Source organism: Streptomyces ureilyticus (genome assembly GCF_011045025.1).
Taxonomy (GTDB): Bacteria; Actinomycetota; Actinomycetes; order Streptomycetales; family Streptomycetaceae; genus Streptomyces; species Streptomyces ureilyticus.
The window spans coordinates 1-57671 of the sequence record NZ_JAAKZX010000007.1 but is presented as its reverse complement, the minus strand read 5'-3'; the positions used below and the strand labels follow the sequence as shown (position 1 = coordinate 57671).

The following is a 57671-nucleotide window of genomic DNA, read 5'->3' as shown; positions in this document are numbered from 1 at the left end:
GGAGTACGAGAAGCTCGTCGGCGAGAAGCTGGGCTGGCCGCGGGTGCCCGCGGGGAAGCGGGCCAGCACCTACGAGATTCCCGAGTACAAGAAGGCCTCCGCCTCCTTCGGTGACATCACCCTGAAGTCCATCCAGCAGGCCGACCCTGCCAACCCGGGCACCCAGCCGCGGCCCACCGTGGGCATCCAGTTCGTCGCCATCCCCGAGTTCCAGGACCTCGGCACCAAGGTGACGCAGGAGATCTCCGCCGCCATCGCCGGCAAGACCAGCGTGGACAAGGCGCTCAACGACGGCCAGAAGCTCGCCGAGGACGTCGCCAAGAACTACAAGTGAGCCGCCCATCCCCGGCCGGCCACCCGGTCGGCCGGGGCGCCGTCCCCCGCACGCCCCCCATCCGCCGACCGCGGAGAAAAGCCACGCCCTTGACCTCCTCCCCTTCATGAACGAAGGGGATTCCTTCCCTCGCGGGTTGGGCTTTCTGCTTCACAGCCCGCAGCCACCTGGGGTTACCAGCAAGGGACGGTGTACCGCCCATGGTCTTACGCAAGCTCCACAGACCTGACTTCCCGCCAGCCCGGCGGTAGACCCGGACGGCTTGGTTATCGCCGACCAGGCACTGCCGACCCTATCACCCGATCAGCACTACTCCTGACGCACGGTGACGAACGATCTTTCGCCCTGAGGGCGAAACCCCGCTCCCTGCCCTGCTCCGCAGGAGTCCGTTTCCTCCCCCGCCTGAACGCGGGGGTATCCACGGAGGGATCCCGATGACCACGCTCACCCATCCCCCCAAACCGACCACACGGCCGCCCGTCCGCCGGACGAAGCCCACGGCCCTCAGTAAATGGCGGCGTCGCTTCCCGCTGCTGCCCGCGCTGATCTTCACGATCGTCGTCACGCAGCTGCCGTTCGTGGCCACACTCGTGATCTCCACCTTCCAGTGGAACATCCTGCGACCTGACGAACGCCGCTTCACCGGCCTGTCCAACTACACGCTCGTCTTCACCGACGAGCGGCTGCGGCACGCGGTCCTCAACACAGTCGTCCTCACCGCGTCCGTCGTCGTTCTCAGCGTGCTGCTCGGCCTCGGTCTGGCCCTGCTGCTGGACCGTCGCTTCCGCGGCCGGGGCCTGGCGCGCACCCTGCTCATCGCCCCGTTCCTGGTGATGCCGGTCGCCGCCGCGCTGCTGTGGAAGCACGCGATCTACAACCCCGACTACGGGCTCCTCAACGGCACCCTCAACGCCGTATACCGGCTCTTCGGCGCCGAGAACGGCCCCACCGTCGACTGGATCTCCACCTTCCCCATGCCGGCCCTGGTGATCGCGCTGGTGTGGCAGTGGACGCCGTTCATGATGCTCATCCTGCTCGCCGGTCTGCAGGCCCAGCCCGGTGACGTCCTGGAGGCCGCCCGGGTCGACGGGGCCTCCGCGCTGCAGACCTTCCGGCACATCACGCTGCCGCACCTGCGGCAGTACATCGAGCTCGGGATCGTGCTCGGCTCCATCTTCGTCGTGCAGACCTTCGACGCCGTCTTCACCATCACCCAGGGCGGGCCCGGCTCCCAGACCACCAACCTTCCCTACGAGATCTACCTGACCATGTTCCGCAAGTTCGAGTACGGCCAGGCCGCGGCCGCCGGCGTCATCGTGGTGATCGGCTCGATCGTCATCGCCACCTTCGCCCTGCGGGTCGTCGCCTCCCTGTTCCGTGAGGAGGCGTCCCGATGAGCGCCCAGGCAACCGCGACCGTCGTACGACGTCCCCGCCGTCGGAAGCGGAACGACGACCCCGGACAGGCCCCGCGTCTGTCGCCCCTGTGGACCTTCGTCGCCTGGCTGGCCACCCTGGCCTTCTTCGCCCCGGTGGCCTGGATGGTGCTCACCGCCTTCCACCAGGAGGCCGACGCGGCGACCAACCCGCCCAGCCTCCTCGCGCCGCTCACGCTGGACCAGTTCTCGCTCCTGCTGGAGCGGGACATCACCCCGTACCTGCTCAACTCGGCCATGGCGAGCGTCTTTTCCACCCTGCTGGTCCTCGCCCTGGCGGTACCGGCGGCGTACGCGCTGTCCATCAAGCCGGTCGAGAAGTGGACCGACGTGATGTTCTTCTTCCTGTCCACGAAGTTCCTGCCGCTCATCGCCGCGCTGCTGCCGATCTACATGATCGTCAAGGACATCGGCATGCTGGACAACATCTGGACGCTCGTCCTGCTCTACACCGCGATGAACCTGCCGATCGCGGTGTGGATGATGCGGTCGTTCCTCGCCGAGGTGCCCAAGGAGATCCTGGAGGCCGCCGAGGTCGACGGCGCCGGACTGCCCACCGTGCTGCTGCGGGTCGTCGCGCCGGTCGCCATGCCGGGTCTGGCCGCCACCTCGCTGATCTGCTTCATCTTCAGCTGGAACGAGTTCATGTTCGCCGTCAACCTCACCGCGACCCAGGCGTCCCCCGCGCCGGTGTTCCTCGTCGGGTTCATCACCAACGAGGGCCTGTTCCTGGCCCGGCTGTGCGCGGCGGCCACGCTGGTCTCCCTGCCGGTCCTCATCGCCGGTTTCGCCGCCCAGGACAAGTTGGTGCGCGGGCTGTCCCTCGGAGCGGTCAAGTGAGGGCCGCCGCCGCGGACTTCATCGCCACCGCCATCCAGGACGCCCTCGGCGCCGCGGACCTCTTCGCCGCCGCCTGAACACCCCGACCGAACGGAACCCTCCCCCATGACCGAGCAGATCCGCCGCGTCCTCGTCCGCTCCCTCGACGACATCACCATCGAGCACGTGCCCGCCCCCGTACCCGGCGACGACGAACTCCTGGTGCGTACCACGGTCGTCGGTGTGTGCGGCTCAGACACCCATGCCGCGGCCGGCCACCACCCCTTCATCGACCTGCCCTACCGCCCCGGCCACGAGGCGGTGGGCGTCGTCGCCGCGGCGGGGAAGGGGGCCGAGGACTTCGCCCCCGGCGACCGGGTGATCATCGAACCGAACCTGTACTGCGGCCGGTGCGCCCAGTGCCGCTCCGGCCGCTACAACATCTGCCAGGAACTGAAGGTCTTCGGCTGCCAGACACCCGGCGCCATGGGCGACCTGTTCACCATCCCGGCCGACCGCGTCCACCGCGTCCCCGACGGCATGACCGCCCTCCAGGCCGCCCTCGTCGAGCCGCTGGCCACCCCCGTACATGCCGTGGCCAAGGCCGGTGACCTCACGGGCCGTACCGTCGTCGTCCTCGGCGCCGGCCCCATCGGACTGCTCACGCTCATCGCCGCCCGGCACGCGGGCGCCGCCCGGATCGTCGTCACCGACCTGCTGGAGGGCAAGCGGGCCAGGGCCCTGCGCCTCGGCGCCGACGCGGCCCTGCCCGCCGACGCCCCCGACCTGATCGACCAGGCCCACGCGGCGCTCGACGGCCCGGCCGACGTCATCTTCGACTGCGTGGCCCGCGAGCAGTCCATGGCCCAGGCCATCGGCCTGGTGACCAAGGGAGGCCACATCGTCGTGGTCGGCGTGGGCGCCGCCGGCACCACCGCGGTTCGCCTGGACCTGATCCAGGACCGGGAGATCCGCATCGAGGGCACGCTGATGTACACCAGCGAGGACTACCTCGCCGCCATGTCGCTCATCGAGTCGGACGCCGTCGACATCGCCGAGATCGTCACCGCCACCTACCCGCTCGAGGAAGCCGCCAAGGCGTTCGCCGCCTCCGTCGACCCGGAGCAGGTCAAGGTACTGGTCACCGTGGACGGCCCGTAGGTGTGCCCGCCCTGCGTACGACGTCGTCGGCGCCCCGGGCAGCCCTGGCAGCCGAGGACCGGACGGCCCCCGGCTGCCGGCGGCCCGTGTGCGAAACTGCGAGACCGGAGCCACCCGGAAGGAGGGGCGCAGTGACCGCCCGTACGCGACCGTCGCAGGCCGCCGTCGAGGAGCGCCGGCAGGCCGTCCTGCGTTACGTCGCCGAGCACGGCGAGACCCGCATCGACGATCTCGCCCGGCACTTCGACGTCAGCCTGATGACGATGCACCGGGATCTGGACGACCTCGCCGGGCGCCACCTGCTGCGCAAGGAGCGCGGACGCGCCGTCCCCTTCCCCGCCCTCACCATGGAGACCGCCACCCGCTTCCGGGAACACAGCGCCCTCGACGCCAAGCACGCGCTGTGCGCGGCCGTGGCCGACCGGATCAGGCCCGGCAGCACCCTGCTCATGGACGACTCGACCACGCTGTTCCCTCTGGTCCCGGCGCTGGCCCGGCTGGACCAGCTGCACGTCGTCACCAACTCCGTCGGCCTGGCACAGCGCCTCGGCTCCGCACCCGGCGTGAGCATCACCCTGCTCGGCGGCCGCTACCACGGCGACTTCAACTCCTGCACCGGTCCCGCCGTCACCCGCGCCCTGTCCCAACTCCGCGCCGACCTGGCCCTGATGTCCGCCACCGCCGTCCTGGAAGGCCGCCTCTTCCACCCCCTGAACGACTACGTCGAGGTCAAGCTGGCCATGCTCGCCTCCGCCGAACAGGCCCTGCTGCTGGTGGACCACTCCAAATTCGGCAAGACCGCCACGTACGCCTATGGCACCGCGGCCGACTACCACACCGTCATCACCGACACCGGCACCCCCGAACCAGAGCTCGCGGCCCTCCGAGACCTCGGAGTCGCCGCCGAGACCGTCACCCCCGAAGAGCAGCCCCTCCCGTGATACAGACCCTGTTCGAAACGCCCAGCGCCTACCGCCCCACCGACGCCGAGATGGCCGCCCCCGTGCCGCCGGTCGAAGCCGTGCTGTTCGACTTCAGCAACACCATCTTCCAGATGATCGACCTGGAGACCTGGCTGCGGCGCGTCGGCGCCGCCTCCGGCCGCCTCGCCCGACTGGACAGACCCGGCGCGCTGGCCGAGATCTCCCAACAGCTGCGCACCGCTTTCCAGTTGCCCTCCGTCGTCGCCCTCCAGCAGGGCCGGGACCTCTCCTCCGAACAGCACCGCCGCGCGATGCAGGGCTGGTGGGAGCAGGTGGACTTCCTGCGCGGCGTGGAGGAGGCGGCCTACCGGGAACTGACCGCGCCGGATGCGTGGATTCCGTACCCCGACACCGAAGCGGTGCTGCGCGCCCTGCGTGACCGCGGACTGCGCATCGGCATCGTCAGCGACTTCGCCTGGGACCTGCGCACGCACCTCGCCCACCACGGCCTGGAGTCCCTGTTCGACACCTGCGTCATCTCCTACGAGCAGGGCCGCGAGAAGCCCGACCCGCAGCTGTTCCTGAAGGCGTGCGCCGACCTCGGCACCGACCCCCGCGCCACACTGATGGTCGGCGACAATCCCGTACGTGACGGCGGCGCGACCGCCTGCGGCCTGCGGACGTACATTCTGCCCGCCGAACACCGCACCGGAGACCGCGGCTTGGCGGACACTCTCCGGCTGGTGGCCTCCCGCTGACCGCAAGCGCTTCTTCGCTACGTGCAACAACGATCAGCGAGGGGCAGAAGAGGCCGCCATGTTCTGGTCGGCGGCCCAGGAGGCGAGGATGCGCAGCCGCTCGTGGGTGGGAGAGTCGGGGGCGGCAGTCCAGACGGTGAGGTGCTGGTCGGGGTCGGTGTTGGCGGTGAGGGTGTCCCAGTCCAGGACGAGTTCTCCGACGACCGGATGGTTGAGGGTCTTCGTGCCCACGGTGCGGGCCGCCACCTTGTGATCGCCCCACCACTGGGCGAACTGCTGGTCCCGCGTGGACAGTTCACCGACCAGCTCGATCAGACGCGGTTCCTGGGGATACTTCGCCGCCTCCATCCGCAGCTGTGCCACGGCGATCTGCGCCGATGCCTTCCAGTCCGCGTACAGGCTGCGCATCGCCGGATCGGTGAAGATGAGCCGCGGGTAGTTGCGGTGCTTCTCCGGGATACGGGAGAAGTCGGTGACCAGCGCGGCCGCCAGCGCGTTCCACGCCAGGATGTCCCCGCGCCGCCCCTGCACGATGGCCGGGGTGGCGGTGAGATCGTCCAGCACGCGTTGCAGCTGTGGCTGAACCTTCTGCCTGCCATGGCGCCGGGTGCGGGTGGTGGTCTTGCCCGCGAGCTGGAAGAGGTAGCCGCGCTCGTCGTCGTCCAGGTGGAGGACGCGGGCGAGGGTGTCCAGCACGGGAGCGGACGCCTGCATACGGCCCTGCTCGAGCCGGGTGTAGTAGTCCGTGCTGATCGAGGCGAGCTGGGCGACCTCCTCGCGGCGCAGCCCGGCCACCCGGCGGGGCCCGCCCGTCTCCGGCAGCCCGACCGTACGCGGGCTCAGCTCCGAACGGCGCTTCTTGAGGAACTCTCCCAGCTCATTGAGGGGGACGTTGCTGGTCATGCTTCCCAGCATTTCATCGATCGCACCCGGGGAAGAGGGGAGAGTTTCCTCCCAGGATGTATCTCTCCCGGGACAGATCCCTCCGCTTTTCGCGCCTGCGCTCGCGGGGGAGGCTCGATTTCCAGCAGCCGTCCATTCCCCCGTTCCATTCCCCCGTTCCCTGCCCTGCTCCGTAGGAGCTCGATTCGTCCCCTGCTTGAAGGCGGGGGCATCCTGGAAGGAGACCAGGTGACCACTTTCGCGTTGGTCGGCGCCGGTGCCGGCCTCGGACTCGCCACCGCCCGCCGCTTCGGAAGCGCCGGCCACACCGTCGCCCTCATCTCCCGCAACAACCAGCACCTGGACGACCTCACGGCCGAGCTGACCCGCGACGGCATCCAGGCCCGCGGGTTCACCGCCGACGTGCTCGACATCGAGTCCCTGGATGCCGCCCTGTACGCGGCCGGAACCTCACTGGGGACCATCGAGATCCTCCAGTACAGCCCCGTGCCCCGAGGCGACTTCATGAAGCCGGTCCTCGACACCAGCGCCGACGACCTCGACGCCCCGCTCGGCTTCTCCGTCAAGGGTCCCGTCACCTGCGTGAACGCCGTCCTGCCCGGCATGCGGGAACTCGGCCGCGGCACCCTGCTGTTCGTCAACGGCTCCAGTGCCGTACGCCCCAACCCGAACGTCGCCGGCACCTCGGTCGCCTTCGCCGCCGAGAGCGCGTACGCCCGCATGCTCCACGACACCCTCGCCCCGGAGAACATCCACGCCGCGCAACTGATCATCCCCGGAGCCATCCGCCCCGACGCCGAGCACAGCAACCCCGAGGCCCTGGCCCAGCGCCTGTACGACATGCACGACAAGCGCGACGGCTTCCGGCACTACTCCGAGCCCCTCCCCGACTGAACCCCCTGACAGGTCCACCGCCATGAACATTCGCATCACCATCGACGGCACTCCGGTCGACGCGACACTCAACGACAGCCCGGCCGCCCGCGATTTCGCCGCCCAGCTCCCCCTCAACCTGAACCTGACCGACTTCCACGGGAACGAGAAGATCGCCGACCTGCCCCGCGGGCTGTCCACCTCCGGCGCCCCGAGCGGAGTCCATCCCCGTACTGGCGACCTCGCCTACTACGCCCCCTGGGGCAACCTCGCCCTCTTCTACCGCGACGGCTCGCCCAGCGCGGGCAAGGACCTCATCATCCTGGGCCACATGCCTGAAGGTGCCACCAAGCAGCTCGCCGACAACGCCGAGGTCGACGTCACCATCGAAGACGCCTCCTGACCCTGCCGCTCAAGCGGAGAGCGCGCGCATGCCTTACGCCTCCGGGCGCACCCCCCGGCATGCGGGCAGGCGCAACAACGAGACCCCGACCACAGAACAGTCCGCGGTGCAACCCGCGATGGGAGAGCACGACATGAACCCCACCTACGACTTCACCGGCCAGGTCGCCCTCGTCACCGGAGCCGGCTCCGGCATGGGCCTGGCCACCGCCCGCGCCTTCGCCGAGTCCGGAGCCGCCGTCGCCCTCACCGACATCGACGAAGCCGCCCTGAACGCAGCCGCGAAGGAGCTCACGGAGGCGGGCCACCGAGTCCTCGCCCTCACCTGCGACGTCAGCGACGAGGAGCAGGTCGCCGCCGCGGTCGACCGCACGGTCGAGACCTTCGGCCGACTCGACATGGCCTACAACAACGCCGGTATCCAGATCCCGGCGAGCGACGCCGCCGAGGAGCCCGCCGAGAGGTTCGACCGCGTCAACGCCATCAACCTCCGCGGTGTGTGGGCGTGCATGAAGCACGAGCTGCGGCACATGCGCACCCAGGGCGGCGGTGCCATCGTCAACTGCTCCTCCCTGGGCGGCCTCGTCGGCCTGCCCGGCCGCGCCTCCTACCACGCCTCCAAGCACGGAGTGATCGGCCTGACCACCAGCACGGCCCTCGAGTACGCCCCGCGCGGCATCCGTGTCAACGCCGTCTGCCCCGGCACCATCAACACGCCCATGGTCAGCGACATGATCGCCAAGGGCGAGCTCGACCTCGCCGAGGCCGAGGCCAACCAGCCCATCAACCGGCTCGGGACGGCCGAGGAGATCGCCCAGGCCGTCTTGTGGCTGTGCAGCCCCGGAGCCAGCTTCGTGGTCGGCGTCGCCCTCCCCGTCGACGGCGGCTACGTCGCCCGATAAGGCGACCCGTCATCGATGAGCCCGTATCGATGAGCATGAGCAGCACAACGGCCGTCGCAGGGCGCCCAACCCACCGGCGGCGGAGTCCCCTTCCCACGCTTGGAGGCTGCGCCCCGCTCTCCGAGGCACAGCCCCTACGGTGTTACGGCTCGGCCCGCTCGGCGGTCCCAGTTCCCGCACCTGCGTGTCCCGCGATGCGGCGCTGCTGCCACGCGTCACGCAGTGCGGGGACGATGCCGCGCGGCAGGAACAGCACGACGAGGATGAGAAGGGCCGCGTACACGGCGTAGTTGAGGATGCTGGGGGCGCTGGCGGGCATGCCCGGCCTGGAGCCCAGGTCGTTGAGGAACTGCACGATCAGGGTGATCGCGGTGGCGCCTAGGAGCGCGCCCCAGATGGTGCCGAGCCCGCCGACGACGGCCATCACCAGGAACTGGATGGACAGCAGGACCGGGAAGGACCCCGGGTTGATGTAGCCGATGAAGAAGGCGTAGATCCCTCCGGCGAGTCCGGCGAACGCGGCGGCCAGGGTGAACACGGCGAGTTTGTAGCGGGCCACCGGCACTCCGCTGGCGCTCGCCGCCGTCTCGCTGGTGGCCAGCGCACGCAGCCCGCGGCCGGCCCGTGAGGTGACGACGTTGCGGGCGACCAGGACGGTGACGGCCACGGCAGCCCAGGCCAGGTAGGCGTAGTGGATGTCCTCGCCGAGTTCCGTACCTCCGGCGGAGAGTCGTGGGATGCCCTGCAGACCGACCGAGCCACCGGCCCAGTCCGCCTCGCCGAGCAAGGAGATGAGGATGAGCTGCAGGGCGATGGTGGCGAAGGCCAGGTGGTGCCCTCGCAGCCGCAGCAGCGGTCCGCCGATGGCGGCGGCGAACAGGGCGGCGATCAGTGGCGCCGCGGCCAGCGCCAGCAGCGGCGGCGTGCCGTGGACGCTCAGCAGGCCGGCCGCGTAGGCGCCGATGGCGTAGAACGACGCCTGGCCGATGGAGACCTGGCCCGCGTAGCCCATGAGCAGGCTCAGCCCGACGGTGACCATGGCGGACAGGGCGAGCAGGATGTACACCGAGAGCTGGCTGGCGGTCAGCATCGGAGGCAGGGCGAGGGTCACGGCCACCGCCGCGCCGGCCGCGACGAGGCCGGCCCGCCTTCCCCGGCCGGCGAAACGGGCGCCGAGGGGCCCTCGGGCGTCCGACGGCTCGTTGTCCCCCGTGCCGCCCGCGCCGCCGGGGGGCTGGGAGGCGGCCCGTTCACGGCCGGAGGTGACGGCGCTCATATCGTGCTGCCTTTCTGGTGCGGCTCTGGTGCGGCGGATACGGATCGAGCACGGACGGGGTGGCCCATGCGTGCATACGCCCGGTGTACGCGGAGGGCAGCGGGCGTCCCACAGAGGACTGATGAGGCGTCATCCGGCCTCCGCCACGACGCTGTGGGTGCGGGCCGCCTGCCCGATCATCAGCGCCAGGACCAGCCCCAGCGCCACCACGGTCTGGTACGTGGCGCTTCCATAGCCCGCGACCATCGCCTCGGCCACACCGAGGAACAGCGCACCGGCCAGAGTGCGGCCGATGTGATGCATGGACCCGACGACCGCCGCCGCGAAACCGTTGATGATCAGCGCCACGTCGGAGTCGAAGGCCATCGAGTTCATGGGCGCCAGCAGAACGCCGGCCAGACCGCCGAGAGCGCCGCCGATGGCGAAGGCGATCAGCCCCATGCGGGTGACGGAGATCCCGACGACGCGGGCCGCGTACGGGTTGGAGGAGCACGCGGAGAGGGCCTTGCCGGCGTCGGTACGTCCGAACAGCCCGGCCAGCGCGGCGAATACGGCCGCGGTGACGCCGATGATGAGCAGGTAGTGGGTCTGGATACGGGCGCCGAACACGGTCACAGCGCCGGAGAGCCCCTCGGAGGACCGGCCCTGGTCCCCCCAGAGCATGACCTCCACGGCGTACGCCAGAATGCCAAGGCCCAGGGTGACCATCAGCGCGGCCTGCGGCGAGGTGCCCCGTCGGCCGATGGCGATCACGCCGACGAGTAGTCCCACGACGGCGGCGACGGCGACCCCGAGCACTTCGGAGAGCCCGTGCGGGAGGCCGGTGTCGAGGAGCGAGATGGCGGTCAGCGCCCCGACGACGGCGAAGGTGCCCTGGGCGAAGTTGACCACGCGCGTCACCCGGTGGATGAGCACCAGCCCGCTGCCGATCAGCGCGATGCCGCAGCCGGTGCCCAGTCCGGTGATGAGGTAGACGAGGAAGTCGCTCATTTCGCCTCCCGTGTCGCGGCCCGCGCGGCCTGGACGGCGGTGTCCTGGTTGCCCCGGGCGGTCCCGGCAGTGCCGGGCGTGGGTGCGGGGTCGGCCATGGCCCGATCGCGCGGACCCGGGTCGTGCGGACCCGGGTCGTCCTGAGCGTCCGGAGGGGCCGGGAGTGCCTGGGCCTCGCCGAGGTAGGCCCGGGCGATGTCGGGGCTGGCGGCCAGGTCGGCGCTGTCGCCCTCGGCGGCGATCCGTCCCGCTTCCAGGACGTAGGCGCGGCTGCACAGGTCCAGGGCGAGCCGCGCGTTCTGCTCGATGAGCACAACGGCCGTGCCCTGCTCCCGGTTGAGCTCGGTCAGGTGCTCGGCGAGGTCGGCGACGATGAGAGGCGCGAGGCCGAGCGACAGCTCGTCGATCACGAGGACCTCCGGCCGGCTCATCAGGGCGCGTCCGACGGCGACCATCTGCTGCTGGCCTCCCGACATCCCGCCCGCCTTCCGGTCGCGTACCCGCACCAGGTCGGGAAGGAGCTCGTAGACCCATGAGGTGTCGCGCTGCTTGCGGCGGCTCTCGCCGCGTCCGCGCAGCTGCCAGGCGCCCAGGCGCAGATTGTCGTCGACGGTGAGGTCGCCGAACATCTGCCGCCCCTCGGGTACCTGGGCGATCCTGGCCCGTACCTCCACGCTGCCGGAGGCCGGTGTCAGGATTCCGGTCAGGGTGTTGACCAGGGTGGACTTGCCGGCTCCGTTGGGCCCGACGAGGGCGACCATCTCACCGGGCGCGACACGCAGCGAGACGTTGTCGAGGGCGGTCGCCGCGCCGTAGCGGACCACCAGGTCGCGTACCTCGACGACATCGACGACATCGCTCCGGGGCGGTTGCGAGGCGTTCACGCGGCCGCCTCCGTGCCCAGATACGCGGTGACGACCCGCGGGTCGGTACGTATCTCGTCCGGTGTGCCCTCGGCGATGACCCTGCCCAGGTCCAGGACGGTGACGCGGTCGGCGAGGCGGCCGACGAGGGCGACATCGTGTTCGACGAGCATGATGGTGAGTCCGTCCGCACGCAGTTGCTCGATGAGGTCGGCGAGCCGGTCCCGCTCCGCGGCCCGCAGGCCGGAGGCGGGTTCGTCGAGGAGCAGCAGGGTGGGTTCCCCGCACAGGGCGCGGGCGACCTGGAGCGCGCGCTGCTGCCCGAGCGGCAGCAGCTCTGCGGGGCGGTCCGCCCAGGCCTCGAGCCCGACCCGCCGTACCGCCTCGCGTGCCCGCTCGGCGATCAGTCGTTCCTCCCGGCGGTGGCGCGGCAGCCTGAGTGCGGCTGCCGCGAACCCTGCGCCGGTGGTGGCGTGGGCGCCCACCATCGCGTTCTCCAGCACGCTCATCCCGTGGAAGGTGCGGGCGCCCTGGAAGACGATGGCGATCCCCAGGCGGGCTCTGTGGTGGGGCGACAGCCGGTCGATGCGTCGTCCGTCGAGCCGGATCTCACCCCGCTCGGCGGGCAGTTGACCGCTGACCAGGTTGAACAGGGTCGACTTGCCCGCCCCGTTGGGGCCGATGATCCCGAGGGCGCTCCCCCGTTCTACCGTCAGGTCGACGCCGTCCACGGCGTACACCCCGCCGAACGACCGTGACAGGCCGCTCACTTGGAGCAGGGGCTCGGTCACTTGGCCACCTTCTCCAACTCGCTCTTCGACCAGACGGTCGGCACGAACCTCCCGTCGGTGACGGCGTTGACCGAGATGTAGTCGGGGGACAGGCCCGAGTGGTCCTTCTCGCTGTAGCGGTAGGTGCCGTTCGGGGTGGCGAGCGTCAGCCCCTCCATCGCCTGCCGGATCTTCTCGTGGTCGGTGCTCTTCGCCTTCTCGATGGCGGCGGCCAGCAGCTGAACCCCGGTGTATCCGTCCTGCGCGAACTGCGGCGGCGGGTAGTTGTACTTCTGCGTAAACGGCTTGTTGACGGCCTCGATGGCCTTCTTCTGGGCTCCGTCCGGGAGCATGTCGCCGACCAGGCCGATGGAACTGGCGACGATGGCACCCTCGGCGGCCTTGCCGGCCGGGTCGAGCCACAGCTTGCTGGCCTGGGAGCCGGTGAAGGAGATCGGGATGTCCAGTCCCGAGGCGGCGTACTGCTTGGTGAGGACGACGGAGGCGGGGCCGGTCACCCACACCGCGAGCGCCTGGGCGTCGGTGCCCTTGACGTGCGTGAAGACGGCGCTGAAGTCGGACGCGGTGCTCTGGATCTCCTCGGTGGCGACGACCTTGATGCCGTACTCACCGGCCTTCGCCTTCATCGCCTTGTAGCCGGCGGTCGGATACGCGGTCTTGGTGTCGTAGGCCACGGCCAGCTTGCTGACGCCCTCCGACTTGTAGTACTGCAACAGCCGCTCGGCGTAGTCGGAGGCCAGGGCCGGTACGACGAAGACGTAGGGGTGGACGGGCGCCACCTGCTCGTCGGCCGGACTCAGGGAGATGTACGGGATCTCCGCCCGGTCCACCGCGGGCAGCGTGGCCAGCGCCGACCCTGCGGACGGTGAGCCGAGCACCGCGGTCACGCCCTGGTCCTTGAACGCGTTGAAGGCCAGTACGGACTGGTCGGGCAGGCTCTTGTCGTCCTTGACCGTCAGCTCCAGCTTCCGTCCGAGGACCCCGCCGTCCTTGTTGATCTGCTTGACCGCCAGTTCGGCGGCCTTGCGGCCCTCGGTTCCGAGGGTCTGGAGCTGACCGGTGAGCGAGGTGATCATGCCGATGTCGATCGGGCCGTCATCGGCGGAGGAGGACGCGGACGAACCACCTCCGCACGCTGTGACGGTGAGCGCCAGACCGATGGTGAGAGCGGCAAGGGGCGTACGAGGGCGCACGGGAACCTCCCGGATACGGAGCGGGAACGGCATGGGGAAAGGACACACGCACCCGGAGGACACCCGGCGTGCACGAAAACGATGCGCGAAGAGTCGTTCTGCGGGCCTTTGCGGCTTGCGGCCCGTTCGACGGGTTGAACTTAAGCCGCGCCCACATGACCGTCAACACATCAAGCAAATATTCTTGGACTCAAGTCCAAATGTACTCTCGAGTCCGCCGACAACCAGGACGAGACCGAGGCGCCGCAGGGCCGGCCACGAACCGGGTGGGGCCGCCGCCCGTCATCGACGGGACACCGACGAACGCACCGCCTGCGGGAGCTGCGGCCATGACGCCCCTGCGGCGCTCCCCCGCCTCTCCGCGCCGGTCACGGATGCGCGAGGATGCCCAGCAGGATGATGTCGAGCGCCCCATCGAGGCGGCCGGGCAGGTCGAACGGCGCCGGCTCCTCGCGGATCCAGCGCAGGACCGAGGAGAAGTAGCAGGACGCGAGCAAAGCACCGGCCTGCTCAGGGTCGACCCGCGACCGGATCTCTCCGCGCTGCCGCCCCTCCTCGACGATCTTCGCGAGTTCGGTTTCCAGGGAGGGGTCCTGAAGCAGGCGGCCGAAGCGTGCGGAGGCGTCCATCAGGACCGTGGTCTCCGCACGGGAGGCGACGTTGAGGTCGGCCATCTCCCCCAGGTAGCGGCGCAGCCGGTCGCCGACCGGCAGGTCCTCGGCGTGCTCCTGGCCGAGGATGACCGCGACCCGGGCCCGGCGGCGGACGCCCCACTCCTCCAGGAAGCCGACCTTCTGTGAGAAGTGGTTGAAGACGGTGGCTCGGGCGACGTCGGCGGACTCGGCGATCTGCTCCATGGTCGTCGCCTCGTAGCCCTGGGCGACGAACAGCCCCACTGCGGCGCTGTAGAGCTGGTCGCGCACCTGCTGTCGCTTCCGCTCGCGGCGCCCGAGGGGCGGGGCGTCCTGTGCGGGTGCGCCTCCCGCCTCAGAGATCGTCATGGGCCCAGTACAGCACAGGCGTACACAGGTATTGACCCTCCGCGAGCCACGTCTTTAGATTACGCCCCATGAATGGACTCAAGTCCATCGATGGATCTCAGTCTCGAATTTGCTGCTTCGGGACGTGGAGGAGGCAGCGTGGCTTCCGTACTTTCCCCAGTCGGCCGGATCGACCTCGGCCATGGCTGTCATGCGTGGGTACCGGGTGCGGCCGGATGGGGGATGAGCAACGCCGGGCTGGTCACCGGCCGGGGCGAGTCCCTGCTCGTCGACACCCTCTACGACCTGCGCCTCACCCGGGCCATGCTCGAGGGGCTGGCGCCGGTGACCGACGCCGCGCCCGTCTCGACCGTGGTCAACACCCATGGCAATGGCGACCACTGGTTCGGCAACCAGCTCGTGGCCCACGCCGAGATCATCGCGGCCCGCGGCTCGCTGACCGACATGCGGCAGGTGGGCCCGGCCGAGATGCGGGCACTGACCGGCGCGGACACTGCCGCGGGCCGGTTCGCCCGCCGGATCTTCGGCCGCTTCGACTACTCCGGCGTCCGGCCAGTGCTTCCGCACCGGGTCTTCGACGGCGAGACGGTCCTGGACATCGGCGGGACGGAGGTCCGTCTGATCGACGTGGGCCCCGCACACAGCGCCGGGGACACGATCGTCCATGTCCCGCGTGCGCGGACCGTCTACACCGGAGACATCGTGTTCGCCGGCTCCACACCCGTCATATGGCACGGCCCGTTCACCAACTGGCTCACCGCCTGCGACCTGCTCCTCGGCCTCGACGTGGACATCGTCGTGCCCGGCCACGGCCCGGTCACCACGAAGGAGGCGGTCCGCACCGTCCGCGACTATCTGTCGTACGTCCACGAAGAGGCCAGCGCCCGCTTCGGCGCGGGAATGCCCGCCGAGGCGGCCGGACGCGACATCAGTCTCGGACGCTTCGCCGACCTCGACGAGAGCGAACGCCTCGCCGTCAACGTGCACACCGTCTACCGCGAGCTCGACCCCTCGCTGCCCCCGCTCGACGGCCCCCAGCTCTTCGGCCGCATGGCCGACCTCGCCTGCCCCTGCCCCGGCCTCTGAGCCGCGTCAGCCCCGGGGTCCACTGCCTGGCCGTATCGCCTCGCTCTGCCCCCGGACCCGCCAAGGAGAAGACATGGTCACCAGCACCGTCCACGGCACACCCGCCGTACCTTCCGGCGGCCCGCCCGCCCGGCACACCGGCACCGTCAGCGCTCGATGCCCGGCGATCCGCCCCGCCTGGACCGGCCCCGCCCCGACCGAGGCGGAGGGGAGCGCGGCGTGAAGTTCGCGACCTTCGTGCACGACGGGAAGCGGCAGGCGGGAGTAGTCGCCAACGAACAGGTCCACCCCTTCGAGCACCCCGCCGAGCTGCTGGACCTGATCGTCGAGGGCGAGAAGTGCCTTCGCAGGGCGGGAGAACGCGCCCTGACCGGCTCACTGTCGGTACCCGTGGCCGACGTCCGGCTGCTGCCGCCGCTCCAGCCGCCCACCGTCCGCGACTACATGACCTTCGAGAGCCATGTCGCGGGTGTCGCCCGGGGATACGGTGACACCGTCCCCGAGGAGTGGTACGCGGCACCCGCGTTCTACTTCACCAACCCGTACGCGACGATCGGCGCCCATGACGACGTACCGGTGCCACCCGGCTGCCTCCGCTTCGACTTCGAACTGGAAGTGGCCGCCGTCATCGGCAAGGCCGGCCGGGACCTGACCCCCGAGCAGGCTCGGGAGCACATCATCGGCTACACGATCCTCAACGACTGGTCCGCCCGCGACCTCCAGGGCCGCGAGATGAAGGTCAAACTCGGTCCGGCCAAGGGCAAGGACACCGCCACCACGCTCGGCCCCTGGCTGGTCACCACCGACGAACTCGAACCCCACCGCAACGCGGAGGGCTTCCTCGACCTGGCCCTCACCGTCCAGGTCAACGGCGAGACGATCGGGCGGGACAGGCTGGCCAACATGGCCTGGACGTTCGAGGAGATGGCGGCGTACGCCTCCCGCGGCACATGGATCCGCCCCGGCGACGTCCTCGGCTCCGGTACCTGCGGCAACGGCGGCTGCCTGGCCGAACTCTGGGGCCGCGACGGAGAGTTCGAACCCCCGCCCCTCGCCCCCGGCGACACCGTCACCATGACCGTGGAGAGCATCGGCACCGTCAGCAACACCGTCATCGAGGGCGCCCACCCTGTCCCCCTACGTTCGGCTCGCCGACGGCTGCCATGACGTGGACGCCCCCATGGAGCGGGCGCCGGCTCCACCGGGGGTGGACACCGAGGCGTATCCGTCCAACCCCTGACCAGCCCTTTCACGGAAGTCCTTCCGCCTGGCAGAAGCCGCCTTGCGCACCCACCGCGGCCATCACGACTCTGAGTCCAATCACGGCACGCGGGGCGACGGCGCCCCGCCGACAGGGACGGGACCGCCCATGCCTCATATGACCGCTTTCGCCAGGAACCAGTGGTACGTCGCCGCCTACTCCCACGAGGTCAGCCGCGAGTTGCTCGGCCGTACGATCCTGGGGGAACCGCTCGTCTTCTACCGGACCGAGGAGGACGGGACGCCCGTCGTGCTGCACGACCGGTGTGTGCACCGCCGCTACCCGTTGTCCGAGGCCCCGACCCGGCTCGACGGCGACAAGATCGTGTGCGGCTACCACGGTTTCACGTACGACACCACCGGCACCTGTGTGTACGTGCCCGGGCAGAAGCGGGTGCCGCGGACCGCGCGCGTCGCCTCGTACCCCGTCGTCGAGCAGGACTCCCTGATCTGGGTGTGGATCGGCGACGCGGCCCTCGCCGACCCGCAGACCATCCCGCGGGCGAAGCACCTCGACTCCCCCGGCTGGACCACCGTCCGCGGCATGGAGCCGATCGACGCCGACTACGGGCTCCTCGTCGACAACCTCCTCGACCTCTCCCACGAGACGTACCTCCACGGCGGATACATCGGCACGCCTGAGGTCGCCGAGACGCCGATCACCACCGAGGTCGACGAGGGCGCGGGCATCGTGCGGGTGAGCCGGCACATGGACGACGCCGAATGCCCCCCGTTCTATGCCAAGTCGACCGGCATCACCGGCCGGATCAACCGCTGGCAGGACATCGAGTACCACGCGCCCTGCCTGTACCTGCTGCACAGCCGCGTCGCTCCGGTCGGTGTGCTGCCCGAGGCGGACGGCAGCGACCCGGGCGGCTTCCACACCGAAGTCACGTACTGCATCACGCCGTCCGGCGACGGCAAGGTGTACGACTTCTGGGCGGTCTCGCGCGACTGGGCGACGGAAGACGACGAGGTCACGGAGTTCCTGGCGGGCAACAACCGCACGGTCGTCATGCAGGACGTCACCGCCCTCAACCTGCTGCAGAAGACCCTCGGTACCGAGCGCCACGGCTACCAGGAGCTGAGCATCAACATCGACACCGGCGGCCTGGCCGCCCGCCGTATCCTCGCCCGGCTGGTCGAGGAGGGCGACAAGCCCATGGAGAAGGTTCATTGAATCCTCCCCCAGCCGAAGCAGGGGGATTCCTGGCTCACGCCGCCCGCGAGTCAGCGACCCGACAGGTCTTCCACGATCAACACCAGCTGGGTTGAAACCAGCCCGGGTTCGTACCGCAAAGCTTGGAGGTGCATGTGCTGTCTTGGCTCTCGATCAGCACGGCGTGCGCGCTTGGTTCTCGCAACGCACGGCAGTCAGCTTACCCGACCGTGTGGGCGGTCCGAGGCACCCTCGGAGGAACCAGGTGAGCAATCCCACCGGCGAGATCTACCGCATCGACTGGCTCCCGGGCACCGACGTCCTGCACGGCACCTGCCACTGCGGCGCCGAGCAGACCGCCCAGGACCCGATCGCGATGTGGGAGTGGATGCTCGGCCACCCCGAAGGCCACGCCCCTCAGGGCAAGGTCTCCCCAGGTAACGTCTCGCAAGGAAACGGCTCATGACCCCGTACGAAGCCGAACTCGTCGTCGACCGCCGGGACGTGGCGGCCGACGGCGTGCTCGCCCTCAGCCTCCGCCATCCGCTGGGCGAGGAACTCCCCGCCTGGGAGCCGGGCGCGCACATCGACGTGCTGCTCGCCCCTGACCTGGAGCGGCAGTACTCGCTGTGCGGCGACCCGGCCGACCGGCACACGTGGCGGATCGCGGTCCTCCGGGAGCCCGACGGGCGCGGCGGATCCGCCCATGTGCACGAGCAGTTGACGGCGGACGACAAGGTCCGCGTACGCGGCCCGCGCAACCACTTCGCCCTGGCGACCGCCCCCCGCTACCGCTTCATCGCCGGCGGCATCGGCATCACCCCGATCCTGCCGATGCTGGCCGCGGCCGAGGCGACGGGCGCCGAGTGGACGCTGCTGTACGGCGGGCGCACCCGCGACTCCATGGCGTTCACCGAGGAGTTGGCGCGGTACGGCGACAAGGTACGGATCGCTCCGCAGGACGAGACGGGACTGCTGGACCTGGACACGGCTCTCGCCGACCCGGCCTCGGACACGCTCATCTATTGCTGTGGCCCCGGCCCGCTCCTGGACGCGGTCGAGGCGCGGTGCGGGGTGTGGCCGAAGGGGGCGCTGCATGTCGAGCGCTTCGAGCCGAAGGCCCAAGAGCCGGGCGAGAACACCGAGTTCGAGGTCGTGCTCGAGCGGTCGGGCCACACACTGACCGTCCCCGCAGACGTCTCCGTGCTCGACACCGTACGAGCCGCCGGCGTCGAAGTGCTCTACTCCTGCACCGAGGGCACCTGCGGCACGTGCGAGACCGACGTCATCGAGGGCACCCCCGACCACCGTGACTCCGTCCTCACCGACGAGGAGCGGGAGGCCGGGGAGACCATGCTCATCTGTGTGTCCCGGTGTGCCGGGAAGCGTCTCGTGCTGGACCTGTGAGACCGGTGACCCGCAGGTCGGCCTCGATCCGGGCGACCGTGGCCAGCAGCGGGGGCAGCAGGTCACGGCGTACGGACTCGACCGAGTTGCGGGCGGCGTGCACGGGAACGTTGACCGCCGCCACGACCTCGCCGTCCCGGTCACGCACCGGGACGGCGACGGAACGCAGCCCCTCCTCCAGTTCCTGGTCGACGATCGCGTACCCCTGACGGCGTACCCGGCGCAGTTCGGCGCGCAGTGCTCCGGCCGAGGCGAGTGTGCGGGAGGTCAGCGGGCGCAGATCGGCGCGGGACAGCCGGGCGTCGATCTCCTCGTCCGGCAGATGCGCCAGGATCACGCGGCCGACCGACGTCACATGCGCCGGGAAGCGGGTGCCGACGGTGATCGTCGCGGTCATGATGCGCCGCGTGGGTACGCGCGCCACGTAGACGATGTCGTCGCCGTCGAGGACGCACAGGGACGACGACTCCCGTATCTGCGCGACGAGTTGATCCAGATGGGGCTCGGCGATCTCCGGCAGGGTGAAACTGGACAGGTACGAGTAGCCGAGTTCCAGGACGCGCGGGGTGAGCCGGAACATCCGCCCGTCCGTGTGGACGTATCCCAGGTCGACGAGCGTGAGCAGGAAGCGGCGGGCGGCGGCGCGGGTCAGTTCGCAGGAGCGTGCCACGTCGCTCAGGGTCAGTTCCGGATGTTCGGCGTCGAAGGCGCGGATGACCGCGAGGCCGCGCTCGAAGGACTGCACGAAGTGCGGGGCGCGGGCTTCAGCGGGCATGTTCGCCTCCACGAGGACGCACGGGCGTGCGTTCTGTACGCACGAGGGTGCGCTGTGCGCACGCTAGGAGCACGCTTCGGCAACTGTCAACGACTCGCACGTCTCAAGCATTGACCATCTTGATGCAGGCGTTCTACGTTCGCGGCTGAGCACTACTGTGCGGTGTGCGCACAGCCCGCCCTCCCGGCACTGTCCCATTAGGGGGAGTCATGCGTCGTCTGCTCATCGGCCTGACGGTCTCAGCGGTGTTCGTCACCGCGTCGGCCTGTGGCTCGTCCAATTCCAGCGATTCGGCCGGGGACACCGCGGCCGACGGCACCACCACCGTCAAGGTCGGGATCATTCCCATCCTGGACGTCGCCCCCGTCTATCTGGGCCAGAAGAAGGGCTTCTACAAGAAGCGCGGCCTCAAGCTGGAGCTGACGCCAGCCCAGGGCGGGGCCGCGATCGTGCCCGGTGTCCTCAACAACGAGTTCCAGTTCGGCTTCAGCAACACGACGTCCCTGCTGGTCGCCCAGTCCAAGAAGGTGCCCGTCAAGGTCGTGGCGAACGGTGTCGCCTCCACCGCCGAGGAAGGTGCCGACTTCATGGGCACCACGGTGAAGAAGGGCAGCCCGATCAAGTCCCCCAAGCAGCTGGAGGGCAAGAAGGTCGCGGTCAACTCGCTGAACAACATCTGCGACACCTCGATCAAGGAGTCGGTCCGCAAGGACGGCGGCGACGCCTCCAAGCTCAAGTTCGTCGAGATGCCCTTCGACCAGATGCCCGCCGCACTCGAGAACGACGATGTCGACGCCGCCTGCACGCCGGAGCCCGCACTCTCCACCGTCAAGGAAGCGGGCGGCACAGCCATCGCGGCGAGCTTCTACGACGTGGACCCGAACCTCACCGTGGCCATGTACTTCACCTCCCAGCAGTACGCGAAGCAGAACCCGGAGCTGGTGAAGAAGTTCCAGGAGGCCACCGCCGAGTCCCTCGAGTACGCCGACAGCCACCCGGACGAGGTCCGCGAGATCGTCGCCACGTACACGAAGATCCCGCCGACCCTGCTGGAGAAGCTGACCCTCCCCCACTGGCCGGCCGAGCCGAACCGCGCCTCCATCGAGCGGCTGGCCGAACTGGCAAAGCAGGACGGCCAGTTGAAGGAAGACCCCGACCTGGACGCGCTACTGCCGTGAAAGCCGAAACCGCCCTGCTGGGCACGGCCGGATTCGCGGGCTTCCTCGTCCTGTGCGAGGCGGTCCCGCGAACCGGCATCCTCTCCGAGGACTACTTCCCCCCGGTCACCCGCATCGCCGACGCGCTGGTCACCGAGCTCGGCGACCAGGCGTTCTGGACCGCGCTCGGGGACACGCTCACCGGCTGGGCACTGGGCCTCGCGATCGCGGTGACCGCCGGAATCCTCGCGGGCGTGCTGATCGCGGTCACGCCGTACCTGCGCGAGGCGACCGCCTCCACGATCGAGTTCCTGCGCCCGATCCCGTCGGTCGCACTGATCCCGCTCGCGGTGCTGCTCTACGGCACGGAGCTGCAGTCGGTGCTCCTGTTGGTGGTGTACGCCTCGTTCTGGCAGGTGCTGATCCAGACGCTGTACGGCGTCCAGGACGTCGACCCGGTCGCCGACGAGACGGCCCGCTCGTACGGCCTGGGCACCTGGGCCCGGGTCCGCCACGTCCTGTGGCCCACGGCCCTGCCGTACATCATGACGGGTGTGCGGCTGGCCGCCGCGGTCGCCCTCATCCTGGCGGTGACCGCCGAACTGGTCATCGGCGCCCCGGGCTTGGGCCGACGTATCGCCGTCGCCCAGAGCTCACAGGCGGTGCCGGACATGTACGCGCTGGTGGTCGTCACCGGCGTACTCGGCCTGCTGATCAACGTGGGCGCACGCACGGTGGAACGCCGCGCGCTGGCCTGGCACCAGTCGGTACGCGGGGAGGTGGCGGTGTGAAAAACCTGGCTCTCCGCCTCTTCTTCGTCCTGGCGCTGCCCCTGATCCTGGTGATCGCCTGGTGGTTCGCCTCCGACAGCAGCACGGACGTGTACTGGCCGCCGCTGCACACGATCCTCACCACGTTCCCGGACGTGTGGACGGGTGAGCGGCTGAGCGACGACGTCCTGCCCAGTCTGCTGCGCCTGCTGGCCGGTTACACGGCGGCGGCCGTCGTGGGCGTCGCGCTGGGCACGGTCATCGGCTCGTACCGCCGAGTCCGGGCCGTGTGCGAACCGGTCCTGGAGTTCCTGCGGGCGGTGCCGCCGCCCGTGCTCGTCCCGGTCATCATGCTGTTCGCGGGCATCGGCGACACGATGAAGATCGCCGTGATCGCGAGCGGCTGTGTGTGGCCGATCCTGCTGAACACGGTCGAGGGCGTACGGGCGGTGGACTCGGTGATGTCCGAGACGGCCCGCTCGTACGGCATCACGGGCTCCGCCCGCCTGCGTCACGTGGTCCTGCGGTCGGCGAGCCCGCAGATCTTCGCGGGGCTGCGGCAGGCGCTGTCCATCGGCATCATCCTGATGGTCATCAGCGAGATGTTCGCCGCCAGCAACGGGCTCGGCTTCACCATCGTCCAGTTCCAGCGCAACTTCGCCATCCCCGACATGTGGACCGGCATCCTGCTGCTCGGCCTCCTGGGCTTCGTTCTCTCCGTCCTCTTCCGACTGGTCGAGCGACAGGTGCTCGGCTGGTACCACGGTCTGCGCGACACCTCCCGGCGGTCGTCGTGACGCTTGCGAAAGGGCAGTCCATGCTGGACGTACGAGGCCTGAAGAAGGTCTACGAGGGTTCCGGTCGCCGCGTGGAAGCGGTGCGCGACCTCACGTTCACCGTCGACGCGGGCGAACTCGTCTGCCTGGTCGGGCCGTCGGGCTGCGGCAAGACGACGCTGCTGAAGTGCATGGGCGGACTGCTGACGCCCACCTCGGGCGAAGTCCTGCTGGGCGGTCGCCCAGTGAGCGGCCCGCCGCCCGGGATGGCGTTCGTCTTCCAGGAGTACGGGCGCAGCCTCTTCCCCTGGATGCGGGTGCGGGACAACGTCGAACTCCCCCTGAAACAGAAGAAGTTGAGCCCGTCGCGGCGGCGCGAGCTGGTCGCCGACGCCCTGGAGTCGGTCGGTCTCACCGACGCCGCGGGCGCCTACCCGTGGCAGCTGTCGGGCGGTATGCAGCAACGGGTGGCGATCGCCCGCGCGCTGGCATACGAGCCGGATGTCCTGCTCATGGACGAGCCGTTCGCGGCGGTCGACGCCCAGACGCGCGCCGACCTGGAGGACCTGGTGCGGGGCCTGTGGCAACAGCGGGGCATCACGATCCTCTTCGTGACCCACGACATCGACGAGGCGGTGTACCTCGGCGAGCGGGTCCTGATCCTCTCCACCTCCCCGACCGTCGTCCAGGAGCAGCTGAAGGTCGATCTGCCCGCCGAGCGCGACCAGTTGCACACCCGGGTGGCCCCACGCTTCGCCGAGCTGCGAACGCACGTGTACGAGCAGATCCAGGCGGCGAAGCGCGGCAAGGCGGCGGACCTGGAGGACGTGAAGGACATGAAGGCGGACGCGCCTCCAACTCACTGAAACCTGAACGCGCCCCGTGAGGGGCACGAAGCTGTGACATGCCCTGTCGGTCACCTGGCCCAGGGCGGTAGCGGTCCGTCACCCTGCTGGGATTCCGCCCCCATGTGGGGATTGAGCACGTCATCACGGTTGGCGGCCTGGAGCTGGTACATCTGCGCGTATCTGCCGCCCAGCCGCATCAGGTGCTCGTGCGTGCCGGCCTCGACGACCTGTCCGGAGTCCAGCACGTAGATGCGGTCGGCCGAGCGCACCGACAGCAGGCGGTGAGTGATCAGCAGGACCGTCCGGCCGACGAAGAGTTCCCGCATGCCCTCGTACAGCTCGTGTTCGGCGCGGGCATCGAGGGATGCGGTCGGCTCGTCGAGTACGACCAGGGGTGCGGCGCGGAAGAAGGCGCGGGCCAGCGCGATGCGTTGCCACTGCCCGCCGGAGATGTCGGTGCTGCCGGAGAAGATGGTCCCGAGGACGGTGTCGTACCCCTGAGGCAGATCGGCGATGAACTGGTCGGCGCGGGCCTGCGCGGCGGCCATCATGATCGCTTCGCGGTCGTCGATCTGGTTCACCCGGCCCACGCCGATGTTGTCGGCGACGGAGAACAGGTAACGGCCGAAGTCCTGCATCAGGACCGCGATGGATTCGCGTATCTCCTCGGGATCCACCGTGGCCAGATCGCAGTAGTCCCACCAGACGCACCCCTGCTGGGGTGAGTAGAGATTGCACACGAGTTTGGCCAGCGTGGTCTTGCCCGATCCGTTCTCACCCACCAGTGCGACGATTTCGCCGCGGTTCAGCCTCATCGACACCTCGCTGATCGCCGGCCGGTCCGCTGCGGGGTAGGTGAAGGTCACGTTGTCCACGTAGATGGTGGTGAAGTCGCGCGGCGCCGGACGGAGGGCGGACCGGCGACGCTCCAGGCCGGGCAGGAGTGCCCGGAAGGCCCGGTAGTCCTCCAGGAACACGGCACTGTCATAGAGCTGACTGACCGTCAGCCCCATGCCGCCCAGTGCGCCTCCCAACTGCATGACGACGAAGACGGCGGAGCCGGCGGCAGCCGGCGAGATGCTGCCGCGCAGGGCCAGCGCCGCGACGGTACCGATCCCGGCCGTCAGCACGGCCCCGGCCGCCAGGGCGCCGAACAGCTGGCCCGGCAGTGCCCGGACCGCGAGGTGCTTCAGTGCCGTGTATCGCTGCACGAACAGCCGCTGGCTGAGTTCCCGCAGGTATCCGGCCAGTCCGTAGGCCTGCACCTCGACGGCCGAGCGGCGGCTCATCAGCAGACCGCGCAGATAGACGCGCCGATGCTCGTGCTCGCTGAGCGTCACGGTCAGCTGGTACGCCCGGCGGGACGACGCGGCGTTGGCCCACAACAGCGGGATGACAGCGAGGAACAGCAGGGGAACCAGGGGCGGAAACACCGCGAGCAACACCGCGGAGAGACTCACCACGGAGCTGACCGAGCCGATCAGCGCGAGCAGGCTGTTGGATATCTGCGTCGGCCGGGTACTGGCACCCTTCGCACGCTCCATTCGATTGTGGAACTCGGGCCGGTCGAACTCCGCCGGGTCGGCCTCGACCGCCACGTCCAGCAGCCGTTCGAAGGTGTACCAGGTCACCCGCTGTGTCAGCAGCAACCGCAGGTTCGCCTGGAGCAGTTGAGTGGCCTGGGTGAGCACCAGCACGCCGGCCAGTACACCGAGTTCGGTCGAGAGCCGGGAGACCAGGCCGGGCAGCGACAGGGAGGCCGCGCTCGCGTCGGGCACCACGAGACGGCCGACGATCCGGCCCAGCAGCGTGAGAAGCGCCGCCTGCCCGACCGCGTTGAGGATCTGCAGTAGCACGAGGACGGCGGTCAGTGCCGGAGCGGCCCGCATGAGCAGCCCCAGGGAACTGGCCATGACAGCCGGCAGTCGGCCGATCCGCACGCGCGTCCCGGAGTCTCCGGCAGCCGAGCCCGGGGAGGGTGCGCCCTTGGCCGTCCGCGCCCTCCCCGCCCTGCCGTCGTCGTACGCCTGCCGGCGGCGGCGCCCGGATCGATGCCGTCCGGGACTCACCGGGACCACTCCCCGCCAGTGCGGTGCTCCCCGTGCTCAGGGACGGCAACCCGCGGCCCAGGGGCGGAAGTCCACGCCGCTGTCAGTCCGGCCATACCGCCTGCTCTCTCCGCCATCGCGGTCCCGCGCCCGGCTAGCGTGCCGCCGCCGCGGCGGCACGGACGTCGACGTACCCGCCGGGGAATCCGTCGGACGTCATGCGCACGGGTCGTACGCCGCTCAGTGCCAGCCCCACCAAGCGGCCGTCGATCTCCAGCACGAGCCGCTGTTCGACGAGTTCAGCGAGGGCGTCGTCGATCTGCCGCTGCGAAACGTCCAGGGAGTGGTCGCGGCGGAGCACCTCGCGCAGCCGCTCCGGCCGGGGGGCCGCGTCACACGCGAGACACACGGCGCGGGCCACATCCGTCAGCCTGGTCTGCGACGGCCCGGCACCGCTGCGGGTGTCGGTGATCCACAGTCCGTCGTCCCGGTCGGCCATGGTCAGCGCCGGTTGCGGGTCGCCGCGTTGCGCTTGCTGCCAGCGGGATACGGCCTTTCGGAGTGCGTCGATTCCCGGACGCGATGCGGGGGCACCTGGCGGACCGGGGTCCGTCGGCCGATCGATGCCGAGCGTCGTGTCGGCGGCGAAGAAGTAGGTCAGGTCCTGCAGATCGGCCGTGCTCACCGGGTAGACGTCCCGCATGGACAGCACAGGGCTGAGCACCAGACCACGCCGGTGCGCCTCCTGCTCATAGACGCTGTACCGGTCGTACCGCAGCCGGGTGATGCCGCTCGGCGGCTGCAGATGCTCCAGCAGCGGGATCCAGCGGGCCATCTGCGTGTACGCCTCGTCCTGCTCGTCGGGGAAGTCCCAGATGATGTTCCAGAACATCCGCACTCCGAACTCGCGGGCCCACTTGAGCAGTTGGACGTTCTGCCAGCCGGTCACCCCCTTGTCCATCAGCTGCAGGATGTCGGTGTGCAGGCTCTCGATCCCCGGCTGCACCCAGGTGACGCCGGCGTCCGCCAGCCCCTTCACCTGACGGCGGTTCAGATTCGCCTTCACCTCGAAGAACAGACTCCGCCGGGAGGCGCCCTCGTCGGCCAGGGCCTGCATGAGCGTCGGGAAGTAGCCCATGTCGAGGATGTTGTCGACGAACTCGAAGGCCGTCACGCCGTGCCGCCGCTCCAGCTCGTGCAACTCCTCCAACACCCCCTGCGGCGACTTGGAGTTGAAGACCATGCTGCTGCCGTTCAGCCCGCAGAACGTGCACTGATGGCGGTCGCCCCACCAGCAGCCGCGGGAGGACTCCACGAGCAGACCGGGCGTGATGTACGCGCCCACCGAGAGCCCGGCCAGTTGCTCGAACCAGTCCTCGTACGCCGGTGGCGGCAGCGTGTCCAGGTCACGGAACATCGTGCGGGGCAAGCGTGTGGTGCCCGTCCCGGTGCGGTGCGCCGGACCGAGAACGCCCTGGGGCAATGCCTCCGCCGGTACGTCCCGCCCGTGCTCCAGTACCAGCCGGCACAGGGGGGTGATGATCCCGTCCGCCTCGCCGGAGACCACGTAGTCCACCCAGGGAAAGCAGCGGTGCGTCGCCTCGCCCATCACCGTCTCGCAGTTCGCCCCGCCCAGCAGGGTGACCACCGTCGGGTCCAGCTCACGGACCCGCCGCAGCAGCGCCAACGACGCCACATGCTGCTCGAACATCGAGGTGCACCCCACCACCCGCGCACCCGTCTCCAGCACCCGCCGGGCCACCACATCCACAAAACCACCAGCCTCCGAACGCAGTCGGTGCAGGCGCTTGATCGTGAGGTCCGCCCGGTCGGCGAACGCGGGCATGTGGGCGAACGCGGCCCGCAGCCTCTCGAGGTAGGCGTCGTCCCGCTGCCGGGCACCCGGCTCCGGGAAGGCCGCCTCCGCGAACGTCCACTCCCCCATCAGCAGGGTGGGGGGCGCCTGGCTGGCGCACGTCTCGTACAGGGGTATCCCGACCCGGTCGGCGAACCACAGGTTCGCGTGCAGCACCGTGCTGGGGATGCCGTCCCTGCGCAGGATCCCCTGCAACAGGCCCAGCGCCATCGACGGTCGCGGCAACCCGGCGTAGGGCATCGACACCAGGCAGACGGCCGGGTCCGGCACGTAACCACTCATCAGGAGTCCACCCCCGCTGCGATGCTGTCGGTCCCCACGCCCACCTGCGGGTTCTCCGCGGGCGGAACGTACAGGGTGCTGATACCGGAGAGGGGGGTGTCGCACAGTTCCCTCAGAGGGACCCGGTCGACGCGTGGCGCGCTCACCGTGAACTGCGCCGCCTCGTACACGACGACCTCGAAGTCCGGCCCGTAGGTCTGCTCCAGCCGGCTGACCAGGTCAGGCAGCCAGGGGTGGCCCGTTCCCGACAGGCTGAACCCGGGGGCACCGACCACCCCGACCTGCCAGAGAATCAGGGAGGCGGTGGGGTCGGCCGCACGTCCGGCGGCGAGGAAGTCCGTCGCCTCGTACATCCGGCAGCCGGTCGCGGCGGGATCGATGCCGAGGTCGGCGAACAGGCAGTCTGCCGCCGAGACGGCCGGGAGCATACGGGCCTCGTATCCCTCGGTGCGCAGCAGCCGCACGGCGTCGTGGCTGGCGTTGACGAACACACCGGGGTGCCCGTAGAAGACGGCGCAGACCCGCTGCCCCTCGCGCACCCGAGAGGTGATCAGGTCGACCATCCGGGCATAGGACTCCAGCCGCGGAGTGCCGTCGCCGTAGAAGGTGTACAGGGTCTCGGCGGTGGGGTTGAGGGAACGGATCCAGAGGGCGGTCACGTCGTCCGCCAGGCCGTAGTAGACCTTGTCCGCCGATTCGATCTCCTGACGGGACTCGTCCGTGATGTGTGCCACGGCCGTGATTCCGGAGCCGACCACGACAAGCGAGCCGGGCGCGTTTCCCATCGTGTCACCTGCTTCCGTATTGCCGGGATGCGCTGTGAGGCGGCGCGGCGCCCGGTGTGGCGCCACGCCGCGGTGGGTCAGGCAGCTGGGGGACTCGCCGTCATGCGTCGGTCATTCCTCTTGGGCGAAGATGGCGTCGACGATGATGATGTCGTCGGTGACGGTGACGACCTGGAGGTTGCTGGTGTCCGGCGGCGGCACTACTGCCGATTCGCTGCCCTGAGCCTCGACAACCGGGATCTCGTCGTTTCCTGGGCGCAGCAGGGTACGTGGACCGCCGGCTTCGGCGATCTCGCGGAGCTTGCGACTGTTCTTGCGGGTCTCCTCCTCGACATCCGGTGGCAGCCAGGGGATGACGATGTGCCGGACGTCGGGCGTCTCCTCGTGGACCTGGAACTCGATCCCGGGGAGCCTCCGGGTGAACAGCCGTTCCAGTACGGCGCGGGGGTCGGTCCGCAACTGCTCACGGAAGTCGTCGTCGCTCCAGGCCTTGAAGAGGATCTCGGCCATGAGCTCGGACCGGTCGGCCTCGAGCGTGACCGAGTTGATGATGCTGTGCCGGATGGCACCGCCGCTGGCGCTGCGCAGGGCCCGCGTCTCCTCCTCGGTCAGTCCTGCGCGGTTCATGTAGCTGTCGGGGTCCTCCAGCCATTCGGTCAGTCGAGCGGGGTCTTCGGAGATCTCCGTGAGGAGATTCGTCAACGCGCTGGTAGCCATCTGCAAGGTTCCCTTTCTTTTCGTGTGACTCTTGGTGCGGCCTTTGTCGTTTTGGTCAGGTGGAGGCGGTGGCCATGGTGGGCCGGGTGGTGAACGTCTCCCTGAGTTTCAGGCGTTGGATCATGTCCTGGTCGGGCTTCGGCTTGTGCTTCGGCGGGACGTAGAGGGTGCTGACCCCGGTGAGTCGTGCGGTGCCGAGTTCGTGCAGGGGCATGGCGTCCATCCGGCACTTCTGGCCGGGGAACACGGCGGCCTCGTAGACGGTGACTTCGTGGTCCGGGCCGTAGGTCTTCTCGAGGTACTCGACGAGAGCGGGGACGTGCTCACCGGTGTATCCGCTGAGGTTGAACCCCAGTTCGCCGACGCAGCTGATCTGCCAGATGATCACGGTTGCCGTGGGGTCGAGCGTCCGGCCGGTGGTCAGCAGATGGGTGGCTTCGTACATCTGGCAGCCGTGTTTGGCCGGGTCGATACCGAGGTCGGCATACAGGTTGTCTTCGGCGGACACCCCGGGCTGCATGGTGGCCTCGTAGCCCTCCGCACGCAGGATGCGGATCGCGTTGTGCGTGGGCGTCGCGAAAACGCCGGGGTGTCCGTAGAAGACCCCGCAGACCCGCTGCCCGGCATGTACGGCGTCCACCATCGCCTGGGTCATCTGCCGATAGGTTTCGATCCGGTTCTTGCCGTCGCCGTAGAGGGTGTAGAGCGTTTCGGCGGTGGGGTTGAGCTTGCGCACCCATTCCTCCGACATCGGGTCGGAGCACAGGCAGTACACCTTGTCGGCGGCGGCGATGTGGTTCTTGGCTTCGAGGGTCACCTGCCCGATCGACCTGATGCCGCTCCCCACGCACACGAGTGCGCCGCGCCTTTTCGGTGGCGTCGTCTTGCCCGGATCCGCTGCTGTCGTCGTGCCCTGGTCGGAGTCGGACTCCGAGTCCGGAGCGGTGACGGTGGCCGTGGTGGGCCGGGTGGTGAACTGCTGCCTGAGTTTCAGGCGCTTGATCATGTCGCGGTCGGGCTGCGGCTTGTCCTTCGGCGGGACGTAGAGGGTGCTGATCCCGGTGAGTTGTGCGGTGCCGAGTTCGTGCAGGGCCATGGTGTCCGTCCGGCACTTCTGGCCGGGGAACACGGCGGCCTCGTAGACGGTGACTTCGTGGTCCGGGCCGTACGTCTTCTCGAGGTACTCGACCAGGACGGGGACGTGCGCGCCCTTGAACCCACTGAGGTTGAACCCAGGATCACCGACACTGCCGATCTGCCAGATGATCGCCGGCACCGAGGTGTCCAGCGAACGGCCGGTGGCGAGAAGGTGAGTGGCCTCGTACATCTGGCAGCCGTACTTCGCCGGGTCGATACCGAGGTCGGCATACAGGTTGTCCTCGGCGGACACCCCGGGCTGCATCGTGGCCTCATAGCCCTCCGCACGCAGAATGCGGATCGCGTCATGGGTCGGCATTGCGAAAACGCCGGGGTGTCCGTAAAAGACCCCGCAGACCCGCTGCCCGGCATGTACGGCGTCCACCATCGCCTGGGTCATCTGCCGATAGGTTTCGAGCCGGTTCTTGCCGTCACCGTAAAAGGTGTAGAGCGTTTCGGCGGTGGGATTGAGCTTGCGGACCCATTCCTCCGACACCGGGTCGGTACAGACGTAATACACCTTGTCGGCGGCGGCGATGTGGTTCTTGGCTTCGAGAGTCGCCTGTCCGATCGCCCTGATTCCGGTGCCTACACACACCAGTGAGCCACGTTTTTCCGATGCCATCGTCTCACCCTGTTCCGTTCGTTGTTCCCTTACTACCCAAACATTCACCCGGACCGGCGGCCGTATCAACCATGTGTCCCACCGGACGGAATAATCGGGATTCCCTCGGAAAAAGCGCAGGGAAAAGCCGACCCTCACACCTACGGCGCGTCGCAATCCTCAGCGGGATGCAGTGAAGGCCTTTTACTGAAAAGCCTTTTACTGATGTGCCAAGTCGGCTGTCGTCGGCTCGTTTGCCCCGTTCTCACGTATCCCGTTTTCGCGTGCCCCATCGAGGAGGGGACGCCGGCCGGCTCTCGAGCCGGTGACCGCCAGGCGGTGGCGGCCGAGCGGCAGTACGCGGCTGAGCAACCCGGTCAGGCTTCCACCGGCGGTCGCCAGCGCCGCCCGGGCCCCGGCCGGGTCCTCCGGCAGGGCGTCGAGCACCGCTCTGTATGCGCTTTCGTGGTAGCCGATGGCTGTCGGTCCATCGGTGTGCGTGCCGTCCTGAGGGCCGGACAGGTCGATCGCCGTCCACGCATGGCCATGCTCGAGCCCGGTCAGAAAGGACGCCAACGTGGCGCCCGCCTCGGGGAGGAAGGTCACGTCGTCGTCGACGACGAGGAGCCGGGGCCAGTTCTCATTCACCGCGCGGGCGATCAGGTGGCGGTGCGACAGCGCCAGGGTGACTTGTTCCGCCTGGGCTTCTGCTTCGGCCAGGACATCCGCCTGTACGCCGTCGTCCATGACCGGCTGGTCGACGTCGAGTGGAGGCAGGGTGATACGGCGCAGGCACTTCTCGACGCCGAACACCGCGGCCACCTCATCGTGAACGTGCCGCCACCGCTCCTCGTCGCGCTGGGGATTCAGGACCGCGATCACGTCGAAGAAGGCGAGCGGGCTGCTCTTCTCTCGCTCCCAGCTCCGTACGACCTCGTCGGTGCACGACGCCTGGGCTTCGTCCCGGAAGTGTCTGATCACCTCCTGGAGTGGTGGGTAGCCGACCTCGTCCGAGGCAACCAGGTAGTTGCGGATCCGCTCCTCGAAGGTGTGCCGGTACGGAGCGCTCAGCGGGCGACCGAACCGGTGCTCCCAGGCAAGGAACGGAAGACACAGGGTGCGCCTGCCGAGGGACCGGTATTTGGCGTGGATGTATCCCTCCTCGGCGCCGTGTCCCCGGAAGTGGGGGCTGTAGCCCGGCCAGGAGTCCTTGCGGCAGGCGAAGAGGCCGAGCCCCTGCATCTCGATCTCGAAGGACTCGTCCTCGGGGTCGGGGCGGCCCGGCCTGAGCGCGGGCAGGAGCCAGGCGCCGTAGAGATCGTTGTGCCAGGCACGCTCCAACGACACGTAATAGCCGCCACGGGAGAGCAGCGGCCCCTGCAGGAGGTCGTCGCAGCCGGGGTGGGCGTCGATGAACTCCAGAAGCCGGGCTATGGCCCCGGGAGCGATCAGAACGTGAGAATCGACGACCAGCACCCACTCCGAATTGGCTTCCCGTATGACACGGTCCTTCACGGCCGCCGAAGTGATGTCGTCGACGGGCAGATATCTGAGCCCTTCGATCTCCCTCTCCAGGGCTTTGAGCGCCCAGGCCGCCGCGCCTCGCGGATTGTTGTCCACGACGAGAATGCCCACGCGTTCGCGCACCTCGGGGTGGTACAGGCGTAGTGCCGCGGAGGTGAAGTAGGCGCCGTCGTAGTCGTCGTATGTGGCCATGCCTACGGTGAGCTTCCGGCGCGGGCCCGGTGGGCCGGCGCCGGGAATATGTTCACTTGTTGACACCGCGTTCTCCAGGTTCGTCCTGAATTCGGTTTCCGGCCGCCCGTTCCTCGTTCCATCCCCGGCCGTCCTGCCGCAAGGTTCAGCATCGGTCCAGAGTGGGCTCCGGCATCTCGATGGCGCAGGCCGCGCGCAGGGTGGCGAGAGGGTCCCCGAGCCCGTACGGCCCGGTGCCGGCGCGTCTGCGGCGTACCGTGCGATCGGCGAAGGAGAGCCAGTCGGCGGGAGCCGGCACCCCGAGGAATTCCGCCAGGGCTCTGAGGACCTTCGGCGGATCGGTGACCAGGTCCTCGTAGCGCATGACGGCCCGCTGCCGTGGAGGCAGTTCGGCCAGTACGGTGCGCGCACGCTGGGTGGCCCCCAACCAGGGCTGAGCGAAAACGTCCAGAGGAATCCCGAAGTCGTTCGCCGCGCGAATGTCGTAGGGCGGCAGGACGACCTTCAGATGGTGCCGGACCAGCGGCATTCGGGGGCGGCACGCCGGAGACAGGTCGGCGAAGGATGTGATGCGGAGCAGTCGCAGGGCGTCCCGGACGATCCCGTCGACCCGTGTGAGGATGTGCCGGTTCATCGACAGCACCGTGTCCACCGGATCCCGGTGCAGATAGATGAAGCGGGCGTCGGGGTAGGCCCGGACGAGCATGTCCAGGTATTTGAGGGAACCGGGCGTGCTCTCCACCACGACTCGGCCGCCGGTGCGCCGGCGAAACCATTCCAGCAGCCGCAGATACTGCTCGGCCGAGGCGCGCGCCTCCCAACCGGGGATATCGGCGGCCAGTTCGGCGTACCAGCCGTCGGGTTCCAGGGAGGGAGCAGGACCCCGGGAGAGAGAAGGCAAGGTCATGTGGCAGATGAGGGGTACGCCCTGTTCCGGATGGAAGCGGCCGTGCCCATAGGGATAGGCGAACTCCTCGGGAGCCATCCCGTCACGCACGATGGCGTCGAACATCGGGGCAGGGCGCGTCAGTTCCATCCAGAAGCCCGGACCGCTGCGCAGCTGGTGCAGGAGCCGACCGGCGCCTCGCCGGGCGAACAGGGCCGTCACACTGGTGACGTCGGGGTGCGCTCCGAGCAGCCTCGACACGAGGTTCGACCCGCACCGTCCCGCGCTCACGATGAAGACGGGTTTCGCGGAGTCGAAGGCCGATTTCACGGAATCGAAGGCGGGTTTCACATATTCGTCCGATTCACCCGAGTCGCCGATCATTGTCCGCACCTTCCTGGTGGCGAATTCCGGCGTCTGGATCGCCGCTGACCGGGGTCTGATCCAGGTGGCACGAATACCGTGGCATCTCCCGGCCCTTACCGGCAGAGGCTGTCCCACCGGCCGGAAGAAGCGCAGGTGGGAAATACCCGCTGCCCGACGCGCAGGCAGTTCCCCTTCCACTGTGCGGGATTCCTTCTGGCCCCGGCGTGGGCGAGGACGCAGGATACGGAACGAAGCTGAGCCCCCGATCAGACTGCAATCGACGGCATTGGAGAGTCCTGGAAGTGGAGCGCGTGTTCGGGGGCCTCGGCATGGCGTGGGCTCGCTTCGACGAGATATGCGACCTCTATGACGAGGTGTTCTCGAGCCCGCCCTTCGCCTGGGTCCCCGAGGAATCCGTCAATCACCGAGCGCGTCTGCGAGCGTACTTCGCCGATCGATCGTTTTCCGCGATGATCGCCCTGGAGGAAGACGAATTGGTGGGTTTCGCCTACGGCAGAGCGCTCGGTGTGGACAGCCAATTCTGGTGGAGCAGGCCGGGGCTGCGCGAAGAGGTTTTCTACGCCGAGTATCCCGGGAGGACTTTTGTTCTGGGAGACCTGGCCGTTCGCTCCGACCGTCGGTCTCGTGGTCTCGGGCGCGCGCTCGTCAGCGGGCTGCTCGGACGCCGGGCGGAGGAGCGGGCCATCCTCACCGTGCAGCCTCCTGCCATTCGGACGAAGAGGTTCTACCGACGCATGGGCTGGGAGTTCGTCGGTGTCGTCAAGGCGATGCCGGGATCGGTCTCCCCGAAGTGGGAGATCTTCGTCGTGGACATCGAGCCGTTCCGGGCCCTCATCACAAGGGCCGCGAAAGGAAACGAGTGAGGACGATGGCACCCCAGGGACGAGCACCCCAGAGGCGTGAAACACCGGCACGTGCGGGTGCGGGGACACCGGACGTCTGCCTTGTGTCGATGCCCTATGCCGCGTTGCCGCGGCCGTCGATAGGGCTGGGCCTGCTGCAGGCGATCCTGCGCAGGGACGGCATCCCGAGCACGGTGCTGCACGCGAACCTGTGGTTCGCCGAGAAAGTCGGCGTACCCGCGTACGAGTTGCTGGCCACCCATGCGGCGGCCCAGCAGTTGATGGGGGAATGGACGTTCGCCGAGGCGGCCTTCCCGGAGGCGGGTGCCCGGAAGTGGGACGACGCGTATCTCGAGGAGTTGCGCTTCGCTTTCGCCCACCTGGCGGAACACACCGGGAAGCCGGATCTGGCGGGCGAGGTCCTGCCTGGGTTGCGTGCCGCGGCCGGTGGTTTTGTGGATGTGGTGGCCCGGCGGGTGCTGGAGACGGGTGCGCGGGTGGTGGGGTGCACCTCGATGTTCGAGCAGCATGTGGCGTCGTTGGCGCTGCTGCGGCGGGTCCGTGAGCTGGACCCGACGGTGGTCACCCTGCTGGGCGGGGCGAACTGCGAGACGGTGATGGGCGAGGCGACGCACCGCTGCTTTCCCTGGGTGGACTACCTGGTCTCCGGCGAGGCGGATGGGATCATCACCCCCCTGTGCCGGCTCGTGCTGGAGCACGGGCGAGACGTACCGGCGGAGGCACTGCCGCGAGGCGTACTGGGGCCGGCGCACCGGATCGTAGGAGAAGACCGGTCGCGGGCGAACGGATCGCTGGTACTGCCGCGGTTGCCGCGGGCGTTGTTCCGTGATCTGGACGCGTTGCCGGTACCGGCGTATGAGGACTGGTTCGATCAGTTGGCGCAGAGTTCGGTGGGTGCGTACATCACTCCGTGCCTGACGGTCGAGTCCTCCCGCGGGTGTTGGTGGGGCGACCGCCATCAGTGCACGTTCTGCGGGCTGAACGGCAGCACCGCGATCTACCACTCCAAGTCGCCGCAGCGGGTGCTGGAGGAGCTGCGCGAGCTGGAGCGGCGGCACGGCGTGACGGCCTTCGAGTTCGTCGACAACATCCTCGACATGGGCTACTTCCCGACGCTGATGCAGGCCCTCGCCGACGAGGGCGCCTCCCGGCGGAGCCTGTTCTTCGCGCTGAAATCGAATCTGAACCGCCGTCAGGTGAAGGCACTGGCGGACGCCGGCGTCACCTGGGTGCAGCCGGGCATCGAAAGCCTGCACACCGACATCCTGCAGCTGATGGACAAGGGCGTGACCGGCTGGCAGAACGTCCAACTGCTCAAATGGGCCCGCGAGTTCGGACTGCGGATGATGTGGCCGATCCTTTGGGGCTTCCCCGGCGAGCAGGACGAGGCCTACGCGCAGATGGCTCAGTGGATCCCTCTGCTGGAACACCTGCCGCCGCCCGATGGAGTGAACAAGATCCTTTATGGCCGGTTCAGCGTGTACGACCAGGACGCGCAGCGGCATGGCCTGGTGCTCAGCCCGGTGCCGGGCATGAAATGCGTGTATCCGCTGACCGCAGCCGATCTGCAGGACCTGACCTTCCACTACACCGCAGACCCCTCGCTCGGAGCCGGAAGGACGAGGAACACGGGTTCGCCGGCACCGCGTCCGGGGGTCGACGCCCTCAGGGCTGCCACAAGCCGGTGGCAGCAGGCGCATACGCGGGACCGCGGGCCCGTCCTGAGCATGGTGGACGAACAGGGCGAACTGCGGATCACCGACACCCGCAGCTGCGCCGCCGCGGCGCAGATCCTGCTGACGGGCGTGGCCCGCGCCGTCTACCTCGCGTGCGACGCGGCGCCACGCCCCGAGCGGGTCCGTGAGACCCTTCGCCGCGACCACGCCCTGGATGTGCCACAGCACCAAGTCGCCGCCGTCCTCGCGGACTTGATCGAACGGCGACTCCTGCTCCCCCTCGACGGCCGTCTGGTCGGTCTGGCCGTACGACACCCCATGCGGGAGGAGGCCGATATGGCCGAGTTCCCCGGGGGGTACGTAAATGTCAGGGCGGCCGCAACAGCTCTAGCGGGCCGGTAGCCAGCCGGTCGCGTTCGGCGACTACCGCCAACTACCGGTGAACCGACATATCGGCCCCGATCTCCAGCGCGGCCGAGCGGAGCAGCTCAGCCACCCGTGAGAGGCCACCGTGCCGCGATTCGTGCAGCGTGGCGACGAGGCTCGTACGGGGCAGCTCACCGGCCGGGATCGGGACGGCGACGACGCCTGGAGCACGCCGCACGAGAACGCCGGGCTCACGGTCGGCTCCGGCCGTAGCGGCACCGGCGTGCGCGTCGACGGCCGCGTCGGCCGCGGCACGCCACAGGACGCCGGCGCGAGCCGACCCCGATGCGTCCCGGCAGTGGTCCTGTTGGTTCTGCCGATGGCTCGGTGTCCTGAAGGCGTCCATCCAGATCACATGGGAGTGATCGACGAGCGCCAGACAGACGGCGCCGCCGGTCGCTTCGCTGATCTTCCGCTGCCACGGCCGCGTGACCTCGATCAGCCTGTGATGCCAGGGAACCATGGCGGACAGGGAGCGCAGCGTCGTGCCGATGGTGAACCCCGACTGGTGGGGGACGAGAATCTGCCGTTGGGACATCACGCCGATCAGGCGGCTCGTGGTCGACTTGCTCAGCGTCGACACGGCGGAGAGTTCGGACACGGTCAGCACCGGATGGTCGACGGTGAAGCAGGTCAGCAGGCGGATCGCCTTGTCCAGCATGGTCCAGGGAGGCGGGGGACAGAAATCGTCATCCCGGATCCGCCGCGCCACCTCACCGATGTCTCCGCCCGCAGGATCCGTTCGCGACGCCACGCCGCCGCCCGTGCCCGTGAATTCGGGCAGCGCCTCGAGCCACTCGCCCAGCACGTCCGCTGCCGCTCGCAGCGGCAGCAAGTGCGGGAGGACGTCCGCCGAGCCGACGCCGTGCAGGGCGAGCACAAGAGCGAACGAGGAGTCCGGGCGCCCGGCCGCGGCGGCCGCCACGCGACTGTCGGCACGGACCACGCACCCGCTGCGCACCTCCCAGCCACCACCGTCGGCGCCCGCCCTCCAGGCGGGCGCGCCCGGGAACACGGTTCCCCGGACCGCCCCGCGGCCCAGCGCACCAGCCTCCGCGACGGTGCGGACAGCCAGGCCGGCCTCCGTCGGACTGCTGGGCGCCATCTCGTGGCAGAAGGCCAACCCGCCCTCGCGCGGCTCGATCCGCCCGAGCCGAAAGGTCTGGTTTCCCTGTCGGACAACCAGCCGCACCTGTAGGTGAGTGGCAAGGGGCAGTCTCGCCAGGTACGGCAGTGCCGCCGACCACAGCGCCGGGTGCACTGGCGCGGGGCGGGCGAGAACGAGCAGCCGGCGACCGAGCCGCAGCCCGTGGTCACGCTCCAGCAGACCCCATCGGCACAGTCCTCCGACGATCCGGTGGGCCGAGGTGAGCGGCAGGTCCACCCGGCGTGCCATCGCCGACAGCGATAGCACCTCGTCACCGGGCTGGAAGCAGGTCAACAGGTCGAGGCCGCGCGCAAGCATCGACCTCTTGGGATGGAAACTCTCTGATTGCTCGGAACAACCGGAATGCTCCGAGTCGGCGTGGCGTCCGGAACCGGCCATACTCGCCTCCTCGGATGTCAATCCGGAGATGTGGCTGGTCGTGACGTCGAGACTCGGCGATATACGTCGGCGGGACCAGGGTCATATGTCCCGGCATTTTGACGTTTCTTGGTTCGCTCACGCCTCGGCGGCCGGCACCACGCTGAGGTGACTCGTCGCGGCCCGCCGCACCCGCGCAGTCGTGCGTACAGGACCCGTCGCGCGACGAGCATCCCGCAGGACCAGCGTCATGCGCGTATAGCCCATGTCCTTGAGGGTCTTGGGGGTCTCTCCGACGATCCGGCAGTCGGTGCGCCCCCACCGGGGGTCCGGGTGCCACAACGGCCGTACCGCGCCGTCGTGTTCGAGGGCGTCGGGACCGACCGAGCGGATCCAGTGCGGCAGTCCGTGCCGGTACGCGGCGTCCATGATCGGGTCCTGGGCGATCTCCCGGAGGACGGACCGCAGCACCGGATCCTGCCCGTGCCGCTCGATCGCGGCGGCGAAGTGCGCCAGCATCGGCAGGCACCAGCTCGACTCATGCTCGGCGAGAACCGTGCCCGCTTCCGGATGGAACAGGACGAACCGGAGGAAGTTGTCCCCCGGCATGGCCGTGGGATGCGGACCCACACCGCGAAAAAGTGTCTCGAACGCGCCGTTGGCGAGGACGACGTCCCAGCGGTGGTCGAAGACGAGCGAGGGAAAGGGGACGGCCTCCAGAAGTGCGGCGTAGTCCTGCAAATAGGCCTGGGCCCGCAGACTCTCGGGGGCGGGTCGCGGCCGCGACCGCTGCCCTCCTGCCTGGTACTCCATCGGGAGGTCACCCCTCTTGCCTCTGCGGCCTTACACGCGGCGGTCGCGATCCTGCTATCCCCGGCTCCGTCGCGTCAACTATCGTGGCATTTGCCGCCTGTTGACGAACGAATCGCGCCACAGTTGTGGCGAGCGCTGGATGCGAGTTCGAGACAGGGGCTAACCTCCGGGCAGTTCACCGTGTGCCGCGCCTGTACCGCGCAGCTCACGGCCGGTCGAGAGAACGTGGGAGATCAGTCGGTGACGGATGGCTTCGAGGTTCCGGGCGCCACGGCGACGGGTCTGCTGCCGGCCGTCGTGGCACGTGTCGCCGCCCTCGCCGACCGGCTCGGTGTGCCGCACAGCCAGGTGTTCGACGTGCGGCGGCTGTCCGTCGCGTCGGGTGTGCCGGAGGTCGTGGTGCAGGCGCTGCTGAGCGGCCGGCCCGCCGGTGAGCCGGATCTGCAGACCCGCTTCCTGCAACGCCTCGACCTGCTGCGCCGTACGCGTCTGAAGCCGAACGGCCGCCGGTACACCCAGCAGGAGATCGCCGACGGCGCGGGGATGTCGCGTCAGCAGGCGGGTGCCCTGATCAACGGGGACCGGCGCCCCACCATGGAGCACTGCGACGCCATCCAGCGCTTCTTCCGAGTGCACGCCGGGTTCCTGACCGCCGAGGACCCCGAGGCGCTGGCCGGCGCACTGCAGCGCTCCGAGCAGGAGCTGCTCCAGCAGCTCGCCGACCGCGAGAGAGCCGCGGCGGCGGCCGCGCGCTCGGAGGACCCCTTCGAGCAGCTGCTCCAGGACCACGGCGTGCGGGGCATCGCCTGGCGCGCCGCACAGCTGCCGACGGATCAGCACCGGGACAAGGTCGCGGAATGGCTGGACATGCTCCTGGAGAGCGTCAAGCGGCCCGAGTCGTGACCCGGGAGAGAACAGTGGGCATCGGAAAAGACATGCGCCGCCTGTGCGGCGAACTGGTCGGCGAGCTCTCGCTCCCGGCACCGGCGGAGCCCGCCGACCTCTACGCCGCGCTGTGCGGAGCAATGAGCAGACGCCGCGGCCGTCCGGTGCGGTTCCGTATGGCCGCCTTCCCGCCCGGCACCGCCAGTGGGCTCTGGCTCGACATGGCGGACCAGGACCTCGTGGTCATCGAGGAACGCACCGCGCCCGACCACCAGTTGGTCATCCTCGGCCATGAGCTGTGGCACATGAAGGCCGGGCACTGCGCCCACCACGTGGAGGGCGCGGCCGTCGCCGCCCGTCTGCTGTCCGACGACGCCGATCTGCAGGCGACCGTTCTGAAGGTGGCCGCCCGGACCCGGTTCGACCTCGCGGACGAGCAGGACGCGGAGGGCTTCGGGCTGCTGCTGGCCAGCAAGTGCCGTGCGTGGCTTCCCGGTTCGGCGCAGCGCGGGCCCATGCCGCGGGACGGGGTCGCGGGCCGGATCGGGGCGTCCCTCGGCTACCGCGGGCCGCGGGCCTGAGCCGCCACGCCATGGACGACTCCGGCTACTACATACCGGCCGTCGCGATGGCGATCGCGCTCGCCGTCAAGACGCCCGCGCTGCTGCGCTCCTGGCGTGATCCGCTGCAGCGCTCCGTGTGCACGCTGATCGCCCTTTCGGGCATGGTGTTCTTCTTCGCCGCCCCGCCGACGATCGCCGAGGTCAACCGCCTCACCGGGATCGCGAACTTCTCGGCACCGTTCGTCTACGGCCTGCTGAGCGCCTTCAGCGCCGCCTGTCTGGTGCTGATCATCAACTGGCGCGGCGGTCCGCCGGAGGCGACCCGGCGGGCCTCCCGCCGCTGGATCGCCGGGTACGGCGTGGTGATCATGGCCCTGATAGTGCTCTTCGCCCTCGGGGACGCGCCGCAGGAACGGTTGCGGGACCTCGACACGTACTACGCCAACACGCCGTTCATCCGCGAGATGATCGTGCTCTATCTCGTGTCGGTCACCGTCGCGGGCGTCGCGATGGACGTCATGTGCTGGCGCTGGGCGCTTCAGGTTCGCGGCTGGCTGCGGGCCGGGCTGCTGGTCATCGCGCTCGGCTTCTCCTGCAACATCCCCTACTCGATCACCAAGTTCATCGCCGTCGGCGCCCGGTGGAACGGCGGGAACCTGGACGACCTGAGCACGTACGTGGCGCCCGCGATGGCCTCCGCCGGAATGCAGCTCAGCGCGCTCGGCTTCTGCATCCCACCGGCCGGCCAGCGCATCGGGGACGTCTGGAGCACCTGGTCCACCTATCGCCGACTCGGGCCGCTGTGGCGGGAGTTGAGGCCTCTCGCGCCGCCCAAGGACCGTACCGTCCGCATCGCGTGGTGGTCGCCCCCCGAACTCCAGGTGACCCAGCGGGAGTCCGACATCCACGACGGCATGCTCGCCCTGTACCCGTACTTCGACGCCGAGCTCCGTACGAGCGCCTACGAAGCTGCCGTGGCCGCAGGCTCCGATCCCGCCCAGGCGCGGGCGGAGGCCGACGCGGCGATGGTGACGGCGGCGGTCCGGGCCAGGGCCGCCGACCCGGAGGGCAGGGTCATCAGCTCGGCGACAGCGGACGCGGCGCCACCCGCGTCCACCGAAGCACCCCGCGACCTGGTACGGATGTCCCTCGCCCTGCGTCAGTCCCCCGTCGTCACGACCGCCGCTTCCTTCTCGGTCAGCGGGGGTCCGCTCAACCGGGGCTTCTTCCGGCCGAGATAGACCAGGGCGAGCATGTCGGGCCCGAACAGCCGGGTCGGGTGCTTCTCCATGCTCATCACGTCCAGCAGGATCCGCATCGCGCGGGGATTGCGCGAGCCGGCGTCGGCGGCCTTGTCGACGAAGGCGGCAAGGGTCTTCTCCAGGCGGGTGGGCGGCTGCTCGCTGGCGCCCGGCCGGAACACGTCCTGGCCCACGGCCAGGTTCCAGGCGTTGTCCACGGGCCGGGCCGCGGTCTTCTGGATGCGCTGTGCCGTGCCGGGTGCGGTGAGTTCGTGCTCGCGCAGCACACCGCGCAGAGCGAGGACGCTCTGGGCTGCCGCGCTCATTCCGTGCCCGTAGATGGGGTTGTAGCCGGCGACGGCGTCGCCGAGGACGGCGAAGCCTTCGGGCCAGCGGACGGCCTTCTCGTAGTAGCGGCGCTTGTTGGCGGTACTGCGCGTGGTGACGACGTCGGTCTCGGGTTCGGCCCTGGAAAGGAGCTCGCCGATGATGGGGTGGGCCAGCTTCAGGGCGAAGGGCACGAACTCGTCGTTGTTGCTGGTGGGTTGACCGCCGCGGCTGCCGGACAGGGTCACCAGCCACCGGCCGCCTTCGATCGGGACGATGACGCCACCCTGCGCCGGGTTGCCTTGGGGCTCGGCCTGGACGTTGACGATCGGGTAGTCGACGACGCCGGCCGGTGGGCGGTAGATCCGGCTGGCATAGCCGATTCCGGGGTCGACCGTGCGCTCCTGGACGGGCGGCAGCCCCAGGTCCCGCAGCCAGTGGGCGGCGCGGCTGGCGCGCCCGCTCGCATCGATGACCAGGTCGGCGGGGAGGGTGCGCTCCGCGTCCGCCTCGCGTATGCGCACTCCTGTCACGCGGTCCGCGCTGCCTTCCAGGCCCAGCAGTTCGGTCTGCTGCAGGAGCGTGATCCGCCGGTCCGGCAGCACGTCGGCGCGGATCGTGGCGTCGAGCAGATCACGGCTGCCCTGGAGCATGGTGTGCCGGGACTGGGAGAACCGCCGGAACCACTGACCCGACGGGGCCCGGGACACCAGATCGGTCATGATGCGGGCTCTGCGGGCGCCGCGGTCGACGAGTCGGTCCGTGATGTCCGGCAGGATCTCCTCGAGGGCCTTGACGCCGCCGGACCAGAACAGGTGGGCGTGACGGGCCTGCGGGAGCCCCTTGCGCGGTTGGGGGCCGTCCGGCAGCAGGTCGCGTTCGACGATGGTGACGTCGGCGTGCTCGGCGAGTACGGCGGCGGCGAGCATGCCCGTCATTCCCCCTCCAACCACAACCGCCGTACGACGAGGGGCAGTTCTGTCAGACAAGTCGGACACTCCTTCTGTAGCTCCCGATACCTGTTGCCAAACCTGTTGCCGCCGATACGTCAGCCATGGCCGGCGGCCGCTCGCAGAGCGGACTGCCGACGGGCCTCCGCCACGATCGGAGAGAACGCCAATGCCTGTGCCAGCCCCACCATCTGACGGGGTGTCGATACCGACCGCAAGGTTCCCGCCTTGGATGGCATGCCCGCACTGTGCCGACACGACGCCTGCACACGGGCCGCCGCGAGCATCGCCGCTTCGGCCACCACCTCGGCCTGATCGGGGGCGTGGGCCGCGAGGGCCTTCTCGTAAGCCGTCGCCCGCACCTGGTCGTCGAGGTACGGCGAGCAGGCCAGGACGCCGTCCCAGATGGAGATCTCCTGCCGTGCCAGTCGCCGCACCGGGGGATCCCACCAGCGGATGACCCCCGTGGCGGGAGCGCGCAGCGTGCGCAGTTCCGCCGACAGAGGCAGCAGCCGCCGGTAGCGCCTCCAGGCGCGGGCGTTGTTCACCAGCGGAGGTCCGATCCGGGGCAGGGCGAAGCCGCAGGCGCAGGTGATGCCGGCCAGCATGACCAGCGGAGGCGAGACGACGGTGGACAGGACGTCCCAGTCGTTCCCCAGCCAACGGGCAGCCATCGCCGCGTACTTGACGATCTGGTAGCACCCGTCGAAGAACAGGCCGATGACGATCAGCGTCAGCCCGCGGCGGATCATGCCGCGTACCTCCCGCAGCCACCGCACGCTCATGACCATGAGGGCGACGGTGGCGGCCGTGTGCGCGACGAGATACAGGACGATCATCTCGCGCATGAACGGGGTGTTGGCGTAGTACGTGTCCAGGTCCCGGGCGCGTTCCACGGGGACGTCGGCGAGGGCGAACAGGACCCAGATGCCCGCGATGACCAGCCCGTAGACGCCCGCCACGAGCAGGGAGGCACGCCGCCTCCGCTCCGGCGATCCGCCCTCCCAGTTGATCATCAGGACCAGGTAGCCCGCGCTCAGCGCCGTCAGGCCCGCGTACACCAGTGGGGCGCTGAAGTTGGCGATGCCGGTGACGTCGTTGACGAAGCGGATGGTGGGCGGGGCGGACAGGATGCAGACGAGCGAGCCGATCAGCAGGATGACGCCGGTCGACGCCACCAGAGGGTCACGCCACAGCTGCCTTCCGGCCGAGAGCTTCAGCACGGCGGCCAGCAGGAGCAGGCAGCCGGGGATGTAGAAGACTATGCCGCTGCTCACCGTATGGGAGTTCTTTCGTCGTCTGCGGCTGGGATGCCCGCGGCGGCGGCGCGGGCTGCCGCCACGATGGGGGACGTACGCAGGGAGTGGGCGATACCGATCAAGGACGGTCGCGTCACGGGGAGTTCGGCGTTCGCGGGCTTGTTGGCGTGCTCGGTGTCCCTGCTGTTCCCGCTGTTCTCGCTGTTCCCGCTGTTCCCGCTGTTCCCGCTGTTCTCTTCGTGCTCCAGGAAGCCCGCCGGTGTGGCCGGTCCGTCGCGCCGGCAGGCCTGCACGGCCGCGGCGATCATGGCCGCGTGGCCGATGCGGGCGGCGGTGTCGGCGCTGTGGCCCGCGGCAAGTGCTGCTGTGTGCGCGTGTGAGCGGACGTCGTCGTCGAGGTGGGGGCGGATCAGTCGCAGCCCGTCCTCGATTCCGGCCTCGCGTCGGGTGAGGTGGATGAACGGCGACGCGTACCAGGGGATCGGGGCGGCGAGCAGGCTGCCGGGGTGGATGCCGCCGAGTTCCCGCCACAGGGGGCCGAGCCGCCGCCATGTCGTCACGGCACGCCAGACGGCGGTCGCCCACGGGCCGAGAAGCGGCAGGGTGAAGCCGGCGACGGCGACGGCAGCAGCCAGGCCAACCAGGCGGGGCGCCAGAGTCGTGCTCAGCATGTCCCAGTCCCGGCCGGTCCACCGCGCGATCACCGCGGTGAGCTTGAGACCGCTGAAGGACACGTTGAGCAGCCAGGCCAGGACCAGCAACCACAGTCCCGCCCGAAGCCATCCGTGGACTTCCCGCGCCCACCGCCCGCACAGAACGGTGCTGGCGACGGCGGCCGTCATATGGCCGAGCAGATACGCCACGACCATCTCCCCGATCCACGGGGTCCTGGCGTAGTACGTGTCGAAATCGGTGAGCCGCTCGCTGGGTGCGTCACCCAGCACGAACAGGGTGATCAGTACGGCGATCAGGACGCCATAGCCGACCGTCCAGTGCCGGGTGAGGCGGCGCACGTACGCGTCGGACCCGCCGCGCCAGTGGATGATCAGCAGCAGGCAGCTGGCGCTGTAGGCACTCACCGTCGCGTACACCAGCGCGGCGGAGAAGTTCGCGACGCCGGTCGCTTCGTTGAGGCCGGCGACGGTGCGCGGAGCGGCCAGGAAGAAGCCGACGCCGCCCAGGAAGATCACCCAGCAGACGGCTCGGATCAGGGGGTCGCGCCAGGAATGCAGCAGGCCGGGCAGCTTCAGTCCCAGTCCGGCCCAGCAGACGAACGCGGGTATGTAGTAGTAGGCGGAGGCGTCCATGCTCAGACCTGTGGCCGACGGCTGCCCAGTGAAGCGCCGATCCGTCCCGCGATCTGGGTACGGTCCGTGTTCTCCGGCTTCCCCTCCAGCCAGCCCCGGAAATGGGTCACCGCTTTCAGCGCGAAGGTCTCGGCGTCCTGCTCGACCTCTTCGTCGAACACGGACCGGGCGGCGACCCGTACGACGGTCGGCTTCAGATGGCGCAGATCGGCCCGCTGGTCCAGCATCCGGGCCGCCACCGTGGCACCGGCGATGTGGTGGCCGCAGTCGCCCTTGATCATGTGCCAGATCTCGTGGAAGAGGATCGCGAGCTGGTGCAGCGCGGTGGCCCGCTTGTCGACGAGGATGAGGTCCTCGTCCGGCAGGTCGAGCCACAGGCCGGTCGCGGTCCGGTGCGGGAACTCCTCTTTGAGGAGCACCACTTTGCGCCCCCGGATCTCGCTGACGACCTCGATCAGTGCGGCGAACAGTTCATCGGGATCCGTGGGAGGGGTCAGTTCCCGTCCGCCGGCGCGCAGTTCGCCGGTCAGCCGGTCGATGAATCGACGCATCTCCTTCTCGGCCTGGAATTCCCCGACCAGCCGCGTGACAAGGCGACGCATCGACTGACTACTCCTCACATCCCGGACTCCGCCCGGCAAATATTCCAGACGTCCGGGCCGGCTGCCAGGCCTACGGGGTTTCCGGGCTTTTGGGGCCCTTTTCTTGGTCGCGCCGTCGCAAAATCGTGTCGATCCAGTCGGCGACCAACTCCTGTTCCGCATCGCTCAGTTCCGCGGCCCGATGGGCGATCCGCCGCAGCCCGTGCGCGTGCCGCAGCCTGGCCAGGGGGTCCTCGCCGGCCGCCGCGCGCAACTCGGCCAGTACGGGCTGGAGGGCGTCGTCGAGGGCGGAGGCGGGCTCGGCCGACAGCCAGCCGTTGGGTGCGCCGAAGAAGAACTCCTCGATCCCGGCCTGGGTGGCAGCCAGCGGGCCGCCGGAGCGGACCGTGCGCGGCTCCCCTCCCCCAGCGCCCTCGCCGACGTGTGCCTTCTTCCGGCTGTTGACGAGGTTCGACAGGGAGGCCCGGGACGCACCGAAGGAAGCGGCGATCTCCCCGTAGGAGCGCCGCTGCCCGTCGTCGCGGCGTCGCGTTTCCCGCAGGTGCTCGAAGCGGCGGATGATCCGGTCGGTGATGTCCTCCGCGGGGGGTTCCTTGCCGTCCAGGAGCGTCTCGATGACCTCCCGGGGGACGCCGCTGTCGACCGACAGCCGTTCCACGTCGAGCACGTCGTCACGGCTCTGCCCCTCCGCGAGGAGGGCGTCGAGGTGGCTCAGGGTCTCGGCGAGCGCACTGAGCGGATCTCTCACCGGCACGTCTCCTGAAGTGAGGTGGGTAGCACGTACGAAGTTGATGTTCCGCACGATAGCCGCTGCCAGGGCCCGCCGACCACCGCGAAGACATCTCAATAGTCACAAGCGGCTACTGCAGTTGACATACCTCGGGATGGATTGCAGGATCATGACACGACGTAAGGACCGGTCATCGCACCGCGACCACGGCCGCATGGCCGTGCCCAGTGGCGCGAGGCTCGCGTGTGCCCCACGGGGGAGGGCGCACCGGGCGCCGTGGTCCGCGGCCGCGCACCGTTCAAGTGTGCGCGGCCGCGGACCGATTGTCAGTGGTGGACGGCAAGCTGGACCCAGCGCCACCGCTGTGCGACGGCGCGTGAACACGAGAGCCGAGCCGAACCGGGAGAGTCGTCCGATGCCGACCGCCGTACTGACCGATCACGAACGCACCGCCGTGCAGGCCTATCTGCGCCTGTTGCACACCGTACGAGCCGCTCTCGACGGCCCGCCCGACACGGCGCCCCGCCCCGTCGTCGTACCCCCCGCCGCCCTCGCGGAGGCCGAGCGCGCCCTGGAGGCGGCGGGCCTGGCGGGCAACGAGGAGGCGTTCTTCCGCCTGCTGCACGCCTGGTCCCCGCAGTCGTGACGCTCCCCGGCCGGGCGCCCAGCGGAAACGGGATCAGCCACCGTCGTACGAGACGGTCACCGCGGTCGCCACAAGACCCCGGCCCACCGTCCAGCGACCGTCGAAGTGCTCGACGCGGCGGCCGTCCACCACCGGGCCCGGCACCAGGAGCCGGGCGCGGAAGACACCCGAGGTGGTGTGCCCTGGAGCCAGGCCGACCTCTATGTCCGCCTCCGTGAAGTCCAGCCACTTCCGGGTGAGGGGGAACCACGCCTTGTAGACCGACTCCTTGGCGCTGAACAGGAGCCGGTCCCAGTGGACCGCGGGGTGCTCGGCGGCGAGCGCGCGCAGCCGGGCGTCCTCGGCGGGCAGGGACACGGAGGGCAACACGCCGTCCGGGAGCGGCAGATGGGGCTCCGCGTCGATGCCGAGGGAGGCCAGGTCGGTGGCGCGGGCCAGTGCCGCGGCGGCGTAGCCCTCGCAGTGCGTCATGCTGCCGATCAGTCCATCGGGCCATTGCGGGGCCCCGCGGTCACCGGTCAGCACGGGCTGCGGGGGAACGCCGAGCTTGTCCATCGCACGCCGGGCACAGGCGCGTACGACGGTGAACTCGCGGCGCCGCTTCTCCACGGCCCGCGCGATCAGCGCCTGCTCCTCGGGATACTCGGGATACAAGGCCGCGCCCTCGACCGGTTCGTCACCGTTCGCTTCCACGGTCACGACCGCGTCCGGGAGTAACTCCTCGATCACTGGATCCGAACCTCCATCGGCAGAATGCGAGGCAGCGTACCCAGCGGTGCCGGTCCGCGGTGAGCAGGGTGCCGCACCGCAGTGTGAGGCCGTACCAGGGCGGGGCGTAATCCGTAACAAGGACGTAGCAGCGATCATGCCCGGAAGCCCCTATGATCGGCCCTACACAACCGCGCGCTCACCGTTTCCGAACGGCGGTTTTGTGTACCTCCACACTCCCTGGCCGGGCTCGGCCTGCTTCGCCGTGCCCGCGAACCTTGAAAGGACGGCCTGAATGGTCTCTCGCGTACGCGTCTGGCTCAACCGCACGTACGCGGAGAACGTGTTCTTCATGGATCAGCTGCGGGAGAATCCCAGCGGCCGTCCGGTCGAGATCCATGCGACGCACGGCGACCCCGACTCCCCCATCCTGGCCGCCGCCGACACCGCGGCACTGGAACCGGAGGGGCTGTCCCCGGCCGCGTACGTCGAGTACGCCCTCGATCAGTGCGCCCGGCACTCCATCGACGTGTTCGTTCCGGTGCTGCACCAGGCGGCGGTCGCCGCGCATCGCGAGGAGTTCGCCGCGGTCGGTACGGCTCTGCTGGCGCCGCCCGCCGAGGCCGTGACGACCTTCCAGGACAAGGTGACCGCGTACGAGGCGGTGCGGGCGCTCGGGCTGCCGGTGCCGCCCTGGTGGCGCGTGCGTACCGAGGAAGAACTCGTCGCGGCGGTCGACGCCTTGGAGGCGGACGGCCACAAGGCCTGCTTCAAGCCGGCCGCGGGGGCGGGCGGAGTCGGCTTCCGCATCATCACGCGCTCCCCCTTCTCACTTATGCACCTCAACGGCTTTCCCAGCCCGTACGTGCCGCTGAATCTCGTCGTAGACGCGCTGCGGCAGGCCGACGGCCCCGTCGACTGGCTGGTGATGCCGCGCCTGGAAGAGCCGGAGGTGTCCGTCGACTGTCTGACCGGGCCGGACGGACGGGTGCGGATGGCGGTGGGCCGGACCAAGAACGGCCGTCGGCGCGGCTTCACGCTGCAGCCGTCCTTCATCGAGCCGGCGCGGCTCATCGCCCGGTCCTTCGATCTGCACTACCTCACGAACGTGCAGTTCCGTATGTACGGGGACCAGCCAGTGCTCATGGACGTCAACACACGCCCGGCCGGCGGTCTTCACCAGCTCTCCCAGTGCGGCCTCAACGCCCCATGGGCGGCGGTGCGGCTGGCGCTCGGCGAGGACCCGGGCGAACTGGTTCCGCCGTTCCTGGGCCGGGACTACGCGGTGGTCGCTGGTCCCCGCCCGGTGCGTGCGGTGTCCGTGCCGCAGCCGCAGCCACAGCCGTGCCTGGACGACCGCCGGCCGTCGCTGCCGGCCGTCCCCGCCCCCGCTTCGGAGCCGGCCGCCACGCCTGCGTGATCTCCACACCACCCCGCGCCCCCGTGCCCGGTCAGTCGACCGGGTACCCCCACTCGCGCGCCAACTCGACCAGTCGCGGCGACAGTTCGGCCCCCGGGTCGGCCGGGCGGGCGGACTGGATGCGGCCCGACTTGATGGTCTCGCTCCAGTCGCCGAGCTGGGGGCGGAAGGTGCCGTGGTCCTTCTTGCCGTACTCGAGCATCCCCGGCTCCCAGGGAACCTTGAGGTAGTCGCACAGGCCCCGGGTGACCGTCTCGGGGTCCGCGGTGAGCTCCTCGTACGTGATCACGTGGGCGCCGGTGAGCTGCTGCCGGGCCTCCTCCAGCCTCTCGCTGTAGTCGAGGACCTCACGGCGGATCTGTTCATGGTCCGGGTCGGCGCGACGGTTGGTGAGGGAGGTGACGACCGCGCCCGGGTGGCGGAGCAGGACGATGTAGCGGGCGTCGGGCCAACATCGTTGCAGCCGGGGCCAGATGAGGGTGTTCGGCGGCGTCTTGTCGACGATGATCGCCTTGCCGCTGCGGGTGAGCTCCAGATGGAGCACGCGGTCCCACAGGACGTGTTCCAGCTCGTCCTTGTCCAGCTCCAGCGCCTTCATGGCGTCGGCCGTGAAGTCACGGGCCAGGTGGACGTGGAGGGTGCGCAGATGCATCTCGTGCGGGGCGCGGATCTTGGAGTGGCTGTTCAGCAGGACGCGCAGCAGGGTCGAGCCGGAGCGCACCGAGGACAGGACGAAGACCGGGGAGTCGACCAGGCGCGGGGCACGCGGGGCGACGTACGCGTTCTTCGGGGTCCGCTGCATGGGCATGGCGTCGAGGCTCCGGCGGGGCGGGCTCACCGCCTGGGCCATCAGTCTCCCGCGGCGCTTCAGCCCTTTGCGGATCGCCGAGATACGTGGGTCCCGCACGGTGACACCCCTCTTTTTCTCTCACCTACGCCTTGCCGCGCCATCCCAGGGGTACCGGGCGAACTTCAGGTGTCGTAAAGGCAACAGGCCGTGGTCACGGCGGGCCGAAAACCCGCCGTGACCTGGCTTCTTACCCGTTTCTTAATTCTTCATGGAAAACGGGATCAGTCATTCCGCCGTGACAGCCGCAGGGTCTGCACCTCGAAGGGACGCAGCGACACGGCGACCCCGCCGGCCTCAACGTCCGCCTCGGCGAGGGGCCGCTCCAGAAGGTCGGTGACCTGGGCCCCGGCCAGCGGGAAGCCGGTGCGCAGGGTGCCCTGGGCGCGGCCGCCGCAGGACTCGTAGAGGCGTACGACGACGTCGCCGGACTCGTCGTCGGCGAGCTTGACCGCCTCGACGGTGACGCCCTCGCCCTCGACGCTCACCACCGGCTCGGCCGCGCCGGCCGAATCGGCCACCCGCAGGGGCAGGTTGAGTGCGTAGCCCTCCGCCACCGTGTCCTCGATCGTCGCGCCCGGCAGCAGCGCGTACGTGAAGCGGTGCTTGCCCTGGTCGGCCTCCGGGTCGGGGATGCGCGGGGCGCGGACCAGGCTGAGGCGGACCGTGGTGGTCGTACCGCCGTCCTCGCGGACCGTGCGGGAGACGTCGTGGCCGTAGGTGGAGTCGTTGATGACCGCGACTCCGTAGCCGGGTTCGCCGATGTGCACCCAGCGGTGGTTGCAGACCTCGAAACGGGCCGACTCCCAGCTGGTGTTGGTGTGCGTGGGGCGCTGGATGTGGCCGAACTGGATCTCGGCGGAGGAGTGCGCGGCCCGGATGTCCACCGGGAAGGCCGCCTTGAGGATCTTCTCCGTCTCGTGCCAGTCGATCTCCGTCTCGATGTCGATACGGGGGCTGCCCGCGCGGACGGTGATGGTTTGCGTGATGCGTGAGCCCTTGCCGAAGGCTCGGTCTACGCGGATCGCCGCGAGGAGGGGGTCCTCTTCGATCACCGTGACGGACTCGGCGTCCAGGAGGTCCGTGTAGCGGTTCTTGTAGTGCTTGTCGATGTCCCAGGCGTCCCAGTAGTTGGGGAGGTCGGTGTGGAGGCGGAGCAAATTGCCTTGGGCGGCTAGGACTTCTCGGTCTGACCGCAGGTCGCGTACGGAGGAGAGGGTGCCGTCGTCGGCCACCTCGACTCGTACGAGGCCGTTGTCCAGGACTCGGCCTTCGGTGACCGTCACCGGGTGCGGGGGTTCGCCCGCGCCGAGGGGCGCGCTGCCGTTGGCGGGGACCTCGGTGTACATCGGGACGCCTACCGAGGTGCGTACGACCTCTGCGCGGTCGCACGGGCTCGTGTTGAACACCCGCGTCTCACCCGAGCCGAGCGCCGCCACGGCCTCGCCCGTGAGGGCCTGGACCTCCTGAGCGACCCGCGCGTACTCCGCCTCCGCCTCCCGGTGCACCCAGGCGATCGACGAGCCCGGCAGGATGTCGTGGAACTGGTGGAGCAGGACTGTCTTCCAGAGGCGGTCGAGCTTTTCGTACGGGTAGGAGTAGCCCGGCGCGTTCAGGGCGGCGGTGGTGGCCCACAGCTCGGCCTCGCGCAGGAGGTGTTCGCTGCGCCGGTTGCCCTGCTTGGTGCGGGCCTGGGAGGTGTAGGTGGCGCGGTGCAGCTCCAGGTAGAGCTCGCCGACCCAGACGGGGGCGTCGGGGTACTCCTCGCGGGCGTCCGCGAAGAACTTGTCGGGGTGCTCCACGACGACCTTCGCCGAGCCCTCCAGGTCCGCGAGGCGCCGGGCGCGTTCCATGATCTCGCGGGTGGGGCCGCCGCCGCCGTCGCCCCAGCCGAAGGGGGCCAGGGAGCGCGTACCGCCGCCCTTCTCCTGGTAGTTGCGGACGGCGCGGGCCATCTCGTCGCCGCTGAACCGGGCGTTGTAGGTGTCGACCGGCGGGAAGTGGGTGAAGATGCGGGTGCCGTCGATGCCCTCCCACCAGAAGGTGTGGTGGGGGAACTTGTTCGTCTGGTTCCAGGAGATCTTCTGGGTGAGGAACCAGTCGTTGCCCGCGAGCTTGGCGAGCTGCGGATAGGCGGCGGTGTAGCCGAAGGAGTCCGGCAGCCACACGCCCTTGGTCTCGACGCCGAAGTGCTCCATGAAGAACTTCTTGCCGTGCACGAGCTGGCGGGCGATGGCCTCGCCGCCGGGCAGGTTGCCGTCGGCCTCGACCCACATGCCGCCGACCGGCGCCCACTGGCCCTTCTCGACGGACTTCTTGATCCGCTCCCACACCTGGGGGTAGTTGTCGCGCACCCACTCGTACTGCTGGGCCTGCGAGCAGGCGAAGATGAAGTCCTCGTACTCGTCGGCCAGCGCCGTGACGTTCGAGAAGGTGCGGGACGTCTTGCGCTTGGTCTCGCGGATGGGCCACAGCCAGGCCGAGTCGATGTGCGCGTGGCCGACGCCGGAGACGGTGTGGGCGCTGGCGTGCGCGGGCTTGGCCAGGGCGGGGGCGAGCACCTCGCGGACCGCGGCGGCGCTGCCGGAGACGTCGTCCAGGTCCACGGTGTCCATGGCCCGGTCAAGGGTGTGCAGGATCTCGTGGCGCCGCGGGTCGTGCTCTTCGAGGTGGACCATCAGTTCGCGCAGCACCTGGAGGTCCAGGTCGAGGTGGAAGACGTCCTCGTCGAGGACGGCGAGGTCGGCGCGCTGGAAGGTGTAGATCGGCTTGTCGCCTGCGGTCAGCACGTCGCCCATGACGGTCGGGCGCGAGAAGTTGTCGGCGAGGATGTCCGGGTTGGACGCGGCCTCGACGAGGTAGTGGATCTCCTCGCCGCCCGTTGCCGGGTTGGCGATCGGCACGTACTGGTTGAGCGGGTTGACGGCCTTGAGCGGGGTGCCGTCGGCGAGGTGGACGAGCGCCTCGGCCTGGTTGCCGGGCCAGTCGCCGATGAACCCGAGGTCGATGACGGCCTCGACGCGCCTCCCGGCCCACTCGGCCGGCACCTGCCCGCGCATCCGGAACCAGGTCGTCCCCCAGGGCGGGCCCCAGGGGGTGTCCATCGCGAAGGGCGCGTACGACGCCGACGCGGCCTCCTCGAAGGGGACGGGCTCGCCCGGTGCCTGCCAGGCTTCGACCTCGAAGGGCACGGAGGCGGCGTAGAGCGCGGTCTTGATGCGCTGGTCGTGGACGCGCTGGACGCGCTCCTCGATCCTGCGGCGTTCGTCATGCATGTGCGGGTCTCCTCGGAGGGCTCTGCTTCAGGCGCTGCTTCAGAGGGTCTACTACTTCAGGTACGCCAGGCCAGGGTGCTCGGCGGTGTAGCCCTCGACGAGACGACGGGCGACGTTCACGGAGTCGACCAGCGGGTGCAGGGCGAAGGCCTTCACCGCGGTCGTACGGGAGCCGGATTGGGCCGCGACGAGCACCTGGCGCTCGACCGCCTTCACCGCGCAGACCAGGCCGGTCGCGTGGTCGGGGAGCGGGTCGACGGCGACCGGGTGCGCGCCGTTGGCGTCGACGAGGCAGGGCACCTCGATGACGGCGTCCGTGTCGAGGACGGACAGGGTGCCCTGGTTGCGGACGTTGAGGATCAGTGTGGTGCGCTCGTCGCGGGCGATGGCCCGCATCAGGGCGAGGGCCACCTTCTCGTAGCCGCCGGAGAGGTCGTCGGCGTCGCGCTCGCCGGCGCCCGCCGCGGCCCGGGACTCGGACATGTACGTGGCCTCGCGCTCGGCCCGGGTGCTCTCCCAGGTCTTGAGGGCCTCGGCATCGGGGCGCCGCATCGCCTCGTAGAAACCGGCCTGCTGGTCGCGCAAGAAAGCGCCGCGGGTCTTCTCGGCGTCCTGGTAGGCGCGTACGGCTTCGCGGTTGAAGTAGTAGTAGTGCAGGTACTCGTTCGGGATCGCGCCCAGGGACTGGAGCCACTCGGTGCCGAAGAGTTTGCCCTCCTCGAAGGAGCCGAGCAGGTCCGGGTCGGCGAGCAGGCGCGGCAGTTCGTCGCGTCCGGCGACGCGCAGGCCGCGGACCCAGCCGAGGTGGTTGAGGCCGACGTAGTCGATCCAGGCCTCGCGCGGGTTCGCGACGCCGAGGACCCGGGCGATCCGGCGGCCGAGGCCGACCGGTGAGTCGCAGATGCCGATCACACGGTTGCCGAGGTGCCGGGACATGGCTTCGGTGACGAGGCCTGCCGGATTGGTGAAGTTGATCACCCAGGCGTCGGGGGCGAGCCGGGCCACGCGCCGCGCGACGTCGACGGCGACGGGCACCGTCCGCAGTCCGTACGCGATGCCGCCCGCGCCGACGGTCTCCTGGCCGAGGACGCCCTGGTCGAGGGCGACCCGCTCGTCGGCCGCGCGTCCTTCGAGGCCGCCGACGCGGATCGCGGAGAAGACGAAGTCGGCGCCGCGCAGCGCTTCGTCGAGGTCGGTGGTGGCGGTCACGGCGGGTGCGCCCGGGACGCCGGCCGCCTGCTCGGCGAGGACGCGGGCGACGGCCGACAGCCGCCCCCCGTCCAGATCGTGCAGCACGACGTCGGTGACGCGGCCCTCGGCGCGGTCCCCGAGGAGCGCCCCGTACACGAGTGGCACCCGGAATCCGCCGCCACCCAGAATCGTCAGCTTCACGCCACAGCCCTTTCCACGTTCATGTCCGCACCACACAGCTCATGTCTGCACCACGCGTACGCCCGCCTCCTCAAGTGCGGACCTGGTTCCGGCGTCCGCCGGACCGTTGGTCACGACCACGTCGAGGTCCTCGGGTCCGCAGACCTTCGCCATCCCCGTACCCGGGAACTTGGCCCGGTCCGCGAGCAGGACGACCTTGTCGGCCGCGGCGATCATGGCGCGCTTCACGGGGACCTCGACGACCGTCGTGTCCATCACCTGCCCACCTGGGCGCACTCCACTGGTGCCGAGGAAGAGCCAGTCCGCGCGCAGCTGGCGCAGGTTGTCCTCGGTGAGGAAGCCGACCAGGGAGCGGTACTCGCGGCGGACCATGCCGCCGAGCAGCACCAGTTCGATGCCCTCGTCGTCCACGAGTTCCTCGTAGACCACCAGGTTGCTGGTGATCACGGTGATGCGTCGGCCGTGCAGCTGCCGGGCCAGGCGGTAGGCGGTGGTGCCGATGTCGAGCAGCACGGACTGGCCGTCCTCGATCATCGCTGCGGCCCGCTCGGCGATGGCATCCTTCTCGGATACGCGCACCTCCGCGACCTCGGCGAAGGGCTGGTCGCCCTCCTCGGCGACGGCCCCGCCGTGGACCCGTGTGAGGAGGCCGTCCTCTTCGAGTTTGACCAGGTCGCGGCGGATTGTGGCGGGGCTCACGCCCAGCTGTTCCGAGAGGTCGGTCACGGCGGCGGGCCCGCCGGACCGCAGGGACCGCAGGATGAGTTGGTGTCGTCGTTCTGCCAGCACGCCGTGAACAGTACTCGTCATTCGCAATCAATTCCATGCTCGGTTCTGCTCAACTCTTGCCAAATTGGCTGGATGCGCGCACGATCCTGTGCACGGAATTGCAGGTTTTGACGAGAGGAACAGCGCGTGGTGGGTGACGAACAGCCCGATGTCCTGCTGACCGGGCTGCTCTTCTACGACCTCGTCCTCACCGGTCTGGGCAAGCCGCCGACTCCCGGCGAGGAGATCTGGACCGAGGGGATGGGCGCGGGCCCGGGAGGGATCGCGAATCTGGCCGTGGCCGCGGCCAGGTTCGGCTTGAACACCTCCCTGGCCACGGTCTTCGGGGACGACTACTACGGCGCGTACTGCCGTGACGTCCTCGCGGACCAGGAGCACATCGACCTCTCGCTGTCCCGTACGGCAGTCGGCTGGCACACCCCGCTCACCGTCGCGCTCGCGTACGACCACGACCGGGCCCTGATCACCCACGGCCAGGAGCCCCCGTACTCGCAGGACGCGCTGATGGGCGACCCGCCCGCCGCGCGCACCGCCCTCGTGCACATCGAGGCCGAGCCCCGCGCCTGGCTCGCCAAGGCGGCGGCGAACGGCACGCACATCTACGCGGACGTCGGCTGGGACCCCACCCAGCAGTGGTCCGCCGACCTCCTCGACCAGCTCTCCCTGTGCCATGCCTTCCTGCCCAACGACACCGAGGCGATGGCCTACACCCGCACCGACACCGCAGCCGCTGCGCTCAGCAAGCTCTCCGAACTGGTGCCGGTGGCCGTGGTCACGCGGGGCCGCGACGGTGCGGTCGCCGTCGACCAGACCACGGGCGAGTACGCCGATGTGCCGGCCCTGGACCTCGATGTCGTGGACGCGACGGGCGCCGGAGACGTCTTCGGCGCGAGCTTCGTCGCGGCCTCCCTCGGCGGCTGGCCCCTCGAAGAACGGTTGCGCTTCGCCGTGCTGGCCGCCGGTCTGTCCGTACGCCATCACGGCGGGGCCCTGGCCGCACCCGGCTGGTACGGCGTCCACCAGTGGTGGCAGGCCGTCGACGATCCGGAACTGCGGCGGGCGTACGGCTTCCTGGCCGACCGCCTGCCCGCGGACCCCGGTCCGCCCCTCCCGCACGCCCCGGTGAC

Annotated in this window: 54 protein-coding genes (1 of these 54 running past the window's edge); 27 read left to right on the top strand and 27 right to left on the bottom strand. The window is 69.6% G+C overall.

What is annotated here, in order from left to right; genetic code table 11:
• The 6 genes from G6048_RS03690 to G6048_RS03665 form a co-directional block, all read left to right on the top strand.
• On the top strand, positions 1-334 hold the 3' portion of the coding sequence (locus G6048_RS03690) for an ABC transporter substrate-binding protein (protein WP_165337961.1). It extends 1016 nt beyond the left edge of the window; 334 of the gene's 1350 nt are visible here — the last part of the coding sequence; the start codon falls outside the window, past its left edge; its stop codon occupies positions 332-334.
• Positions 335-768: 434 nt separating this feature from the next.
• Entirely contained in the window at positions 769-1731 is a 963-nt protein-coding gene (locus G6048_RS03685; RefSeq protein WP_165337960.1) for a carbohydrate ABC transporter permease, read from the top strand.
• Positions 1728-2609 (top strand): carbohydrate ABC transporter permease, encoded by an 882-nt coding sequence (locus tag G6048_RS03680; protein WP_165337959.1) that lies wholly within the window; start codon positions 1728-1730, stop codon positions 2607-2609. The genes G6048_RS03685 and G6048_RS03680 overlap by 4 nt, the downstream gene beginning before the upstream one ends.
• A gap of 105 nt (positions 2610-2714) precedes the next feature.
• The gene (locus tag G6048_RS03675; RefSeq protein WP_165337958.1) at positions 2715-3749 is read left to right on the top strand and encodes a zinc-dependent alcohol dehydrogenase; all 1035 of its coding nucleotides are present in this window, start codon (positions 2715-2717) and stop codon (positions 3747-3749) included.
• A gap of 131 nt (positions 3750-3880) precedes the next feature.
• Positions 3881-4690, top strand: coding sequence for a DeoR/GlpR family DNA-binding transcription regulator (locus G6048_RS03670; RefSeq protein WP_165337957.1), 810 nt, complete (start codon positions 3881-3883; stop codon positions 4688-4690).
• A complete protein-coding gene (locus G6048_RS03665) occupies positions 4687-5430 on the top strand; it encodes an HAD family hydrolase (protein WP_165337956.1) in 744 nt (247 codons plus the stop codon). The genes G6048_RS03670 and G6048_RS03665 overlap by 4 nt, the downstream gene beginning before the upstream one ends.
• 33 nt (positions 5431-5463) lie before the next feature.
• On the opposite strand, the gene G6048_RS03660 is transcribed toward G6048_RS03665, so the two are convergent.
• On the bottom strand, positions 5464-6345 hold the full coding sequence (locus G6048_RS03660) for a helix-turn-helix domain-containing protein (protein ID WP_165337955.1): 882 nt from the start codon (positions 6343-6345) through the stop codon (positions 5464-5466).
• Positions 6346-6561: 216 nt separating this feature from the next.
• Here G6048_RS03660 and G6048_RS03655 point away from each other — a divergent pair, with 216 nt between their 5' ends.
• The 3 genes from G6048_RS03655 to G6048_RS03645 all read left to right on the top strand — a co-directional run bounded on the left by G6048_RS03655 (position 6562) and on the right by G6048_RS03645 (position 8510).
• Positions 6562-7227, top strand: coding sequence for an SDR family NAD(P)-dependent oxidoreductase (locus G6048_RS03655; protein WP_165337954.1), 666 nt, complete (start codon positions 6562-6564; stop codon positions 7225-7227).
• A 22-nt stretch (positions 7228-7249) separates the two neighbouring features.
• Positions 7250-7609 carry a cyclophilin-like fold protein gene (locus G6048_RS03650; protein ID WP_165337953.1) on the top strand — a complete coding sequence of 120 codons (360 nt, stop codon included), beginning with the start codon at positions 7250-7252 and terminating at the stop codon, positions 7607-7609.
• A gap of 133 nt (positions 7610-7742) precedes the next feature.
• Positions 7743-8510: an SDR family NAD(P)-dependent oxidoreductase gene (locus G6048_RS03645; protein ID WP_165338010.1), complete on the top strand. Its 768-nt coding sequence runs from the start codon at positions 7743-7745 to the stop codon at positions 8508-8510.
• 142 nt (positions 8511-8652) lie between these two features.
• On the opposite strand, the gene G6048_RS03640 is transcribed toward G6048_RS03645, so the two are convergent.
• From G6048_RS03640 to G6048_RS03615, 6 genes are all read right to left on the bottom strand, one after another.
• Positions 8653-9786 (bottom strand): branched-chain amino acid ABC transporter permease, encoded by a 1134-nt coding sequence (locus tag G6048_RS03640; protein WP_206341123.1) that lies wholly within the window; start codon positions 9784-9786, stop codon positions 8653-8655.
• Positions 9787-9915: 129 nt separating this feature from the next.
• Complete coding sequence (locus G6048_RS03635; protein ID WP_165337952.1) at positions 9916-10776, bottom strand: branched-chain amino acid ABC transporter permease; 861 nt, start codon at positions 10774-10776, stop codon at positions 9916-9918.
• On the bottom strand, positions 10773-11660 hold the full coding sequence (locus G6048_RS03630; RefSeq protein ID WP_328825664.1) for an ABC transporter ATP-binding protein: 888 nt from the start codon (positions 11658-11660) through the stop codon (positions 10773-10775). The genes G6048_RS03635 and G6048_RS03630 overlap by 4 nt, the downstream gene beginning before the upstream one ends.
• Positions 11657-12430, bottom strand: a complete 774-nt coding sequence (locus G6048_RS03625) for an ABC transporter ATP-binding protein (RefSeq protein ID WP_328825663.1) — start codon at positions 12428-12430, stop codon at positions 11657-11659. Before G6048_RS03625 ends, G6048_RS03630 begins: the two co-directional genes overlap by 4 nt.
• Positions 12427-13656 (bottom strand): ABC transporter substrate-binding protein, encoded by a 1230-nt coding sequence (locus G6048_RS03620; protein WP_165337951.1) that lies wholly within the window; start codon positions 13654-13656, stop codon positions 12427-12429. The genes G6048_RS03625 and G6048_RS03620 overlap by 4 nt, the downstream gene beginning before the upstream one ends.
• A 335-nt stretch (positions 13657-13991) precedes the next feature.
• A complete protein-coding gene (locus tag G6048_RS03615) occupies positions 13992-14624 on the bottom strand; it encodes a TetR/AcrR family transcriptional regulator (RefSeq protein ID WP_165337950.1) in 633 nt (210 codons plus the stop codon).
• Positions 14625-14762: 138 nt separating this feature from the next.
• Between G6048_RS03615 and G6048_RS03610 the strand changes: the two genes are divergently transcribed.
• The 6 genes from G6048_RS03610 (at position 14763) to G6048_RS03585 (ending at position 19536) form a co-directional block, all read left to right on the top strand.
• Positions 14763-15710, top strand: coding sequence for an MBL fold metallo-hydrolase (locus G6048_RS03610; RefSeq protein WP_165337949.1), 948 nt, complete (start codon positions 14763-14765; stop codon positions 15708-15710).
• A gap of 73 nt (positions 15711-15783) precedes the next feature.
• Complete coding sequence (locus G6048_RS03605; RefSeq protein ID WP_165337948.1) at positions 15784-15933, top strand: hypothetical protein; 150 nt, start codon at positions 15784-15786, stop codon at positions 15931-15933.
• Positions 15930-16877 carry a fumarylacetoacetate hydrolase family protein gene (locus tag G6048_RS03600; protein ID WP_165337947.1) on the top strand — a complete coding sequence of 316 codons (948 nt, stop codon included), beginning with the start codon at positions 15930-15932 and terminating at the stop codon, positions 16875-16877. The genes G6048_RS03605 and G6048_RS03600 overlap by 4 nt, the downstream gene beginning before the upstream one ends.
• Positions 16878-17079: 202 nt before the next feature.
• Complete coding sequence (locus G6048_RS03595) at positions 17080-18150, top strand: aromatic ring-hydroxylating dioxygenase subunit alpha (protein ID WP_206341120.1); 1071 nt, start codon at positions 17080-17082, stop codon at positions 18148-18150.
• A gap of 244 nt (positions 18151-18394) precedes the next feature.
• A complete protein-coding gene (locus G6048_RS03590; RefSeq protein ID WP_165337945.1) occupies positions 18395-18595 on the top strand; it encodes a hypothetical protein in 201 nt (66 codons plus the stop codon).
• Positions 18592-19536 carry a PDR/VanB family oxidoreductase gene (locus G6048_RS03585; RefSeq protein WP_165337944.1) on the top strand — a complete coding sequence of 315 codons (945 nt, stop codon included), beginning with the start codon at positions 18592-18594 and terminating at the stop codon, positions 19534-19536. Before G6048_RS03590 ends, G6048_RS03585 begins: the two co-directional genes overlap by 4 nt.
• Here the strand turns inward: G6048_RS03585 and G6048_RS03580 are convergent.
• Complete coding sequence (locus G6048_RS03580) at positions 19487-20311, bottom strand: IclR family transcriptional regulator domain-containing protein (protein WP_165337943.1); 825 nt, start codon at positions 20309-20311, stop codon at positions 19487-19489. The two genes, G6048_RS03585 and G6048_RS03580, sit on opposite strands and share 50 nt — an antisense overlap.
• Positions 20312-20520: 209 nt before the next feature.
• Here G6048_RS03580 and G6048_RS03575 point away from each other — a divergent pair, with 209 nt between their 5' ends.
• The 4 genes from G6048_RS03575 to G6048_RS03560 are packed head-to-tail and all read left to right on the top strand — an operon-like array spanning position 20521 to position 23880.
• Positions 20521-21489 carry an ABC transporter substrate-binding protein gene (locus G6048_RS03575; RefSeq protein WP_165337942.1) on the top strand — a complete coding sequence of 323 codons (969 nt, stop codon included), beginning with the start codon at positions 20521-20523 and terminating at the stop codon, positions 21487-21489.
• Positions 21486-22259 carry an ABC transporter permease gene (locus tag G6048_RS03570; protein WP_165337941.1) on the top strand — a complete coding sequence of 258 codons (774 nt, stop codon included), beginning with the start codon at positions 21486-21488 and terminating at the stop codon, positions 22257-22259. The genes G6048_RS03575 and G6048_RS03570 overlap by 4 nt, the downstream gene beginning before the upstream one ends.
• On the top strand, positions 22256-23035 hold the full coding sequence (locus G6048_RS03565; RefSeq protein ID WP_165337940.1) for an ABC transporter permease: 780 nt from the start codon (positions 22256-22258) through the stop codon (positions 23033-23035). The genes G6048_RS03570 and G6048_RS03565 overlap by 4 nt, the downstream gene beginning before the upstream one ends.
• Positions 23036-23055: 20 nt before the next feature.
• Positions 23056-23880 carry an ABC transporter ATP-binding protein gene (locus G6048_RS03560; RefSeq protein WP_165337939.1) on the top strand — a complete coding sequence of 275 codons (825 nt, stop codon included), beginning with the start codon at positions 23056-23058 and terminating at the stop codon, positions 23878-23880.
• A gap of 50 nt (positions 23881-23930) precedes the next feature.
• Here G6048_RS03560 and G6048_RS51285 read toward each other — a convergent pair whose 3' ends face one another.
• From G6048_RS51285 to G6048_RS03525, 7 genes are all read right to left on the bottom strand, one after another.
• The gene (locus G6048_RS51285; protein WP_165337938.1) at positions 23931-25931 is read right to left on the bottom strand and encodes an ABC transporter ATP-binding protein; all 2001 of its coding nucleotides are present in this window, start codon (positions 25929-25931) and stop codon (positions 23931-23933) included.
• A 133-nt stretch (positions 25932-26064) separates the two neighbouring features.
• Positions 26065-28068 carry a RiPP maturation radical SAM C-methyltransferase gene (locus G6048_RS03550; protein WP_165337937.1) on the bottom strand — a complete coding sequence of 668 codons (2004 nt, stop codon included), beginning with the start codon at positions 28066-28068 and terminating at the stop codon, positions 26065-26067.
• A complete protein-coding gene (locus G6048_RS03545) occupies positions 28068-28853 on the bottom strand; it encodes an SAM-dependent methyltransferase (protein ID WP_165337936.1) in 786 nt (261 codons plus the stop codon). The genes G6048_RS03550 and G6048_RS03545 overlap by 1 nt, the downstream gene beginning before the upstream one ends.
• Positions 28854-28964: 111 nt before the next feature.
• Complete coding sequence (locus tag G6048_RS03540; protein WP_165337935.1) at positions 28965-29570, bottom strand: hypothetical protein; 606 nt, start codon at positions 29568-29570, stop codon at positions 28965-28967.
• Between the two features lie 55 nt (positions 29571-29625).
• On the bottom strand, positions 29626-31332 hold the full coding sequence (locus G6048_RS03535; RefSeq protein ID WP_165337934.1) for an SAM-dependent methyltransferase: 1707 nt from the start codon (positions 31330-31332) through the stop codon (positions 29626-29628).
• A 198-nt stretch (positions 31333-31530) separates the two neighbouring features.
• Entirely contained in the window at positions 31531-33027 is a 1497-nt protein-coding gene (locus tag G6048_RS03530; protein ID WP_165337933.1) for a glycosyltransferase family A protein, read from the bottom strand.
• Positions 33028-33172: 145 nt separating this feature from the next.
• Entirely contained in the window at positions 33173-34297 is a 1125-nt protein-coding gene (locus G6048_RS03525; RefSeq protein ID WP_165337932.1) for a sulfotransferase family protein, read from the bottom strand.
• A 284-nt stretch (positions 34298-34581) separates the two neighbouring features.
• Between G6048_RS03525 and G6048_RS03520 the strand changes: the two genes are divergently transcribed.
• Together G6048_RS03520 and G6048_RS03515 are read left to right on the top strand one after the other, a co-directional pair.
• Positions 34582-35163 (top strand): GNAT family N-acetyltransferase, encoded by a 582-nt coding sequence (locus G6048_RS03520; RefSeq protein WP_165337931.1) that lies wholly within the window; start codon positions 34582-34584, stop codon positions 35161-35163.
• 5 nt (positions 35164-35168) lie between these two features.
• Positions 35169-37241 (top strand): RiPP maturation radical SAM C-methyltransferase, encoded by a 2073-nt coding sequence (locus G6048_RS03515; protein WP_268978567.1) that lies wholly within the window; start codon positions 35169-35171, stop codon positions 37239-37241.
• 31 nt (positions 37242-37272) lie between these two features.
• On the opposite strand, the gene G6048_RS03510 is transcribed toward G6048_RS03515, so the two are convergent.
• Both G6048_RS03510 and G6048_RS03505 read right to left on the bottom strand, forming a co-directional pair.
• Complete coding sequence (locus tag G6048_RS03510; RefSeq protein WP_165337929.1) at positions 37273-38730, bottom strand: helix-turn-helix domain-containing protein; 1458 nt, start codon at positions 38728-38730, stop codon at positions 37273-37275.
• Positions 38731-38928: 198 nt separating this feature from the next.
• Positions 38929-39603, bottom strand: coding sequence for an MmyB family transcriptional regulator (locus tag G6048_RS03505; RefSeq protein WP_165337928.1), 675 nt, complete (start codon positions 39601-39603; stop codon positions 38929-38931).
• Positions 39604-39843: 240 nt separating this feature from the next.
• On the opposite strand from G6048_RS03505, the gene G6048_RS03500 reads away from it, so the two are divergent.
• Genes G6048_RS03500 through G6048_RS03490 form a run of 3 tightly spaced genes read left to right on the top strand, consistent with a single transcriptional unit; the run spans position 39844 to position 42292 of the window.
• Positions 39844-40506: a helix-turn-helix domain-containing protein gene (locus G6048_RS03500; protein ID WP_165337927.1), complete on the top strand. Its 663-nt coding sequence runs from the start codon at positions 39844-39846 to the stop codon at positions 40504-40506.
• Between the two features lie 32 nt (positions 40507-40538).
• Positions 40539-41069: a toxin-antitoxin system, toxin component gene (locus G6048_RS03495; RefSeq protein WP_165338006.1), complete on the top strand. Its 531-nt coding sequence runs from the start codon at positions 40539-40541 to the stop codon at positions 41067-41069.
• 11 nt (positions 41070-41080) lie between these two features.
• A complete protein-coding gene (locus tag G6048_RS03490; RefSeq protein WP_165337926.1) occupies positions 41081-42292 on the top strand; it encodes an MAB_1171c family putative transporter in 1212 nt (403 codons plus the stop codon).
• Here the strand turns inward: G6048_RS03490 and G6048_RS03485 are convergent.
• The 5 genes from G6048_RS03485 to G6048_RS03465 form a co-directional block, all read right to left on the bottom strand.
• Positions 42211-43608: an FAD-dependent oxidoreductase gene (locus tag G6048_RS03485; RefSeq protein ID WP_165337925.1), complete on the bottom strand. Its 1398-nt coding sequence runs from the start codon at positions 43606-43608 to the stop codon at positions 42211-42213. The two genes, G6048_RS03490 and G6048_RS03485, sit on opposite strands and share 82 nt — an antisense overlap.
• Before the next feature lie 59 nt (positions 43609-43667).
• A complete protein-coding gene (locus G6048_RS03480) occupies positions 43668-44846 on the bottom strand; it encodes a DUF6545 domain-containing protein (protein WP_165337924.1) in 1179 nt (392 codons plus the stop codon).
• Entirely contained in the window at positions 44843-46135 is a 1293-nt protein-coding gene (locus tag G6048_RS03475; RefSeq protein WP_206341119.1) for an MAB_1171c family putative transporter, read from the bottom strand. Before G6048_RS03475 ends, G6048_RS03480 begins: the two co-directional genes overlap by 4 nt.
• A 2-nt stretch (positions 46136-46137) precedes the next feature.
• Complete coding sequence (locus tag G6048_RS03470; protein ID WP_235989448.1) at positions 46138-46737, bottom strand: toxin-antitoxin system, toxin component; 600 nt, start codon at positions 46735-46737, stop codon at positions 46138-46140.
• 70 nt (positions 46738-46807) lie between these two features.
• Positions 46808-47485 carry a hypothetical protein gene (locus G6048_RS03465; RefSeq protein ID WP_165337923.1) on the bottom strand — a complete coding sequence of 226 codons (678 nt, stop codon included), beginning with the start codon at positions 47483-47485 and terminating at the stop codon, positions 46808-46810.
• Positions 47486-47882: 397 nt separating this feature from the next.
• Between G6048_RS03465 and G6048_RS03460 the strand changes: the two genes are divergently transcribed.
• The gene (locus G6048_RS03460) at positions 47883-48113 is read left to right on the top strand and encodes a hypothetical protein (RefSeq protein ID WP_165337922.1); all 231 of its coding nucleotides are present in this window, start codon (positions 47883-47885) and stop codon (positions 48111-48113) included.
• Between the two features lie 33 nt (positions 48114-48146).
• On the opposite strand, the gene G6048_RS03455 is transcribed toward G6048_RS03460, so the two are convergent.
• A complete protein-coding gene (locus G6048_RS03455; RefSeq protein ID WP_165337921.1) occupies positions 48147-48842 on the bottom strand; it encodes a 4'-phosphopantetheinyl transferase family protein in 696 nt (231 codons plus the stop codon).
• 274 nt (positions 48843-49116) lie between these two features.
• Between G6048_RS03455 and G6048_RS03450 the strand changes: the two genes are divergently transcribed.
• Positions 49117-50241 carry an ATP-grasp domain-containing protein gene (locus G6048_RS03450; RefSeq protein ID WP_165337920.1) on the top strand — a complete coding sequence of 375 codons (1125 nt, stop codon included), beginning with the start codon at positions 49117-49119 and terminating at the stop codon, positions 50239-50241.
• Between the two features lie 31 nt (positions 50242-50272).
• Here G6048_RS03450 and G6048_RS03445 read toward each other — a convergent pair whose 3' ends face one another.
• The 4 genes from G6048_RS03445 to G6048_RS03430 all read right to left on the bottom strand — a co-directional run bounded on the left by G6048_RS03445 (position 50273) and on the right by G6048_RS03430 (position 56544).
• Positions 50273-51148, bottom strand: a complete 876-nt coding sequence (locus G6048_RS03445) for a sulfotransferase family protein (protein WP_328825662.1) — start codon at positions 51146-51148, stop codon at positions 50273-50275.
• Positions 51149-51312: 164 nt separating this feature from the next.
• Positions 51313-54363: an alpha-mannosidase gene (locus G6048_RS03440; RefSeq protein WP_165337919.1), complete on the bottom strand. Its 3051-nt coding sequence runs from the start codon at positions 54361-54363 to the stop codon at positions 51313-51315.
• Between the two features lie 51 nt (positions 54364-54414).
• Positions 54415-55755, bottom strand: a complete 1341-nt coding sequence (locus tag G6048_RS03435) for a 6-phospho-beta-glucosidase (protein ID WP_165337918.1) — start codon at positions 55753-55755, stop codon at positions 54415-54417.
• A gap of 39 nt (positions 55756-55794) precedes the next feature.
• Positions 55795-56544: a DeoR/GlpR family DNA-binding transcription regulator gene (locus tag G6048_RS03430; protein WP_165337917.1), complete on the bottom strand. Its 750-nt coding sequence runs from the start codon at positions 56542-56544 to the stop codon at positions 55795-55797.
• Between the two features lie 129 nt (positions 56545-56673).
• On the opposite strand from G6048_RS03430, the gene G6048_RS03425 reads away from it, so the two are divergent.
• The coding region (locus G6048_RS03425) for a carbohydrate kinase family protein (RefSeq protein ID WP_165337916.1) at positions 56674-57671 on the top strand (998 nt) is incomplete at its 3' end.

Coding starts and splice junctions, on each gene's coding strand:
- G6048_RS03685 (WP_165337960.1), top strand. CDS start 769: ATGACCACGCTCACCCATCCCCCCAAACCGACCACACGGCCGCCCGTC.
- G6048_RS03680 (WP_165337959.1), top strand. CDS start 1,728: ATGAGCGCCCAGGCAACCGCGACCGTCGTACGACGTCCCCGCCGTCGG.
- G6048_RS03675 (WP_165337958.1), top strand. CDS start 2,715: ATGACCGAGCAGATCCGCCGCGTCCTCGTCCGCTCCCTCGACGACATC.
- G6048_RS03660 (WP_165337955.1), bottom strand. CDS start 6,345: ATGCTGGGAAGCATGACCAGCAACGTCCCCCTCAATGAGCTGGGAGAG.
- G6048_RS03650 (WP_165337953.1), top strand. CDS start 7,250: ATGAACATTCGCATCACCATCGACGGCACTCCGGTCGACGCGACACTC.
- G6048_RS03645 (WP_165338010.1), top strand. CDS start 7,743: ATGAACCCCACCTACGACTTCACCGGCCAGGTCGCCCTCGTCACCGGA.
- G6048_RS03640 (WP_206341123.1), bottom strand. CDS start 9,786: ATGAGCGCCGTCACCTCCGGCCGTGAACGGGCCGCCTCCCAGCCCCCC.
- G6048_RS03635 (WP_165337952.1), bottom strand. CDS start 10,776: ATGAGCGACTTCCTCGTCTACCTCATCACCGGACTGGGCACCGGCTGC.
- G6048_RS03620 (WP_165337951.1), bottom strand. CDS start 13,656: ATGCCGTTCCCGCTCCGTATCCGGGAGGTTCCCGTGCGCCCTCGTACG.
- G6048_RS03615 (WP_165337950.1), bottom strand. CDS start 14,624: ATGACGATCTCTGAGGCGGGAGGCGCACCCGCACAGGACGCCCCGCCC.
- G6048_RS03605 (WP_165337948.1), top strand. CDS start 15,784: ATGGTCACCAGCACCGTCCACGGCACACCCGCCGTACCTTCCGGCGGC.
- G6048_RS03595 (WP_206341120.1), top strand. CDS start 17,080: ATGCCTCATATGACCGCTTTCGCCAGGAACCAGTGGTACGTCGCCGCC.
- G6048_RS03585 (WP_165337944.1), top strand. CDS start 18,592: ATGACCCCGTACGAAGCCGAACTCGTCGTCGACCGCCGGGACGTGGCG.
- G6048_RS03580 (WP_165337943.1), bottom strand. CDS start 20,311: ATGCCCGCTGAAGCCCGCGCCCCGCACTTCGTGCAGTCCTTCGAGCGC.
- G6048_RS03575 (WP_165337942.1), top strand. CDS start 20,521: ATGCGTCGTCTGCTCATCGGCCTGACGGTCTCAGCGGTGTTCGTCACC.
- G6048_RS03560 (WP_165337939.1), top strand. CDS start 23,056: ATGCTGGACGTACGAGGCCTGAAGAAGGTCTACGAGGGTTCCGGTCGC.
- G6048_RS03550 (WP_165337937.1), bottom strand. CDS start 28,068: ATGAGTGGTTACGTGCCGGACCCGGCCGTCTGCCTGGTGTCGATGCCC.
- G6048_RS03545 (WP_165337936.1), bottom strand. CDS start 28,853: ATGGGAAACGCGCCCGGCTCGCTTGTCGTGGTCGGCTCCGGAATCACG.
- G6048_RS03540 (WP_165337935.1), bottom strand. CDS start 29,570: ATGGCTACCAGCGCGTTGACGAATCTCCTCACGGAGATCTCCGAAGAC.
- G6048_RS03535 (WP_165337934.1), bottom strand. CDS start 31,332: ATGGCATCGGAAAAACGTGGCTCACTGGTGTGTGTAGGCACCGGAATC.
- G6048_RS03530 (WP_165337933.1), bottom strand. CDS start 33,027: ATGGCCACATACGACGACTACGACGGCGCCTACTTCACCTCCGCGGCA.
- G6048_RS03525 (WP_165337932.1), bottom strand. CDS start 34,297: ATGATCGGCGACTCGGGTGAATCGGACGAATATGTGAAACCCGCCTTC.
- G6048_RS03515 (WP_268978567.1), top strand. CDS start 35,169: ATGGCACCCCAGGGACGAGCACCCCAGAGGCGTGAAACACCGGCACGT.
- G6048_RS03510 (WP_165337929.1), bottom strand. CDS start 38,730: ATGCTTGCGCGCGGCCTCGACCTGTTGACCTGCTTCCAGCCCGGTGAC.
- G6048_RS03505 (WP_165337928.1), bottom strand. CDS start 39,603: ATGGAGTACCAGGCAGGAGGGCAGCGGTCGCGGCCGCGACCCGCCCCC.
- G6048_RS03495 (WP_165338006.1), top strand. CDS start 40,539: ATGCGCCGCCTGTGCGGCGAACTGGTCGGCGAGCTCTCGCTCCCGGCA.
- G6048_RS03490 (WP_165337926.1), top strand. CDS start 41,081: ATGGACGACTCCGGCTACTACATACCGGCCGTCGCGATGGCGATCGCG.
- G6048_RS03475 (WP_206341119.1), bottom strand. CDS start 46,135: ATGGACGCCTCCGCCTACTACTACATACCCGCGTTCGTCTGCTGGGCC.
- G6048_RS03470 (WP_235989448.1), bottom strand. CDS start 46,737: ATGCGTCGCCTTGTCACGCGGCTGGTCGGGGAATTCCAGGCCGAGAAG.
- G6048_RS03460 (WP_165337922.1), top strand. CDS start 47,883: ATGCCGACCGCCGTACTGACCGATCACGAACGCACCGCCGTGCAGGCC.
- G6048_RS03450 (WP_165337920.1), top strand. CDS start 49,117: ATGGTCTCTCGCGTACGCGTCTGGCTCAACCGCACGTACGCGGAGAAC.
- G6048_RS03440 (WP_165337919.1), bottom strand. CDS start 54,363: ATGCATGACGAACGCCGCAGGATCGAGGAGCGCGTCCAGCGCGTCCAC.